The sequence below is a fragment of the Streptomyces sp. NBC_00727 genome (genome assembly GCF_045161745.1).
In the GTDB taxonomy this organism is placed as follows: Bacteria; Actinomycetota; Actinomycetes; order Streptomycetales; family Streptomycetaceae; genus Streptomyces.
In genome coordinates this window covers 1,663,403-1,720,748 of record NZ_CP108981.1, presented here as the reverse complement: position 1 = coordinate 1,720,748, position 57,346 = coordinate 1,663,403, and the positions used below count along the sequence as shown (strand labels likewise).

The window sequence follows — 57,346 nt, the reverse complement described above, 5'->3', positions numbered from 1 at the left end:
ATCGCCCCGGTCGGCCTGGTCGCCGACCCGTACCTCGGCCCGCTGCTCACCCCGGAGCGCGGCGCCGAACTCCTCGCCACTCCCCGCTCCGGCGAGCGCGGCCCCGCCCCCGCCCCCGTGCCGGACCTCGACCCGCCCGGCCTCCTCTGGCTCACCGAACCCGACACCTACCAGCCGTCCTTCTCCGGCTACCGCTGCGTCTGGGTGGAGGACGTGTCCCCGGACCGCCTGCCCGCACTCATCGGCGCGGAGGGCGCCACTCTCGGCGCCCCCATGAACGTCCGCATGACCGCGTACCACCGACGCGACCGACAGGGTCTCGACGACGCCGAGCCGTGGGAAAGCCGGGCCACGGTCAGCGTCGGCCGCACCGCCGGGGCCTGGGCCTTCGCCTTCGACGGCGAGTCCCACCTGCCGGGCGACCGCCTCGCTCCGCCCTCCGTGGCCGCCTCCGCCACCGGCCGGGCGGTCGTGGTCTGGAACGAGCCCCGGCGCGAGGACCCCGATCCCGCCCACTCCGCCTTCCACCTCTCCGTCGCCGAACAGGGTCGCGAGCTCTACGCGTTCACGGTCCGGGGCGCAGAAATCCAGCGCTTCGGAGCGATACCCGAGGCCCTGGACCCCGACCGGCTCATCCGCCCCGAGGACACCCCCCTCGCCAACGAACGCCGCCTCCTGACCGCCCTCCACACCGAACTGAACCTCTCCCTGCCCCGCTTCGCCCTCTCCCGCGGCGCCCTCCACAGCTTCCCCACCCGCTCCTGGACCCGCGCCCCGCGCCCGGGGGAGAGCTACGCGTACCTGAGCATCCGCCGGCACCGCCCCTGAGCCACCGGACCCGCACGGAAACGGGCCGGGCCCGCCCTCCGTGAGGAGGAGCGGGCCCGGCCCGGCGTGTGCGCGACCCGCGATTTACAGGTCGAAATAAAGCTCGAACTCGTGCGGGTGCGGGCGCAGCTGGATCGGGGCGATCTCGTGCGTGCGCTTGTAGTCGATCCACGTCTCGATCAGGTCGGACGTGAAGACGCCGCCGGCCTGGAGGTACTCGTTGTCGGCCTCAAGGGCGTCCAGGACGGCCGGGAGGGACGTCGGGACCTGCTGGACGTTGGCGTGCTCCTCGGGAGCCAGCTCGTACAGGTCCTTGTCGATCGGCTCGGCGGGCTCGATCTTGTTCTTGATGCCGTCCAGGCCGGCCATCAGGAGGGCCGAGAACGCCAGGTACGGGTTGGACGACGGGTCCGGGGCGCGGAACTCGACGCGCTTGGCCTTCGGGTTGGAGCCCGTGATCGGGATGCGCATCGCGGCAGAGCGGTTGCGCTGCGAGTACACCATGTTGACCGGCGCCTCGAAGCCCGGCACCAGGCGGTGGTAGGAGTTCACCGTCGGGTTGGTGAAGGCCAGCAGCGACGGGGCGTGCTTCAGGATGCCGCCGATGTAGTAGCGCGCCATGTCCGACAGGCCCGCGTAGCCCTGCTCGTCGTAGAACAGCGGGTCGCCGCCGGCCCACAGGGACTGGTGGACGTGCATGCCCGAGCCGTTGTCGCCGAAGATCGGCTTCGGCATGAAGGTCGCGGTCTTGCCGTTGCGCCAGGCGACGTTCTTCACGATGTACTTGAAGAGCATCAGGTCGTCGGCCGCGGCGAGCAGCGTGTTGAACTTGTAGTTGATCTCGGCCTGGCCGCCGGTGCCGACCTCGTGGTGCTGGCGCTCGATCTCCAGGCCGCTCTTCTGGAGCTCCAGGGACATCTCGGCGCGCAGGTCCGCGTGGTGGTCGACCGGGGAGACCGGGAAGTAGCCGCCCTTGTAGCGGACCTTGTAGCCGCGGTTGTTCTCGACCGCACCGGTGTTCCAGGCGGCGGCCTCGGAGTCGATGTGGTAGAAGCTCTCGTTCGCCGACGTCTGGAAGCGGACGTTGTCGAAGACGTAGAACTCGGCCTCGGGACCGAAGTAGGCGGTGTCGGCGATGCCGGTGGAGGCGAGGTACGCCTCGGCCTTCTTGGCCACGTTCCGCGGGTCACGGCTGTACTGCTCGCCCGTGATCGGGTCGTGGATGAAGAAGTTGATGTTGACGGTCTTGTCGCGGCGGAAGGGGTCGACACGGGCGGTCGACAGGTCCGCGCGCAGCGCCATGTCGGACTCGTGGATGGCCTGGAAGCCGCGGATCGACGAGCCGTCGAAGGCAAGCTCGTCCGCCGGGTTGAAGGTCGCCGCCGGCACGGTGACGTGCTGCATCACACCGGGCAGGTCACAGAACCGGACATCGATGAACTTGACGTCGTTGTCGGCGATGAACTTCTTCGCGTCGTCGGCGTTCTGGAACATCCAACTCCTCCTACTCCCGGCCCGGGAGGGACGGGGTTGCAGCTCGTTGTGTGACCAGTGCGGTGGCACACGCTGGACCCGACCATAGGCAGACCGGATTTCTCAAGCATGACCCATTTGTTTCGCCGAAGTTAACCGGCGCGGGTGCGACAGGCGGTCGTACGGGCCCCGGAACGGCTTCGTACCGGGATCCGGCGGGTTTCCGGGGCGTCTCAACCAGATGTCCGAGGAGTGGGACGACACCCACCGGGGAAGGCGCACGGCCCGGCGCAGTACCGTGGTCGGGTGGACAACAGGCAAGCAATCGGATCGTGGCTCTCCGGGCCGCGCGCGGCCGCCGAGGAGATGGGCGCCGACTTCGGCTACCGGGGCAAGCGGCTCGGCCTCCCCGAGCAGGGTCCGGGCGCCATCGCCCCGCTCGGCCGGCGCTTCGGGGCCCTCTTCATCGACTGGGCCCTGTGCATGCTGATCGCATACGGGCTGTTCGCTCGCGGTGACCAGCAGGCGTCCGGCAACTGGGCGCTCGGCATCTTCCTCGTGATGAGCGTCCTCACCGTCGGCACCATCGGCTGCACCCCCGGCAAGCGCCTCATGGGCATCCGCGTCGTCGCCGAGGACGGCGGCCGCCTCGGCCTCGTACGCGTCCTCATCCGCAGCGTGCTCCTCTGCCTGGCCATCCCCGCCCTGGTCTGGGACCGCGACGGCCGCGGCCTCCACGACCGCCTGGCCCGCGCGGTCCAGATCCGTATCTGAGACGCAAGAAGGGCGGGCTGTGAACCTCGTGGTTCACAGCCCGCCCTCTTCGTTCTCCGGACGCGTCCGGTCAGCGCATCTTGCCGCCGCGTGGCATGCGCATGCCCTTCGGCATGGGCCCCTTCGGCAAGGGCATGTTGCTCATCAGGTCCCCCATCGCGCGGAGGCGGTCGTTGGCGGCCGTCACCTGGGGGCCGGTCAGGACGCGGGGGAGCTTCAGCATCTTGGTGCGGACCTTCTTCAGGGGCACCTGGCCCTCGCCGTTGCCGACGATGATGTCGTGGACGGGGACGTCCACCACGATGCGGGCCATCTTCTTCTTCTCGGACGCGAGCAGGCTCTTCACCCGGTTCGGGTTGCCCTCGGCGACCAGCACGATGCCCGCCTTGCCGACGGCGCGGTGCACGACGTCCTGGCTGCGGTTCATCGCGACCGCCGGGGTCGTCGTCCAGCCGCGGCCCACACGGTCCAGCACGGCCGCCGCGGCGCCCGGCTGGCCCTCCATCTGCCCGAAGGCGGCGCGCTCGGCGCGGCGTCCGAAGACGATCGCCATCGCGAGGAGGGCGAGCACGAAGCCCAGGATGCCCAGGTAGATCGGGTGATCGATCAGGAAACCGATCGCGAGGATGACACCGAAGGTGACGATTCCCACACCCGCGACCACAAGACCGATCTTGGAGTCGGTCCGCTTGGTCATCTTGTAGGTCAGAGCGATCTGCTTGAGCCGCCCCGCGTTCTCGGCGCTGTCCGCGCCTTCAGTGGTGTTTGCCTTCCTCGCCATGCAATGAAGTTTACGTGGCCCGGGAACGGCGGGCAGCCACGGCCTCCCGTTCCGGCACGTAGCCGGACTCGACCCGGTCCTCGGCCCGGCGGCGGTCCTCCAGGACGGCCGTCCAGGCGTTGCGCCGGGCGGTGCGCTGGCCGCCGCCGAGCAGCAGCGACTCGACGGCGCGGAGGGCAACGGTGACGGTCGGGATGACGGTGGCGCGTACCGGCGCGGCCTGCATCGTGGAAGTCCCCTCGGAAACGATGTGCGTGTGCTGCGCGGACTGGAGACGGGGCGCAGGGGAGGCGGCGGTCTGAGTCACCGCGTCACCGCACTGCGCGTTCATCCAGGGTCACTGTTCGGTGTTACCAGCGCATGACCGGTCGGTCAAACACCAATGAAACCTTGATACGGGCGCCGCGCACGCCGACGCGGTCCGTCCGCGCCCCCGGGCCTCTCGGACCTGCGGGGAGCGGCCGGACCGCGTCGGTGCGGGCGTCGCGCGGCGGTGGCCGCCTGTGTGCGGTTTCACACGGGCGGCCACCGGCCGGAATGCTGCGGAGTGCTTACGCGGAGGGCGCCGGAACCTGCGCCTCGCGCCGGTCCATCGCCTGCTGGAACAGCCGGCCCGCGCGGTACGAGGAGCGGACGAGCGGTCCGGACATGACGCCCGAGTACCCGATCGCGTCGGCCTCGTCCTTCAGCTCGACGAACTCGTGGGGCTTCACCCAGCGCTCGACGGGGTGGTGGCGCACCGACGGCCGCAGGTACTGCGTGATCGTGATGAGCTCGCAGCCCGCGTCGTACAGGTCCTGGAGCGCCTCGCTGACCTCTTCGCGGGTCTCGCCCATGCCGAGGATCAGGTTCGACTTGGTCACCAGGCCGGCCTCGCGGGCGCGGGTGATGACCTCCAGGGACCGCTCGTAGCGGAAGCCCGGGCGGATGCGCTTGAAGATGCGCGGCACCGTCTCCACGTTGTGCGCGAGCACCTCGGGGCGCGAGGAGAAGACCTCGGCGAGCTGCTCGGGCTCGGCGTTGAAGTCGGGGATCAGCAGCTCGACCTTGGTGCGGCCGGCCTCCCGGTCCGCGGTGAGCGCGTGGATCTGGCGCACGGTCTCCGCGTACAGCCAGGCGCCGCCGTCCTCCAGGTCGTCGCGGGCGACGCCGGTGATGGTGGCGTAGTTCAGGTCCATCGTGACGACGGACTCGCCGACGCGGCGGGGCTCGTCCCGGTCCAGCGCCTGCGGCTTGCCCGTGTCGATCTGGCAGAAGTCACAGCGCCGGGTGCACTGGTCGCCGCCGATGAGGAACGTGGCCTCGCGGTCCTCCCAGCACTCGAAGATGTTGGGGCAGCCGGCCTCCTGGCACACCGTGTGCAGACCCTCGCTCTTGACGAGTTTCTGCAGCTGGTTGTACTCGGGGCCCATCTTCGCCCGGGTCTTGATCCACTCGGGCTTGCGCTCGATGGGGGTCTGGCTGTTCCGGACCTCAAGGCGCAGCATCTTGCGCCCGTCAGGTGCGACAGACACTCCGGCACTCCCCTTTGCTTTCACTGCATTGGATTCTTCGGCGAACACCAGGGTACGCCCGTAGTTCATTCGGTTGTACGTCTGCCCAACCTGGGGCAGGCGGGGCCTATTCCCGGAAGCGTGTCCCGTGGGTCACGCCGTGGCCATGGCGTCGCCGGTGCGTTCGATCGTACGGGGGGCGAGCTCGGCGTTCTCCAGGATGTCCCGGAGGTGCTTCTCGACGACGGGCAGGACCTCGTCGATCGTGATGTCGCGGCCCAGTTCGTAGCTGAGCGAGGTGACGCCGGCGTCCCGGATGCCGCAGGGCACGATGCGGTCGAACCAGGTGTTGTCGGGGTTCACGTTGAACGAGAAGCCGTGCATGGTGACGCCCTTGGCGACGCGGATGCCGATCGCGGCGAGCTTGCGGTCCTCGCGGCGCTGTCCGGCGTTGGACGGGGCGTACTCCGGGCCGTTGAGCCGGGGGTCGAACTCGTCGTCCGCCAGGCGCGGGTCGAAGTCGAGCGTGAGGCCGCCGAGGGCGGGGCGCTGCTCGACGGGGTCGCCGAGGACCCAGACGCCGCTGCGGCCCTCGACGCGGCTGGTCTCGACGCCGAACTCGGCGGCGGTGCGGATGAGGGCCTCTTCGAGGCGGCGCACGTGGGCGACGACGTCCACGGGGCGGGGGAGCTTCTGGATCGGGTAGCCGACGAGCTGGCCGGGGCCGTGCCAGGTGATCTTGCCGCCGCGGTCCACGTCGATGACGGGGGTGCCGTCGAGGGGGCGCTCGTTGTCGGCCGTGCGCCTGCCCGCCGTGTAGACGGGCGGGTGTTCCAGGAGCAGGCAGGTGTCCGGGACGGCGTCCTCGAACCGTGCCGCGTGCACCTCGCGCTGCTTCTGCCACGCCTCCTGGTAGTCGACGGCGTTCTCGCCGAATCCCATACGGACGAACCGGAGCTCAGTCACGGCAGCAGCCTCTCTCCTCGCGGTGCCGGGGTCCGGGGGGTTGCCCCGGTACCGCGTCACCCTGCACGAATCGCGCCCCAGTCACTGTACGACCGCCATGTGCGCGAGGGCCCGGCAGGTCTTCCCGTCAGCGCCGCCCACAATCCTCACACGATCGGATGAATGTGGAGCGAATGGTGCGGCGGCCGCCCGGCCGACGGCTAAATTCGCGCCGTTCGTCAGTGGAGGCCCCTGGGCCGTGTCCGGCGGATCAGGGCCGGGCAGGGCGCGGCGTCTGGTGCGGTGCATCGCAAGGCGCCGGAGCGCCCTGATAGCGGAGCTATTCGGGCGTTTCGGCAACGTGGCGAGGTGCCGTGCCAGACGTCGCGGCCCCGGCCAAGATCCGCCGGACACGGCCTAGGGCTGCCCGCCCCGCCCCCGAAGGCAGGAGACTCTACAGCTGATGTCGGAACGACCTCCGCAGCGCACGCCCAACCGCCGGCTCGCCGCGCTCATCACCGAGGCCGGTTTCTCCAACGCCGGCCTCGCCCGCCGGGTGGACCAGCTCGGCCTCGAACACGGCCTCGATCTGCGGTACGACAAGACATCCGTGACCCGCTGGCTCCGCGGCCAGCAGCCCCGGGGAACCACCCCCGCGCTGATCGCCGAGGTCTTCACCCGGCGCCTCGGCCGCCGGCTCTCCGCGCAGGACCTGGGGCTGGACGCCTGCGCCCCGGTCTACGCGGGCCTGGAGTTCGCCGCCACCCCGGCCGAAGCCGTCGACATCGTCAGCGGGCTGTGGCGCAAGGACTCCGGCAGCCAGACCGAGCTGCGGAAGATCGCGTTCACCCCGGCCGGGCTCGTCGTCCCCAGCCGGGACTGGCTGATCGGCCGGGCGGACGAGTGGGTCGGCCGGCCCGCACCCGGCGCGCCCGTCAGAGCCGGTGCGGCGAGGCCCGCGGCCGGTGTGCAGGTCCCCGTCGCCCCCACGGTGTACGCGGCGCACGGCGCCGTCCCCGTGCTCCCGGAGCAGGCCGCGCGGCTGGGTGTGCGGGGGCCCGTGCCGTCGCGGCCCGGCGGGGCGCCCGCACCGCCAGGCACACAGGCCGCCGGTGTGCCCCGGCAGCGGCAGACCGAGCGGAGCTCGGGGCTCCGGGTCGGCGAGGGGGACGTCGCCGCGCTGCGTTCGGTCGCCGAGCTCTTCCGCACCCTCGACCACGCCTACGGCGGCGGCCACGCCCGGCAGGCCCTCGTGCGGTACCTGGAGCACGAGACGGAGCCGATGCTGCGGGGCACGTACGGCGAGGCGACCGGGCGGCGGCTGTTCGCGGCCGCCGCCGACCTGACCCGGCTGGCCGGCTGGACCTCGTACGACATCGCGGCGCACGGGCTCGCGCAGCGCTACTTCGTGCAGGCGCTGCGGCTCTCGCAGGCGGCCGGGGACCGGGCCTACGGCAGCTATGTGCTGATCACCATGAGCCGCCAGGCGGTCTATCTCGCGCACGGCCGGGAAGCGGTGCAGCTGGCCCGGGTGGCGCAGCAGGGCATCGGTTCGGCCGCGCCGCACACCGTCATGGCCCTGCTGCACGCGGTGGAGGCGCGCGGGCACGCGGTGCTCGGGGACGCCAAGGCGTGCACGGCCTCCCTCGCACGGGCGGAACGCGCACTGGAGACCGCCCGGCCCGGCGACGAGGTGCCGCACTGGGCGCGCCACTTCGACGAGGCGCAGCTCGCCGACGAGTTCGGGCACTGCCACCGCGACCTCCAGCAGTACCGCCCCGCCGCCCAGTACGCGGAGCGCGCGCTCCAGCTGCGCGCCCCCGCGTACGCCCGGAGCAGGCTGTTCTGCCGGGTGGTGCTGGCGTCCGCCCGGCTCGGGCTCGGGGAGCTGGACCAGGCGTGCCGGCTGGGCGCGGAGGCGGCGCAGCAGGCGGCCGAGATGCGTTCGGCGCGGGCCACGGAGTACGTGCGGGACTTCGAGCGCCGGCTGGAGCCCTTCCGGGACGCCGCCGCCGTCCGGGGCTACCGCGAGCGGGTGGCGGCGCTGGGCTGAGGCGGCCGGGCCGTCAGGCCGCCTCGGGGAGCGCCGGCGCGTCCCCGGCGGCCGGGCGTACGCCGAGGTCGTCGATGATCGACGCGGCGGCGCGGTGGCCCGAGGCCAGGGCGCCCTGGACGGTGCCGGTGTCGCGGTGGTCGCCGCACACGTAGAGGCCCGCGAGGAGCCGGACGGGGCGGTTCGGGTCGTGCGGGGCGGGCATCGCGGGCACGGCTTCCGGGTCGTGGTGGGCGGCCAGCAGCTCCCAGTCGTCGGTGGGCACGCCGTAGAGCGTGGCCAGGTGGGCGCGGACCGTGCGGTCCAGGTCGTCGGGCGGGGTGCCGAGCACCGTGGAGCTGATCAGGGTCCGGCCGTGCGGGGCGCGGGCCGGGTCGACGGCGCTCATGACGGCGGTGTGGGCGACGGGGCCCGAGCGGTCGGCGTCCAGGACCAGCGAGGCGCCGGTCGGCGGGGGAGCGGGGGCGGTGTGGTGGAGCACCGTCACGGGGTGGAAGGCCGGCAGGCGCAGGCCCGGCAGCAGCTCGGCGGCGGCGCTCGCCCCGGTGGCCACCAGCAGGGAGCGGCAGCCCAGCTCGCCGTGTTCCTTGGTGCGTACGGAGGTGATGTCGGCCGAGGTGACGTGCACTCCGGTGCGTACGGTGCCGGGCGGCAGGGAAGCGGCGAGGAGCGCCGGCAGCGTACCCGCCCCGCCCTCCGGTACACACAGCCGTCCGCTCGCGTACGTCCGCAGGGCGAGGTCGGCGCACCGGCTGGAGGTGGTGAGGTCCGGGTCGCTGAGCAGTGCGGTGAGCAGGGGGCGTACGAAGCCGTTGAGCGTACGGGGGGACAGCCGGCCGGAGAGGGCGTCGAGCGCGGCGCGTTCGGGCCGGGCGAGGACCCGGGCTGTGGGGGTGGCGGCGAGCCGGGCCAGGGCCACGCCGAGCCGGGCGTGGTCGATCGCGCCGCCCATGGCCCCGGTGAGGGCGCCCGTACGTGGCGGCCGGGGGGCGCTCGCGAGGGCGCGCGCTGCCTTGAGCGCGCCCCGTGCGCTGCGTGCGCCCGGTACGCGGCGGGTCTCGCCGGTGCGGTGGCGGCGGCCCTCGCTGTGGACGAGGACCCCGGGATCGAACGTGCGCAGGACGAGCCCGTCGAGCCCCGGTGTGGTGCGGAGCTCCGGGCAGGCGGTGTTGAGCAGCGGGCCGATGCGGTCGAGGCGGAACCCGTCCACCTCGTCGGTCGTCATCCGGCCGCCGACGCCGGGGCCGGCCTCCAGGACGCTGACACTGACTCCCGCGCTGGTCAGTTGACGGGCCGCTGACAGGCCGGCGATTCCGGCCCCGATGATGACGACGTCCGCGTGGTGTGCCGTGCTGAGCACGTGCCCTCCCCGATTCGGCGCAAAGTGGTGGGGGGCTCTTGCCCTCAACCGCCCACCGGAATGCGTGCGTTCGTCAGGAGGCTAGGAGAGTGGCCCGATACCGCGCAGTCGCGCGCGTACCGGTGCACCGATGCACGGGGTCGCACACCCGTCCGAACGATCAGTCCAGGGCCGACCGGATCGCGGCGTCGGCGCCGGGGAAGGCGAACGTGAAGCCGGAGTCCAGCAGCCGGGCGGGCAGCACCCGCTGACTGCCCAGCACGTCCCCGGCGAACTCGCCCAGCGCGATCCGCAGCGCCGGGGCGGGCACCGGGAGGAGCGTCGGCCGCCGCAGCACGCGCCCCATCGCGGCGGTCACCTCGGCGTTGGTGGCGGGAGCGGGACCGGTCAGGTTCACCGGCCCGGACAGCTCCGGGGTGTCCAGGATGTGCCGCATCGCCGCGATGTGGTCGTGCAGAGCGATGAAGCTCCAGTACTGCCGCCCGTCGCCCAGCCGGCCGCCGAGCCCTGCCCGGAACAGCGGGAAGAGCCGGCCCCAGGCCCCGCCCTCCCGGGCGACCACCAGGCCGGTGCGGGCGTGCACCGTGCGCACCCCCGCCTCCTCGGCCGCCGCGGTGGCCTCCTCCCACTCCACGCACACCGACGGCAGGAACCCGTCGCCGGGCGGCGCGTCCTCGTCGACCGCGCGGTCGCCGGTGTCCCCGTAGAAGCCGATCGCGGACCCGGACAGCAGCACGGCGGGCGGGGTGTCGAGCGAGGCGACGGCGTCCGCGATGGCGGCGGTGCCCAGCACCCGGCTGTCCCGGATCTCCTTCTTGTACGCGTCGCTCCAGCGGTGGTCGCCGACCCCGGCCCCGGCGAGGTGGACGACCGCGTCGCAGCCGACCAGGCCGGCCACGTCCACGTACTCGCGTTTCGGGTCCCACTCCACCTCGTCGCCGGCGCGCGCGGGGTGGCGCACGAGGCGGAGCACCTCGTGTCCGTCGGCGCGCAGCGAGCGCACGAGCGCCGCTCCGATGAGTCCGGTCGATCCGGTGACGGCGATGCGGGAGTGCGGCATGGCGTCCATCCTGCCCCACCCGGGCCGCCGTACACGGCCGTGGCACAGTGGCGGCCATGACCGAATCCGCCGTGCCCGCCGTCCCCGTCGTCCGCCGCGCCGTGCCCGGCGACGGCCCCGCCCTCGGCGAGCTGGACCGTGCCACCTGGTCGACGCTGCACGCGGTGCAGCCGCGCCCGCAGCCGCCGTACGAGCCGTTCTTCGACGACCGGCACCTGCCCCGGGACATCCTGGTGGCGGAGACGCCGGACGAGTCGGGGGAGCGGGTGCCGGCCGGCTACATACGCGTGGTGCCGCCGACCCCGCTGGCCTGCAACGCGCACGTCCGGCAGATACAGGGCCTCGCCGTGGCGCACTGGGCGCGCGGCCGGGGCGTCGGGCGCGCCCTGATCAGGGCGGCCTGCGCCGCGGCGCGCGACGAGGGCGCGAGCCGGATCACGCTGCGGGTCCTCGGCCACAACGCACCCGCCCGCGCGCTGTACGAGGCGGAGGGCTTCACCGTCGAGGGCGTGCTGCCGGGCGAGTTCTTCCTGAACGGGCGGTACGTGGACGACGTGATGATGGGCCGCCCGCTCACCCCGTGACGGGCGTGCTCAGCCGCCGAACCGCTCCCACAGCGCGGGCAGCCGGGCCGCCAGGGCCGCGTCGTCGTCCGGGTCCAGCGGCGCGCCCTCCGGCTCGTCGGCCTGCGGCGGCAGCCCGAGGTCGGGCGCGACGACCCCGGTGAGCTGTTCGTACGCCTCGTCGGCCGCGTACCCCAGCTCCTCGCCGTCGCCGTCCAGCTCCTCGTCGAAGGAGTCGAGCAGCCCGGCCAGGGCGTCCGGGTCGTGCACGGCGCCCTCGAAGATCTCCCGGCCCCGGCCGATCAGCCAGCAGCGGAAGTAGTCGAAGGCGTCGTCGCCCGCGCCGCCGAGCAGGATGGCCGCCGCGCCCCACAGGTCCCAGCGGTAGGCGCGGTTGAAGCGGGCCTCGAAGTGCCGGGCGAAGTCCAGCACGGATTCGGGGTCGAGCAGCACCAGCTTGTCGATGAGCAGGTCGGCGTGGTCCTCGGGGTCGCCGTCGGCGGCCTCGCGCGTGCTGTCGATCAGCTCCCAGAACTCGGTCTCGTCCATCACGGGTCCAGCATCTGCCCTCGGGGCGGCCCGCGCACGCCCAGACATCGATCCGAACCCGTCAGGGCGTGCCCCCGTAGAGGGCGTGCAGGCGGGCCGCGGCCGCCGCGAACCTCTCCCGCAGAGCGGGCGGTTCCAGGACCTCCAACTCCGGTCCGAGGCCCAGCAGCTGGCCGTACGCGACGTCCGGGGACTCGACCGCCAGGGTGACGGTGACCCGGCCGTCCCCGTCGGGCTCCCCGGCCGCGTCCAGCGCCTCCCGGGCGGCGGCCCGGTCCACGACGTGCGGCAGCCGCCGCACGGCCGCCTCCGAGAGCCGCAGCGTCACCTCCGTACGCAGCAGGGAGCGGGCGAACGCGGCCGAGCGCTCTTCCCAGAAGGCGGGCAGGTCGGAAACCCTCGTCCCGGACGAAAGGGGTGTCCGAGACGGTCACGGCGGTGAACCGGTCGATGCGGTAGACGCGGACGTCGTCGCCCGCGCGGGCGCACAGGTACCAGACGCCCGCCTTCAGGACGAGTCCGTACGGGGCCAGCTCCCGCTCCGCGTCGGTGTCCCGGCCTGCCCGCCGGTACCGGGCGAGGAGCAGCCGGTCGCGCCACACCGCGTCGGCCACGGCGGGCAGCAGCTCGGGGGTGGCCGGCTCCTGGTACCAGCCGGGCGCGTCCAGGTGGAAGCGCCGGCCGGCCCCCCGCCGGGGCGTCCCGCAGCGCGGGGGTCAGGGCCGCCGACACCTTGAGCCGGGCGGCGGAGGCGGCGTCCGCGAGCCCCATCTCGCGCAGGGCGGAGGGCAGCCCGGACAGGAAGAGCGCCTCGGCCCAGTGCCCCTCCCGGCAAGCTTTGCCCCGTCGCGCCGCCCAGCACGCACGCTCGCCGCGTTGGCCGAATGCCCTGGTAGCTCCGCTACCAGGGCATTCGGCCGCCTTGCGATCGCACGCACTGGACGACGCTCCTTACGGGGCAAACATTGCCGGTCGCGGCACTCGTCGCGGGCGAGACCGGTCAGCCCGGTGCGGTACCCGCCGACGAGCCGGTAGCCGCCGGTCCGGCCCCGTTCCGCGTACACCGGGACACCGGCCTCGGAGAGGGCCTGCGCGTCCCGGGTGACGGTCCGCTCGGACACCGCCAGCTCCCGGGACAGCTCGGCGGCGGTCATGCCGGGGCGGGCCTGCAGGAGCAGCACCATACGGATCAGCCGGGCAGCACGCATGCGGCCATTGTGGCTGGACTGTGGCGCGGCAAAATCAAGCCCGTCCGGCGATTGAGGACAAAGCCTCACACCGGACGGGCCTGATCACGCTCAGAGACCGTACCGGTCCCGCGCCTCCTTGACGGCGGTCGCCGGCACCTCGCCGCGCCGGGCCAGCTGGGCCAGGGTCGCGACCACGACGGACTGGGCGTCGACGCCGAAGTGGCGGCGGGCCGCGTCACGGGTGTCCGAGAGACCGAAGCCGTCCGTGCCGAGCGAGGACCAGTCCTGCTCGACCCACTGGCTGATCTGGTCCGGGACCCCGCGCATCCAGTCGCTGACCGCGACGACCGGACCCGGAGCGCCCTCCAGCGCCTGCGTCACGTACGGCACCCGCTGCTCACCGTGAAGCAGCGCCTCGTCGCACTCCAGCGCCTCGCGGCGCAGCTCGCCCCAGGAGGTCGCGGACCAGACGTCGGCCGTGACACCCCAGTCGGCGGCAAGGAGCTCCTGGGCCTCCAGGGCCCAGTGGATCGCCGTACCGGAGGCCAGCAGCTGGGCGCGGGGGGCGTCCGCCGCGGCGGGCGTGCCCTCCTTGAAGCGGTACAGGCCCTTGATGATGCCCTCCTCGACGCCTTCCGGCATCGCGGGCTGCTGCTTCGGCTCGTTGTAGACCGTCAGGTAGTAGAAGACGTTCTCGGCCTCGGGGCCGTACATCCGCCGCAGACCGTCCTTGACGATCACCGCGATCTCGTACGCGAACGCCGGGTCGTAGTTGAGCGACGCCGGGTTCGTGGCGGCGATCAGGTGCGAGTGGCCGTCCGCGTGCTGGAGGCCCTCACCCGTCAGGGTCGTACGGCCGGCGGTGGCGCCGACGATGAAGCCCTTGCCGAGCTGGTCGGCGAGCTGCCAGAACTGGTCGCCGGTCCGCTGCCAGCCGAACATCGAGTAGAAGATGTAGAACGGGATCATCGTCTCGCCGTGCGTCGCGTACGACGTCGAGGCGGCGATGAAGTCGGCCATGGCCCCGGCCTCGGTGATCCCCTCGTTGAGGATCTGGCCGTCCTTGGCCTCCTTGTAGTACATCAGCTGGTCGCGGTCGACCGGCTCGTACGTCTGGCCCAGCGGCGAGTAGATACCGGCCGACGGGAACAGCGACTCCATACCGAAGGTGCGGGCCTCGTCCGGGACGATCGGCACCCAGCGCTTGCCGGTCTGCTTGTCCCGCATCAGGTCCTTGACCAGGCGGACGAAGGCCATGGTGGTGGCCATCTCCTGCTTGCCGGAGCCCTTCTTGAGCGCGGCGAACGCGCGCTCCTCGGGCTGCGGCAGCGCCACCGCGTGCACCCGGCGCGCCGGGGCGGGACCGCCGAGGGCGGCGCGGCGCTCCTGGAGGTAGCGGACCTCCGGGGAGTCGGCGCCCGGGTGGCCGTAGGGCACCAGGCCGTCGGCGAAGGCGCTGTCCGGGATCGGGAGGCCGAGCAGCTCGCGCATGCTCTTGAACTCGTCGATCGACAGCTTCTTCATCTGGTGGTTGGCGTTCTTGGACTCGAAGCCCTTGCCGAGCGTGTAGCCCTTCACCGTCTGGGCGAGGATCACGGTCGGCGCGCCCTTGTGCTCGACGGCCGCGCGGTACGCCGCGTACACCTTGCGGGCCTCGTGGCCGCCGCGGGAGGTGTAGAAACACTCGGCGATCTTCGCGTCGGTGAGCAGTTTCGCCAGCTCGGCGAGGGCGGGCTCGGCGCCGAAGAAATGCTCGCGGATGTACGCGACGTCGCGGGTGGCGTACGTCTGGAACTGCGCGTCCGGGACCTCGCGCAGCCGGCGTACCAGCGCGCCCGTGGTGTCGAGCTGGAACAGCTCGTCCCAGGCGTTGCCCCAGAGCGTCTTGATGACGTTCCAGCCGGCACCCCGGAAGGCGCCCTCCAGCTCCTGCACGACGCGGAAGTTGGCGCGGACCGGACCGTCGAGGCGCTGCAGGTTGCAGTTGATGACGAAGGTCAGGTTGTCGAGCTGCTCGCGGGACGCCAGCGCGAGGGCGGCGGTCGACTCGGGCTCGTCCATCTCGCCGTCGCCCAGGAAGGCCCAGACGTGGGAGTTCGACGTGTCCTTGATGTTGCGGTTGGCGAGGTAGCGGTTGAAGCGCGCCTGGTAGATCGCCGAGAGCGGGCCGAGGCCCATGGAGACCGTGGGGAACTCCCACAGCCAGGGCAGCCGCCGCGGGTGCGGGTAGGAGGGCAGACCGTCGCCGCCCGCCTCCTGGCGGAAGTTGTCGAGCTGCTGCTCGCTGAGCCGGCCGTCGAGGAAGGCGCGGGCGTAGATGCCGGGGGAGGCGTGGCCCTGCACGTACAGCTGGTCGCCGGAGCCGTCCCCCTCCTTGCCGCGGAAGAAGTGGTTGAAGCCGGTCTCGTACAGCCAGGCCGCCGAGGCGAACGTGGCGATGTGGCCGCCGACGCCGAAGCGCGCGCCACGGGTGACCATCGCGGCCGCGTTCCAGCGGTTCCACGCGGTGATCTTCGACTCCATCTCCAGGTCACCGGCGAAGTCGGGCTCCGCGGCGGTCGGGATGGAGTTGACGTAGTCGGTCTCCAGCAGCTTGGGCAGCGCGAGACCGGCGCCCTCGGCATGCTGGAGCGAGCGCCGCATGAGGTACGCGGCACGGTGCGGGCCCGCGGCCTTGGTGACGGCATCCAGGGAGGCCGCCCATTCAGCGGTCTCCTCCGGGTCGCGGTCCGGGAGCTGGTCGAGCTCGCTCGGAAGCTTTCCTACGGGGTCGGTCATGATCGCCGCCTTCCGGTGAGGAGGGGGGTGGAGAAGTCCCTGACTGGCAGGACAGGGCGATGGGGCCGGTGGGCCCGCGAGTGAACTGTAAGTCGCCGATCGATGATCGATCAAAGGATGAAAGGCAAAACTTCTCGATATGAAGAAAGTGGCATGCGGTGCCATGAAACGGGGCACCGAGTGACGGGACTTACCCGTCAAAACGGGCGCCCACCTGCACGGAAGAGCGGCGGGGGTGACACTTGGGCAGCGCCTCAGGCGCGCGGCGCGCACCCCAGGACGTGGGCCTTGACCAGCGTCCCGAGGTCCGGGTCCTTGCGCAGGAACGCCTCGATGAGGGCCTCGTGCTCCTCCGCGTACGACTTCTGCACCGTCCCCAGCCACCGGATCGACAGCGCCGTGAACACCTCGATGCCGAGCCCCTCCCAGGTGTGCAGCAGCACCGCGTTGCCCGCCGCCCGCACCAGCTCCCGGTGGAAACCGACCGTGTGCCGGACCTGCGCCTCGCCGTCCGCCAGCCGGTCCGCCTCGTACAGCGCCGCCACGTGCGGCGCCAGCAGCGAGCAGTCCTCGCCGAGCCCGGGGGCCGCCAGCTCGGCCGCGATCTGCTCCAGGCCCGCCCGTACGGGGTAGCTCTCCTCCAGGTCCGCGGCGGTGAGGTTGCGGACCCGGACGCCCTTGTTGGGCGCCGACTCGATCAGCCGCAGCGTCTCCAGCTCCCGCAGCGCCTCGCGCACGGGCGTCTGGCTGACCTCCAGCTCGGTGGCGATGCGCCGCTCCACGATCCGCTCGCCCGGCTTCCAGCGCCCGCTGACGATCCCCTCCACGATGTGCTCGCGGATCTGTTCGCGCAGCGAGTGGACGACGGGCGGGGTCATGACGGGCTCCTTCGGACAGACCGGTACGCCTGCACCGGGCACGGTGGCCGGGGCGACCGGTGGTGTCTAGACAATACGGCGGCGCCCCCGCCCGGAAGGGTTCCGGACGGGGGCGCCGATCGTGAGGCTGGTTACAGGCCGAGCCGTTTACAGGCCGAGCTCGACCTCGAACTCGCCGGCCTCCAGGATCGCCTTGACCGCGGTCAGGTAGCGGGCGGCGTCCGCGCCGTCCACCAGACGGTGGTCGTAGGAGAGCGACAGGTACGTCATGTCGCGGACACCGATCACGGTGCCCTCCTCGGTCTCGATGACCGCGGGACGCTTCACGGTGGCGCCGATGCCCAGGATGGCTGCCTGGTTCGGCGGCACGATGACGGTGTCGAACAGCGCACCGCGCGAGCCGGTGTTGCTGATGGTGAAGGTGGCGCCGGACATGTCGTCCGGGGTCAGGCCGCCACCGCGGGCCTTGCCGGCCAGCTCGGCGGTCTTCTTCGAGATACCGGCGATGTTGAGGTCGCCCGCGCCCTTGATGACCGGGGTCATCAGGCCCTTCTCGGCGTCCACGGCGATGCCGATGTTCTCCGAGTCGAAGTACGTGATGGTGCCTTCGTCCTCGTTGATCCGGGCGTTGACGACCGGGTGGGCCTTCAGCGCCTGGGCGGCGGCCTTGACGTAGAACGGCATCGGGGAGAGCTTGACGCCCTCACGGGCCGCGAAGCCGTCCTTCGCCTTGGCACGCAGCTTCATCAGCTTGGTGACGTCGACCTCGACGACCGAGGTCAGCTGGGCCTGCGAGTGCAGCGCCTTCATCATGTTGTCGCCGATGACCTTGCGCATGCGGGTCATCTTGACCGTCTGACCGCGCAGCGGGGACGCCTCCAGCTTCGGCGCCTTGGCGGCGGCCGGAGCGGCGGCGGCGGGTGCCGGGGCAGCGGCGGCGGCCTTGGCGGCCTCCGCTGCGGCGACGACGTCCTGCTTGCGGATACGGCCACCGACGCCGGTGCCCTTGACCGAGCCCAGGTCGACGCCGTTCTCGGCGGCGAGCTTGCGGACCAGCGGCGTGACGTACGCGCCGTCGTCACCGGAGGTCGCGGCCGGCGCGGCGGCCGGAGCCTGCGCCGGGGCGGGCGCCGGGGCTGCGGGTGCCGGAGCCGGGGCGGGGGCCGCCGGAGCCGGAGCGGCCTGCGCGGGGGCCGGCTGAGCCGGTGCCGGGGCGGGCGCGGCGGGGGCCGGAGCCGGTTCCGGCGCGGGGGCCGGAGCGGCCGGTGCCGGGGCGGGCTGAGCCGGTGCCTCGGCCGGGGCGGCGCCGGGCGCACCGATGACGGCGAGCTTGGCGCCGACCTCGGCGGTCTCGTCCTCGCCGACCACGATCTCCAGCAGCACACCGGCGACCGGGGCGGGGATCTCGGTGTCGACCTTGTCCGTGGAGACCTCGAGCAGCGGCTCGTCCTCCGCGACCTCCTCGCCGACCTCCTTCAGCCAGCGGGTGACGGTGCCCTCGGTGACGCTCTCGCCGAGCGCCGGCAGGGTGACGTCGGTGCCGGAGGCCGAGGAGGCACCGGTGGCGGCCTCGGCGCTCGGCGCCTCGGCCGGGGCCTCGGTTTCGGTCGACGGGGCGGTCGGGGCCTCGGCGGCGGCCGGGGCGGGGGTCGCGGCCGGCTCGGCGGCCGGAGCGGCCTCGGCGGCCGGGGCGCCCGAGCCGTCGTCGATGACAGCCAGCTCGGCGCCGACCTCGACGGTCTCGTCCTCGGCGACCTTGATGGACGACAGGATGCCGGAGGCGGGGGCCGGGATCTCGGTGTCGACCTTGTCGGTCGAGACCTCGAGCAGCGGCTCGTCGGCCTCGACGCGCTCGCCCTCGGCCTTCAGCCAGCGGGTGACAGTGCCCTCGGTGACGCTCTCGCCGAGCGCCGGAAGGGTTACGGAAACCGACATGGTTTCAGTTGCTCCTAACGAAAATGCGGAAGTGGTCGGTCGTCGCGCCCGGTCGACTGATCAGTCGTGGGAGTGAAGCGGCTTGCCGGCGAGGGCCAGGTGGGCCTCGCCCATCGCCTCGTTCTGCGTCGGGTGGGCGTGGATGAGCTGGGCGACCTCGGCCGGCAGCGCTTCCCAGTTGTAGATCAGCTGGGCTTCGCCGACCTGCTCGCCCATACGGTCACCGACCATGTGGACACCGACCACGGCACCGTCCTTGACCTGGACGAGCTTGATCTCGCCCGCGGTCTTGAGGATCTTGCTCTTGCCGTTGCCCGCGAGGTTGTACTTCAGCGCGACGACCTTGTCCGCGCCGTAGAGCTCCTTGGCCTTGGCCTCGGTGATGCCGACGGAGGCGACCTCGGGGTGGCAGTACGTCACCTTCGGGACACCGTCGTAGTCGATCGGGACGGTCTTCATGCCGGCCAGCCGCTCCGCCACGAGGATGCCCTCGGCGAAGCCGACGTGCGCCAGCTGGAGGGTCGGGACCAGGTCGCCCACGGCCGAGATCGTCTCGACGTTCGTGCGCATGTACTCGTCGACGAGGACGTAGCCGCGGTCCATCGCGACACCCGCCTCCTCGTAACCGAGGCCCTGCGAGACCGGGCCGCGGCCGATCGCGACGAGGAGCAGCTCCGCCTCGAAGGTCTTGCCGTCGGCGAGGGTCACCCGGACGCCGTCCTGGGTGTACTCGACACCCTGGAAGAACGTACCGAGGTTGAACTTGATGCCGCGCTTGCGGAACGCGCGCTCAAGAAGCTTCGAGCTGTTCTCGTCCTCGACCGGGACCAGGTGCTTCAGGCCCTCGACGATGGTGACGTCGGTGCCGAAGGACTTCCACGCCGAGGCGAACTCGACGCCGATGACGCCGCCGCCCAGCACGATCGCGGACTTCGGTACGCGGTCCAGCTTCAGCGCGTGGTCCGAGGAGATGACGCGGTTGCCGTCGATCTCCAGGCCCGGCAGCGACTTCGGCACGGAGCCGGTCGCCAGGAGCACGTGGCGGCCCTGGATGCGCTGGCCGTTCACATCCACCGAGGTGGGGGAGGAGAGCCGGCCCTCGCCCTCGATGTAGTGCACCTTGCGGGAGGCGATGAGACCCTGCAGACCCTTGTACAGGCCGGAGATCACGTCGTCCTTGTACTTGTGGACGGCCGCCATGTCGATGCCCTCGAAGGTGGCCTTGACACCGAACTGCTCGGATTCGCGCGCCTGGTCCGCGATCTCACCGGCGTGCAGCAGGGCCTTCGTGGGGATACAGCCGTTGTGCAGGCAGGTGCCGCCGACCTTGCCCTTCTCGATCAGGGCGACGTCCAGGCCCAGCTGCGCTCCGCGCAGGGCCGCGGCGTACCCGCCGCTGCCACCGCCGAGGATCACTAGGTCGAAAACGGTGCTGGCGTCGTTCGCCACGTCACGTCCTCCATGCATGTGCGCCGTACGCCGGGCCCCGTCCTCGGGGTGCTACCGGCCGGTCGGCTGGTGTGCGGCCGCTTTGTCTTCGGCCCTGTGGTGGGGGCCCTGTCCTGCCGAGAACCCATCTTCGCACTTGTTGACGGTGGGCGGGACGCGGGGCCCGTGTCCGGGACGGATGATCGACCGTCCCGGTGGATTACCGCTGCGTAGGGAACAGGGGATTTCGTCGAGAGCGAAACCGCCCCGGTCCCCGCGCCGTGGGGGGGGGAACACATACGGCCCCGGACGTATGCCCGGGGCCGTATCGCAGCCGCTGCCTCAGCCGAGGTCGCCGGCGGCGGTGCGCTCCGCCAGCTTCACCAGCGTGCGGACCGCGGAACCGGTGCCGCCCTTCGGCGTGTAGCCGTACGGCGCGCCCTCGTGGAAGGCCGGGCCCGCGATGTCCAGGTGGGCCCAGGCGATGCCCTCGCCCACGAACTCCTGCAGGAACAGACCGGCCACCAGGCCGCCGCCCATCCGCTCGCCCATGTTGGCGATGTCGGCGGTCGGGGAGTCCATGCCCTTGCGCAGGTCGGCCGGGAGCGGCATCGGCCAGGACGCCTCACCGACCTCCTCCGCGATCTCGTGGATCGAGGTACGGAAGGCGTCGTCGTTGGACATGATGCCGAAGGTGCGGTTGCCCAGGGCCAGCACCATCGCGCCGGTCAGGGTCGCCACGTCGACGATCGCGTCCGGGTTCTCCTCCGAGGCGCGGGTCAGCGCGTCGGCCATCACGAGCCGGCCCTCGGCGTCGGTGTTGAGGACCTCGACGGTCTTGCCGCTGTACATGCGCAGGACGTCACCGGGGCGGGTGGCGCTGCCCGACGGCATGTTCTCGGCGAGCGCCAGCCAGGCGGTGACGTTGACGCGCAGGCCCAGTCGGGCGGCCGAGACGACGGTCGCGAACACGGCGGCCGCGCCGGCCATGTCGCACTTCATCGTCTCGTTGTGACCGGCCGGCTTCAGCGAGATGCCGCCCGAGTCGTAGGTGATGCCCTTGCCCACGAGGGCCAGGGTCTTCTCCGCCTTCGGGTGCGTGTAGGCGAGCTTCACCAGGCGCGGGCCGCGCTCCGCGCCCTGGCCGACGCCCAGGATGCCGCCGAAGCCGCCCTTGACGAGCGCCTTCTCGTCGAGCACCTGCACCTTGATGCCGTGCTCCTTGCCGGCGGCGGTGGCCACGGCGGCGAAGGACTCGGGGTACAGGTCGTTCGGCGGGGTGTTGACCAGGTCGCGGGCGCGGTTGATCTCCTCGGCGAGGGCGATCGCGCGCTCGGCGGCGGCCTTGAACGCCTTGTCGCGCGGCTTGGCGCCGAGCACGGCGACCTCGGCCAGCGCCTGCTTGGCACCGGCGGGCTTCGCGTCCTTGGGGGCCAGCTTGTTCTCGCCGGCCTGGTAGGCGGTGAAGGCGTACGCGCCGAGCAGGGCGCCCTCCGCGATGGCCTCGGCGTCCTCGACGGAGCCGATGGGCAGCGCGAAGCCGGCCTTCTTGGCGCCGGCCAGCGAGCGGGCGGCCGCACCGGCGGCCCGGCGCAGTGCCTCCGCGTCGTACGCGCCGTCCTTCTCGGGGGCCTTGCCGAGGCCGGCCGCGATGACGACCGGGGCCTTCAGGCCCTCGGGGGCGGGGACCTTCGTCAGCTCGCCCTCGGCACCCGAGGCGCCCAGGGTCGCCAGGACGGCGGCGAGCTTCCCGCCGAACGCCTTGTCCACGGCCTCGGCGCCCGGTGCGAGGACGAGGTCCCCGGACTTGGATCCAGCGCCCTTGGCGACGCCCACGACGATGGCGTCGGCGCGCAGCGTCGCCGCACCGGCAGTGCTGAGAGTGAGAGCAGTCACGGTGGTGAAATCTCGCTTCCGTTGAGTTCTTTTCCGGTCGAGTGGGTGGGCCGACCGTGCCCGGCGCATCGTAGACGCGGCCGCAATGTGCCGGGAATGAGCCTACGCGCGCCTTTGCTGCCCGCTCACGGCGGCGGGCCGTATCCGTCGTACGGTGGTGCTCCCGGGAAGATCGTCCCGGCGGACATGGGAGAACGATGCGCGACCGCACGGCCGCACGGATGGGCGGGGCGCGCGGCGCTCTCGCCGTCACCGCACTGGCGCTGATCACGATGCTGGCGGGCTGCTCCCCGGAGGAGGGGAAGGCTCCTTCGGGGAAGGAAGCCGCCTCCGCGAGGCCCTCGCCGGCGCGCTGGCAGCCGGAGCCGGGCACGGACTGGCAGTGGCAGCTGTCGGGGAAGCTCGACACGTCGGTGGACGCCCCGGTGTACGACATCGACGGCTTCGACCGTACGGCGGCCCAGGTCGCCGCGCTCCACCGCGAGGGACGCAAGGTCATCTGCTACCTGTCCACCGGCGCCTGGGAGGACTTCCGTCCGGACGCGGCCCGTTTCCCCGCCGCCGTCCTCGGGAAGGGCAACGGCTGGAAGGGCGAGCGCTGGCTCGACATCCGGCGCACCGACGTCCTGGAGCCGCTGATGGAGACCCGGATCGCGATGTGCGCGAAGAAGGGTTTCGACGCGGTCGAGCCGGACAACATGGACGGCTACCGCAACAAGAGCGGCTTCCCGCTGACCGCCGCCGACCAGCTGCGCTACAACCGCCTGATCGCCCGCGTCGTCCACCGCCACGGCATGGCCGTCGGCCTCAAGAACGACCTGCCGCAGATCCCGGAGCTGGTCGGCGACTTCGACTTCGCGGTCAACGAGCAGTGCGCCCAGTACGAGGAGTGCGAGGAGCTGACCCCGTTCGTGAAGGCGGGCAAGGCTGTCTTCCACGCGGAGTACGAGCTGCCGGCGGCGAAGTTCTGCGCACAGTCCCGGAAGCTGCGGCTCAGCTCGCTGCGCAAGGAGTACGAACTGGACGCGTGGCGCGAGACGTGCGCCAAGGGCTGACCGGCCGGCCGCCTCAGCCCAGCGCCAGGCACACCAGCGTCGCCGTCGCGGCCGTCTCCGCCAGCGCCCCGAACACGTCCCCGGTCACCCCGCCGAACCGCCGCACGCAGTGCCGCAGCAGCAGCTCGGCCGCCACCAGTGCCGCCACGGCCGCCAGGCCGTGGCGCAGCGCCCCGTACCCGCCGGACAACGCCCCCGCGCCCGCGCAGGCGGCCACCACCGCGAGCCCGGCCGTCAGGGCGCCGGCCACCGGGACCGTGCCGGCGACGGCCGCGCCCAGGCCCTCCGGCCGGGCCGCCGGGACGCCGTGCCGGGAGGCCAGGGTCAGCGCGAGCCGGGCGACGACGGCGGAGGCGACGGCCGCCACCGCGCCGTGCGCCCAGCCCCGCGCGTACAGCTGCTGGAGGACCGCCACCTGGGCCAGCAGGACGAGGAGCAGGGTGATCACGCCGAAGGGGCCGATGTCCGACTGCTTCATGATGCGCAGCGCGTCGTCGGCCGGCTTGCCGCTGCCCAGGCCGTCGGCGGTGTCCGCGAGACCGTCCAGGTGAAGCCCCCGGGTGAGGGCGGCGGGCACCGCGGCGGAGGCGACGGCGGCGAGCAGCGGACCAGCCCCGCCCCAGAGCAGCAGGCTCCCCAGGGCGGCGGCGAGCACGCCGACGACGAGCCCGGCCACCGGTGCGCACAGCATCCCGGCGCGGGCGGCCCCCCGGTCCCAGCGGGTGACGCGGACGGGGAGCACGGTCAGGGTGCCGAAGGCGAAACGCAGGCCGTGGCTGTTCAGGGAGGTCACGGCGCGCAGGCTAATCGGTGGCGACGGCCGCTAGATTGTCCGAATGCCGCATAACGGGGCACAGGCGGACGAGTGGGAGTGCGTGGCATGGGTCACTGGTTCGATCAGAACTTCGTCGAGCCGGGCAAGCTGCCCCTGCTCCTGGCCCTGACCGCCTTCGTGCTGACCTTCGCGATCACCCGGGTCATCACCCGGATGATCCGGGCGGGGAAGGGGCCGTTCCGCAACATCACGCCGGGCGGCGTCCACATCCACCACGTGGTGCCCGGCGTGGTGCTGAGCGTCGTCGGCGGCTTCGGCGCGGTGGCCAGCGGGCGGCACGGCGTCACGGCGTCGGTCTGCGCGGTCGTCTTCGGCATGGGCGCGGGCCTGGTGCTGGACGAGTTCGCCCTGATCCTGCACCTGGACGACGTGTACTGGACCGAGGAGGGGCGCCGGAGCGTGGAGGTCGTCGTGCTCACGGCGGCCCTGGTGCTGCTGGTGCTCGGCGGGTTCTCCCCGCTGGGCGTGAACGACCTGAGCGACGATCAGCAGCAGGGCCGGCTCGGGGCCGTGCTCACCGTCGTCCTCAACTTCTGCTTCGTGCTGATCACCCTGTTCAAGGGCAAGGCGCGGATGGCGGTGGTCGGCACACTGGTCCCGTTCGTGGCGCTGGTCGGGGCGGTACGGCTGGCCCGGCCGACCTCGCTGTGGGCCAAGCGGTTCTACCGCAACCGGCACCGGGCCCGCTCCCGGTCGGTGCTGCGGGCCTACCACCACGACGTCCGCTGGGTCGGCCCGCGCCGGAAGTTCCAGGACCTGATCGGCGGGGCACCGGACCGGGTCCCGCTCCCGCCCACCAAGCCCTGACGGCCGCGCCGCCGCCCGCCAGGTGGTGCCGGCGTCAGTCCGTCGCGTCGTCCTTCTCGTCGTCCGCGCTGCCCTCTTCCGCCTCGGGCTCGCGCTCGGGCAGCTCCGCCACGAGCGCGGCGGCGGCCTGGACGAAGGGAAGGGCGAGCAGCGCCCCGCACCCCTCGCCGACGACGACGCCGTGGTCGAGCACGGGGTTGAGAGCCATCCGGTCGAGCGCCTTGGCCTGCGCCGGCTCACCGCTCAGCTGGCCCGCCAGCCACCAGTCCGGCGCCCGGAACGCGGCCCGCTGGCCGACCAGCGCCGCCGCCGCGCCCACCACACCGTCCAGGACCACGGGCAGCCGGCGCACCGAGCACTGCAGCAGGAAGCCGGTCATCGCCGCCAGGTCCGCGCCGCCCACCGCCGCCAGCAGCTCCAGCTGGTCGCCCAGCACCGGCCGGGCCCGGCGCAGCGCGTCGCGCACCGCCGCGCACTTGCGCATCCAGGCCAGGTCGTCGATCCCCGCACCGCCGCGCCCGGTCACCACCGAGGCGTCCGTGCCGCAGAGCGCCGCGATCAGCGTGGCCGCCGCCGTCGTACCGCCCACGCTCAGGTCGCCGAGCACCACCAGGTCGGTGCCCGAGTCGGCCTCCTCGTCGGCCACCGCGATCCCGAGCCGCACCGCGGCCTCGGCCTCCTCGGCCGTCAGCGCGTCCTCGATGTCGATCCGCCCGCTGCCGCGCCGCACCCGGGTCCGTACGACGGCCTCCGGCAGCAGCTCCGGGTCGCAGTCCAGTCCGGCGTCGACGATCCGCACCGGCACGGAGAACCTGCGGGCCAGGACCGCCAGCGGCGTCGCCCCCTCCAGCGTGGCCCGCACCAGCTCGTGCGCGGTGCCGGCCGCGCGGCCGGACACGTCGAGCCCGGCCACCCCGTGGTCACCCGCGAACAGCACCACGCGCGGCTGCTCGATCGTCCGCACCGGCGACGCCTGCTGCGCGGTCGACAGCCACTCGCCCAGCTCGTCCAGGCGCCCGAGAGCACCCGGGGGCACGCGCAACCGCTCCCGGCGTTCCTCGGCGTCGCGCCGGACACCCCCGTCGGGGCGTTCGATCAGGTCGGAGAAGTCGTCCAGATTCACGGGGGTCTGCCTCGCGGGTCGATACGTGGAGTGGCCGGAGAGCCCGCCGGCGGGCTCACTGCGGAACAGTACCCGCCGCGTTTTCGCGCACCGTCCGGAGCCGTGGCGCACCCCTCAGCCCCGCAACGGCAGCACCTGCCCCGCCACCACCAGCAGCACCTGCTCGCACTGCTCCGCCACCGCCGCGTTCAGCCGGCCCAGCTCGTCGCGGAAGCGGCGGCCGGCCGCGGTCGCCGGCACCACCCCGGAGCCGGTCTCGTTGGTCACCAGGACCACCGTGCGCCGCGTCCCGCGCACCGCCGCGACCAGCTCCGCGGTCCTCGCGCGCAGCGCCCGCTCGCCGCCGGCCGCCCACGCCGCGTCGTCCCAGGCGTCCACCCGGTCCATCAGATCCGTCAGCCACAGGGACAGGCAGTCGATGAGCAGCGGCGGCCCGTCCGACGACAGCAGCTCCGCCAGCTCGCACGTCTCCTCGGTGCGCCAGGCGGCCGGCCGGCGCTCCCGGTGCAGCCCGACCCGGGCCGCCCACTCCGCGTCCCCGTCCCGGGCGCCGCCGGTCGCCACGTACACGACCTCCGGATACGTCTCCAGCCGGCGTTCCGCCTCGACGGACTTGCCCGAGCGCGCGCCGCCCGTGACCAGGGTGCGCCGGGGGGCCTCCGCCGGGGTGCGGAAGCCGCCGACCGCCAGCGTCGTGCCGTCCGGCACGGCCCGCGCCCCGGCGGCGGCCAGCCGGCGGTCGAGGTCGGGGCCGGGCGGCGCGTCGTGGTCCAGGTGGACCGCGATCAGCTCGGTGGCGGGCCCGATCGCCTCGACGGCCCGCAGCCGCGCCACCGCGTCGGGCCGCCCGACGACGTCCCCGGCGACCAGGTCGTAGGGCTGCGCCACCGGGTCCGTCAGCCCGGCCGGCGCGCCGCCCGGCGGCAGGTAGAGCAGCCGGGCGCCCTCCGGCGAGGTCACCTCGTACCCCGTACCGGGCGCGTCCATCGGCACGGCCCGCACCCGGTGCCCGCTGATCAGCGTCAGCACCCGCCCGTCCGGCACCCGGCCCGCCGCGGGCAGCCCGGCGGGCAGCTCGACGGCGGGCCCGTCGTGCGGGTGGGTCAGCAGCACCTGGCGTACGCCGGTGAGCGAGCGGCCCGCGCGGGCGGCGGCGAACACCGCCCCGGGCGTCAGGTCCAGCAGCAGCGCGTCGTCGATCAGGAGGGCGGTCGCGGCCCGGCTGCCGGCGCCGCGGGCGAGGGCGCACGCGGCGCAGGGGCAGTCGGGCCGCGGCAGCCCGTCGGGGGCTCCGGTGCCGAGCAGAGTCAGTTCCACGCCCCGATCCTCCCGCGTCGCCGCGCGCGGTGCGCGACGTGGGCTCTCGAAGATCCGCCCCACAGGCTCTAGGCTGCCGACGGGAACGACTTACCGGGAGGCGCACATGGCGTGGACGTGGCGGTTCGAGAAGTCCGACGGTACGGAGACGGAGCCGGCGCTCCAGCCGGAGGAGTTCACGACCCAGGGCGACGCGGAGTCCTGGATCGGTGAGTACTGGAAGGAACTCCTGGACGGTGGGGCGGACCAGGTCACGCTCTTCGACGACGGCGCGAAGATCTACGGCCCGATGAGCCTTCAGGCGGACGCGGCGGGCTGACGGCGTACGGCTGCCGCCGGGCGGGCCCTCACGGACCCACCCGGCGGCAGCCGTCCTCGTACGCTCAGATCTCGGTGCGTTCAGATCTCGCCGAGGGTGACCTCGGCCGTCTTCTCCGAGGATCCGCGCGTGTACGTCACCTTGACCTTCTGGCCCGGCTTCCGGCCGGCCAGGGCCTCGGAGAGCGAGGTGATCGTGGTGACCTTCGCGCCGCCGACCTTCGTGATGATGTCGCCGGCCCGCAGCCCCGCCCCGTCGGCAGCGCCGCCCTTCTGCACGCTGACGATCGCGACGCCCGCCGGCCGGTAGTCGTCGTTGACGACCGTGCGGCCGGTGATGTCGAGCGCCGCCCGGCCCGAGTCGGTCACCTTTCCGTTCTTGATGATCTGGTCCGCGACCGTCCGCACCATCGAGGCCGGGATGGCGAAGCCGATCCCGGGGGCCGCGCTGTCACCCATCTGGGGATCGGACGCGGCGAGCGTCGGGATGCCGATGACCTGGCTGTCCAGGTTCACCAGGGCGCCGCCGCTGTTGCCCGGGTTGATCGCCGCCGAGGTCTGCACCATGTTCGCGATGGTCGCGCCCGTGCCGCCGGCCGCGCGGCTCTCGCTCACGGTCCGGCCGAGCGCCGAGACGATGCCCTGCGTGACGCTGCTGGACAGGCCCAGCGGCGAGCCCATCGCGAGGACGATCTGCCCCACGGCGACCTTCTCGGAGTCGCCGAACTTCGCGGGCCGCAGCCCGTCGGGCACGTCGTCGAGCTTGATGACGGCCAGGTCCTGCTCGGGGTAGGCCGCGACCAGCGATGCCTTCAGCACCTTCTCGCCGGTGGCCACCGTGACCTTGAAGGACTTCTCGTCGCCGACGACGTGGGCGTTGGTGACGATGTGGCCCTTGGCGTCGTAGACGACACCGGAGCCCAGGCTCTCGGAGGCGTCGATCTGCACGACCGACGGCAGCACGTTGTTGATGGCGGACTGGTAATCGCTCTCCAGATCACCGGTGGCCTTCGCGGCCGGACCGGGCTGCGCCGAGCCGGACGCCGTCGCGTCCGGCCCCGCGGCGGGGGCGTTCGAACCGGAGCAACCGCTCACCAGCGCGACCGCGCAGACCCCCGCGGACAGGGGCAGCAGCAGCCGGCGCGCACGGCGACGGGAGTGAATGGCATCCATGTCCGGATTATTGCTTTTGCCCCGAAGGGTGGCCCGTTGAGCGCATCCAGAGGAGAAAACCCGCACATGACAGAGCCGGGCAGCTGAAAATCAAGCCCGCCCGGCGATTGAGGGCAATCCTTCAGCCCGTCCGGCGTCTGAGGACGAAGCGCTCGCCCGGACGCCCCGGGCCGAACGCCACCCCGGACTCACCCCCGTACGCCACACAGATGCAGCAGCGCCGCGACACCGCGATACGGGTCCGTCCGACCCGCCCGGTCCTCCGCCGCGAGCACCCGCTCCAGCTCCGCGGCCGACGGCAGCTCCACGTCGTTGCTCACGTTGTCCGTGAAGATCCGCACCCCGTACCAGGCGTGCAGCGGTGCCGCGATCGAGGCGAGCGTCGCCGTCAGCGCGTCGAGCCGGTCCGCGCGCACGGACAGGCCCAGCCGGTTGGCGTACCGGTCCGTGTCGAAGGCCGCCAGGGCCCCCGCGAAGTCCCCGGCCATCCCGGGCCGCATCGCCAGCGCGTCCGCGTTCCGTACGAGCAGCGACAGCAGCCCGCCCGGCGCCAGCATCCTGGCCAGGCCCGCCACCATGGCGTCCGGCTCCTGGACGTACATCAGCACGCCGTGGCAGAGCACCACGTCGAAGCTGCCGGGCAGGAAGTGGACCCCGGTGTCCTGGCCGTTGCCCTCGATGAGCCGGACCCGCTCCCGGATACCGGCCGGCTCGCTGCCCAGCGCCTCACGGGCGATGCGCAGCATCTCCGCGTCGGACTCCAGGCCCGTCACGCTGTGCCCGGCCCGGGCCAGGCGCAGCGCCTGGGTGCCCTGGCCCATGCCGACGTCCAGGATGCGCAGCCGCTGCCCGACCGGGAAGCGCGCCGCTATCTGCTCGTCCAGCTGCCGGGCGACCAGCTCCTGGCGCACGGTGTTGCGCAGACCCGAGAGCCCCTTGGTCCAGGCCGTCGAGGCTCCGGCGAAACCGGAGACCGCACCGGCCGGCCGGCCGACGAAAATACCGTCGACCGGGCCGGAAGACTCCGTACTCAGGGCCGCTCTCCGCGCTTGACCTGCGGCTTCGGCAGGCGAAGCCGGCGCATCTGAAGCGTACGCATCAGGCCGTAGGCGACCGCGCCGCGCTTCGGGGTGTCCGGGAACCGCGTGTTCAGCTGCTTGCGCAGGCGGAACGCGAGCCCGACCGAGTCGAGCACGATCAGCACGATCACGATCAGCCACAGCAGCAGCGAGATGTTCTGGATGCCCTGCACCTGGATCACGCTGAGGATCAGGATGACCACGGCGAGCGGCAGGAAGTACTCCGCGATGCAGAAGCGCGAGTCCACGAAGTCGCGGACGAAGCGGCGCACCGGCCCCTTGTCGCGCGCCGGCAGATAACGCTCGTCGCCACTGGCGAGCGCCTCCCGCTGCTTGGCCATGTCCACGCGCCGCGCTTCGCGCTGGCGCTTCATGGCCTCCTTGCGGTCGAGCGGCGCACCACTGGAGGCACGACGGCGCTGCGTCTGGGCCTCGCTGCGCTTGGGGGTGGGGCGACCCTTGGGGGCCTGCGGGTCGCGGGGCGTCTTGGAGAGGTCCGCCGTCACCTTGTCGGTGGGGGCCTTCTCTTCCTTGGAACGGCTACGGAACACAAGGCCCAAGGGTACGGGGTCGATCGCCGATCCCCGCAGGCCGGCCGGGAACGATCCGGCAACGGCCCGCGTCCTTGCCGGTGTACGAGCGGACGATACGGGCATCACCTACTCCCTGGGCCGGACCGGGCCGGGCACACAGTCGTCCTTGGGGAGGAGCCCATCCACGCTCGAACAGTGCGGTAATAGAGGCAGGGCCCGTACTGTGGGTTCTGTTGGAGTGCTGGAGCCCAGTTGAGTCAGAAGGGGGCGCGCGAAGCCCATGAGCGGTGTCATGAAGCGTATGGGGATGATCTTCCGCGCGAAGGCAAACAAGGCCCTTGACCGGGCCGAGGATCCGCGCGAGACCCTCGATTACTCGTACCAGAAGCAGCTGGAGCTGCTTCAGAAGGTACGCCGCGGTGTCGCCGATGTGGCGACCTCGCGCAAACGGCTGGAGCTGCAGCTGAACCAGCTGCAGGGCCAGTCCTCGAAGCTGGAGGACCAGGGCCGCAAGGCGCTCGCGCTCGGCCGCGAGGACCTGGCGCGCGAGGCGCTGTCGCGCCGCGCCGCCCTCCAGCAGCAGGTCACCGACCTGGAGACGCAGCACACCACGCTGCAGGGCGAGGAGGAGAAGCTCACCCTCGCGGCCCAGCGGCTGCAGGCCAAGGTGGACGCCTTCCGTACGAAGAAGGAGACCATCAAGGCCACCTACACGGCGGCCCAGGCGCAGACCCGGATCGGGGAGGCGTTCTCCGGCATCTCCGAGGAGATGGGCGACGTCGGCCTGGCGATCCAGCGGGCCGAGGACAAGACGCAGCAGCTCCAGGCCCGCGCGGGCGCGATCGACGAGCTGCTCGCCTCCGGCGCCCTCGACGACCCGACCGGCACGGCGAAGGACGACATCGCCGCCGAGCTGGACCGGATCTCCGGTGGTTCGGACGTGGAGCTGGAGCTCCAGCGCATGAAGGCCGAACTGGCCGGCGGGTCCTCCTCGCAGCAGGCGATCGAGGGCGGCCGGCAGGACGCCCAGCCGCAGAGCGACCAGTCGCACAAATTCGACAAGAACTGAGGCGGCGTCATGATCGTACGGATCATGGGGGAGGGCCAGGCACTCCTGGCCGACAGTCATCTCGTCGAGCTCGACAAGCTCGATGACGCCCTGCTGGCCGAGATGGAGAGCGGTGACGGACCGGGCTTCCGCACCACGCTCCACGCACTCCTGGCCCGCGTGCGCGAACTCGGCACGCCCCTGCCGGACGACTCCCTGGAACCGTCCGAACTGATCCTGCCGTCACCGGACGCCACCCTCGAAGAGGTACGCGCCATGCTCAGCGACGACGGTCTGATCCCCGGCTGACGCCGACCGCTCTCCAGCACCCGCACCCTGTGCCCCGCGCCCGCCGGACGCGGGGCACAGGTGCCTCCCGGCCCGCCGCTCCCGGCCGGACCGCCCCGCGAGCGGCACGCCGTAACGTAGCCGGACGTGACCACCCTCGGAACCGGGGTCCTGCGCATCCGCCACTGGCTGCGCGGCCATCCCCTCGCGCTGGACGGCGCGCTCGCCCTGGCCGTGCTCGTGGCCATGATCTTCGCGTCGTTCGTCGACCCGGGCGGGCACGACGGCCCGACCTTCGGCACCCGTACCCCCGCCGCGAGCAGCCTGCTGCTGATGCTGCTGAGCGCGCTGGTCCTGATCCGGCGGCGCCGCGAACCCATGGCGGTGCTCGCCGCCACCGGGGCGCTGACCGTCGTCGAGCTGGTCACCGCCGACCCGCCGGCCCCCGTCGTGATGAGCGCCGTCATCGCGCTGTACACCGTCGCCGCCCGTACCGACCGGCCCACCACCTGGCGGGTCGGGCTGCTCACGATGGCCGCGCTCACCGCCGCGGCCATGCTCTTCGGCTCGCCGCCCTGGTACAGCCAGGAGAACCTGGGCATCTTCGCCTGGACGGGGATGGCCGGCGCCGCGGGTGACGCGGTCCGCTCCCGGCGCGCGTTCGTCGACGCCATCAGGGAGCGCGCGGAACGCGCCGAACGGACCCGCGAGGAAGAGGCCCGCCGCCGGGTCGCCGAGGAACGGCTGCGCATCGCCCGCGACCTGCACGACGTCGTCGCCCACCACATCGCCCTGGTCAACGTGCAGGCCGGGGTCGCCGCCCACGTCATGGACAAGCGCCCCGACCAGGCCAAACAGGCCCTCGCCCACGTCCGCGAGGCGAGCCGCTCCGCCCTCAACGAGCTACGGGCCACCGTCGGCCTGCTCCGCCAGTCCGGCGACCCGGAGGCCCCCACCGAACCGGCCCCCGGCCTCGCGGTCCTCGGCCAGCTCGTGGAGAGCGTGCGCCAGGCGGGGCTGCCCGTCGAGGTGGCCTGCGCGGCCGAGGGCGAGCCGCCACTGCCCTCGGCCGTCGACCTGGCCGCGTACCGGGTGATCCAGGAGGCCCTGACCAACGTCCGCAAGCACGCCGGCCCGGGCGCCAAGGCCGAGGTCAGCGTCGTGCGGGTCGGAGCCACGGCCGAGGTGATGATCCTGGACAACGGCCGCGGGAACGGTGCCGGGACCGGGCCGGCCGCTCCCGGCGGCGGCCACGGCCTGCTCGGGATGCGCGAACGCGTCACCGCGCTCGGCGGCACCCTCACCGCCGGTCCCCGCTACGGGGGCGGGTTCCGCGTCCATGCGATCCTGCCCGTCGAGGCCCGCGCGCAGGAGCCCGGTCGGCCGGGCGCGGCGGGCCGGACGGGGGAGAACGCATGACACCGGCCATCAAGGTCCTGCTCGTCGACGACCAGGCGCTGCTGCGCAGCGCGTTCCGGGTGCTGGTCGACTCGGAGCCCGACATGCGGGTGGTGGGCGAGGCGGCGGACGGGGCGCAGGCCGTCGAGGCGGTCCGCGCCGAGCGGCCCGACGTGGTGCTGATGGACATCCGGATGCCCGGCACCGACGGACTCACCGCCACCCGCATGATCAGCGCCGACCCGGATCTCGCGGACGTCCGCGTGGTCATGCTCACCACCTTCGAGGTGGACGAGTACGTGGTCCAGTCGCTGCGCGCCGGGGCCTCGGGCTTCCTCGGCAAGGGCGCCGAACCGGACGAACTCCTCAACGCGATCCGGATCGCCGCGGGGGGCGAGGCGCTGCTCTCGCCGGCCGCCACCAAGGGCCTGATCGCCACGTTCCTCGCGCAGGGCGGGAGCGGGGCCGGCGACGGGCCGGGCGCGGCCGCGTACAACGAGCGGCTGGCGGCCCTCACCACCAGGGAGCGCGAGGTGCTGGTCCTGGTCGCGGGCGGGCTGTCCAACGACGAGATCGCGGAGCGCCTGGCCGTCAGCCCACTCACCGTCAAGACCCATGTGAACAGGGCGATGGCCAAGCTGGGCGCCCGGGACCGCGCACAACTCGTGGTAATAGCGTACGAATCGGGCCTGGTGCGCCCGAGGGTGGAGTGAGGGTGCAGCCGGGGCGTACTCCAGCTGCGGTATGCGGAGCGTGAGAAAGAGACCCTGGGGCCGAGGACTTTCGTCCCGGGGATCGGCGATCGTATAGGTGGGCCGGGTCTGTCCCCGAGTCACCCGCCCACCTGCCGAGTAAGCCACAGAAGAGAGACCCACCCATGTCCTGGCTGTCCAGATTCAGCCTCGCGCAAAGGGCCCTGATCGGGCTGATCTCGATCGTCGCGCTCGTTTTCGGAGCGATCGCGATCCCGCAGCTCAAGCAGCAGCTGCTGCCCACCATCGAACTCCCGATGGTGTCGGTGCTCGCGCCCTACCAGGGTGCGTCCCCCGATGTGGTCGAGAAGCAGGTCGTCGAACCGCTCGAGGATTCCATCAAGGCCGTCGACGGCGTCACCGGCGTCACCTCGACCGCCAGCGAGGGCAACGCCGTCATCATGGCGTCCTTCGACTTCGGTGACGAGGGCACCAAGCAGCTCGTCGCCGACATCCAGCAGGCCGTGAACCGGGCCCGCGTCCAGCTGCCCGAGGACGTCGACCCGCAGGTCATCGCCGGCTCGACGGACGACATCCCGACCGTCGTCCTCGCCGTCACCTCGGACAAGGACCAGCAGGCGCTCGCCGACCAGCTGGACCGCACCGTCGTCCCCGCCCTGGAGGACATCGACGGCGTCGGCCAGGTCTCCGTCGACGGCGTCCGGGACCTCCAGGTCTCCGTCACCCCCGACGACAAGAAGCTCGCCGCCGCCGGACTGGACGCCACGGCGCTCTCCCAGGCACTCCAGTCGGGCGGCGCGACCGTCCCCGCCGGTGCCTTCTCGGAGTCCGGCAAGAGCCGCACCATCCAGGTCGGCGGAGCCTTCACCTCGCTGAAGCAGATCGAGGACCTGCGGGTCACCGGCCAGAACCCGGCCGGCGGCAAGCCCGGCAAGCCGGTCCGGCTCGGTGACATCGCCACCGTGAAGCAGGAGGCCGCCACCGCGGACTCCATCACCCGCACCAACGGCCGGCCGAGCCTCGCCGTCATGGCGACGATGGACAAGGACGGCAGCGCCGTCGCCATCTCGGACGCCGTCGAGGACAAGCTCCCCGACCTGCGCAAGGACCTCGGCTCCGGCGCCGAGCTGACCGTCGTCTCCGACCAGGGCCCGGCCGTCTCCAAGGCGATCTCCGGCCTGACGACCGAGGGCGCGCTCGGCCTGCTCTTCGCGGTCATCGTGATCCTGGTCTTCCTGGCCTCGCTGCGCTCGACCCTGGTCACCGCGGTCTCCATCCCGCTCTCCGTCGTCCTCGCGCTGATCGTGCTCTGGACCCGCGACCTGTCGCTCAACATGCTGACCCTGGGCGCGCTCACCATCGCGATCGGCCGGGTCGTCGACGACTCGATCGTCGTCCTGGAGAACATCAAGCGGCACCTCGGATACGGCGAGGAGCGCCAGTCGGCGATCATCACCGCGGTCAGGGAGGTGGCCGGCGCGGTCACCTCGTCGACCCTCACCACCGTCGCCGTCTTCCTGCCGATCGGCCTCGTCGGCGGCATGGTCGGCGAGCTGTTCGGCTCCTTCTCGCTGACCGTCACCGCGGCCCTGCTGGCCTCGCTGCTGGTCTCGCTGACCGTCGTCCCCGTCCTGTCGTACTGGTTCCTGCGCGCCCCGAAGGGCACCGCCGAGGACCCGGACAAGGCACGGCGCGAGGCCGAGGAGAAGGAGGCCCGCAGCCGGCTCCAGCGGATCTACGTCCCGGTGCTGCGCTTCGCCACCCGGCGCCGCATCACCAGTGTCGTCATCGCCGTCGCCGTCCTGTTCGGCACCTTCGGCATGGCACCGCTGCTGAAGACCAACTTCTTCGACCAGGGCGAGCAGGAAGTCCTGTCCATCAAGCAGAAGCTCGACCCGGGCACCAGCCTGGCGGCCTCCGACGAGGCGGCCAGGAAGGTCGAGAAGCTCCTCGCCGACGAGGAGGGCGTCAAGGACTACCAGGTCACCGTCGGCTCGTCCGGCTTCATGGCCGCCTTCGGCGGCGGCACGGGCTCCAACCAGGCGTCCTACCAGGTCACCCTGAAGGACTCCGCCGAGTTCGAGGCCACGCAGGACCGCATCGAGAAGGGCCTCGCCGAGCTCGACGGCATCGGTGACACCACCATCAGCGCGGGCGACGGCTTCGGCAGCCAGGACCTGAGCGTCGTGGTGAAGTCGGCCGACGCGGACACCCTGAAGAAGGCGTCCGAGCAGGTCCGCGCCGAGGTCGCCAAGCTCAAGGACGTCACCGACGTCCAGAGCGACCTGGCGCAGAGCGTCCCGCGGATCTCGGTCAAGGCCAACGAGAAGGCCGCCGACGCCGGTTACAACCAGGCCACGCTCGGCGCGGCCGTCGCCGGAGCGGTGCGAGGCACCCCGTCCGGCAAGGCGATCATGGACGACGCCGAGCGCGACGTCGTCGTGAAGTCGGCCCACCCCGCCACCACCATGCAGGAGCTGAAGGACCTTCCGCTCGGCAAGGTCAAGCTCGGCACCATCGCCGACGTGAAGCTGGTCCCCGGACCGGTCTCGATGACCCGGATCGACGGCCAGCGCGCCGCGACCATCACCGCCCGGCCCACCGGTGACAACACCGGCGCGGTCAGCACCACGCTCCAGACGAAGATCAAGGCCCTGGACCTGCCGGAGGGCGCCACCGCCACCATCGGTGGTGTCTCCTCGGACCAGGACGACGCCTTCAAGAACCTGGGCCTGGCCATGCTGGCGGCCATCGCGATCGTCTTCATGCTGCTGGTCGCCACCTTCCGGTCGCTGATCCAGCCGCTGATCCTGCTGGTCTCCATCCCGTTCGCCGCCACCGGCGCGATCGGCCTGCTCGTCGTCACCGGCACCCCGATGGGCGTCCCGGCGATGATCGGCATGCTGATGCTGATCGGCATCGTCGTGACCAACGCGATCGTGCTGATCGACCTCATCAACCAGTACCGGGCCCAGGGCCTCGGCATCGTCGAAGCGGTCGTCGAGGGCGGACGCCACCGTCTGCGCCCGATTCTCATGACGGCCCTGGCGACGATCTTCGCCCTCCTCCCGATGGCGCTCGGCGTCACCGGCGAGGGCGGCTTCATCTCGCAGCCGCTGGCCGTCGTCGTCATCGGCGGTCTGATCACCTCGACGCTGCTGACGCTGCTCCTGGTGCCGACGCTGTACGCGATGGTGGAGCTCCGCAAGGAACGCCGCCGCAGGAAGAAGGACGCGAAGCGCGCCGCGAAGGCCGGCGCCCCGGCCCCGGCCGAGTCGCAGGACTCCTCCTCCGACGAACCGGAACCGGCGAAGGCCTGATCCGGTCCGACCGGCATGACAGGGGGCCTGCCCCGCACAAGCGTGCGAGGCAGGCCCCTTCGCATACGACGGGGACTGTCAGGCGGCTTCGCTGAGCGCCTTGACCATGCGGAGCCACAGTTCCCCGTGCGGGTGGGCGTGCCGGACGCTGAGGGCGGCGATCTCCCGCAGCAGCCGCAGCCGGACCTCCTCGGAGGCACGGGGGATCAGCACGGTCAGCTCCTCCGGTTCGATGCCCTCGACGGCCCCCGAGAGGACCATGCTCACCTGCGCGTGGGCGAACGAGGACAGCCGGTCCTCGAAGACCTGCCCCTCGATGGAGGCCGCGTGCATGAGGGAGTTGCCGTCCCCGGCCTCCAACGCCCTTTCCACGTACGCCTGGAGGGCGTCGCGGTCCTCCACCAGCCGGTAGGCGGCGTCCATCCCCTCCGCACGGGAGACATCGAGGAGGGCGACGTGCGAGAGCGGGGTGTCCTGGGACGGCCGGACCCGGAGGAGGCGCGGGTGGTCCCGAAGGTAGGCCCGCGACTCGGTCCAGGAATCGCAGGCCACCCAGGCGGCCAGCTGCTCCGAGAGGATCAGCGGATCGTAGGCGGCGGTCACGCCGTGGTCGAGCACGAGCTCGCGGAGCGCCGCGTGCCGTTGCGCGGTAGCCCGGTCCAGGAGCGCCAGCTCGTCGAGAGCCGTCGCCGCCTCCCGGCTGCCGAGCGCATCGGCGTGCCGGGACCAGAGGTCGCGTGACGCGGGCCAGTCCGGCGCGAACATCCAGGTGCCGACGAGCTCCAGCGTCTCGGCCGACAGGGAGAGCCAGGCGGGTGCGGGGCCCCGGGTCTCCGCCTCCCACGCGGCGCGCACTTCCTGCGGGTCGCCGTGAGCGCGCAGCGCCCGCCGTGCCCGTACGGTCACCAGGTCCGGGCCCTCGTCCGGCTCGGTGCCGGCGTCCCGCCCGAGGAACGACACGAGTTCGCGTACGCCCTCCGAGGGGCCGGGAGCGGGGCACTCCAGCAGCAACAGACTCCGCTCGACGGCGAGGCGCCGGGCGGTCGCGGGGTGGGCCTCGGCGGACTCGGCCGCGCACTCCTCGTACGCCTCGACCGCCGAGGCGTGGTCTCCGGTACGGGCGAGCGCGCGGGCCAGGCTCCCGAGCGCCTTCACCAGGTCGTCCGTGAAGGCGCGCGGGTTCTCCGCGGCCAGGGCGCGGTAGGCGGTGACCGCTTCCCGCGCCGTGGTCACGGCTCCTTCGGGGTCCTCGTTCATCCCCCGCAGCTTGCCGAGGTTCCGCAGGGCGAGCGCCAGGTCGGGGCGGTGGACGCCGCTGTGCTCGTCCACGAGCCGGCGCCACAGGACGACACCTTCGTCGGCCGCCGCCAGAGCTTCCTTCCGGCTGCCGGTGCCGGCGAGGTTCTGGGCGAGGGCGCCGAGCGCCCTCGCGAGCGGGGAGCGCAGGACGGGTGCGCCGGAGACGGGTTCACGCAGGAGCGCGACGGCCTCCGCCGCGGCCGGCAGCCCTTCCTCCGGTTCCCCGGCCACATGCAGATGGGCGGCGAGGCCGGCGAGCGCGATGGCCAGCTCCGGCCGGAAGACGGCGGGCTGCCGCACGGCGAGTTCCCGGCGGATGGCGACCGCCTCCCGGCCCGCCTCGAGCGCCCCGGAGAGATCACCCAGGGCCGCGCGAGCGTTGCCGGTGTTGTTGAGGGCCACCGCGTACTCCGGCAGGAACGCCTCCGGGTCCTCACCGGCGAGGCGCCCGTAGAGCGCGGCCGCCTCCTCGGCATGCGCCAGGGCCTCTGCCGGCTCACCGTCGGCGGCCAGGTGCATCGCGAGGTTGTTGAGCATCCCGGCCAGCCCGGGGAGGGAGGCCGCCGGCCGGTGCTTGACCAGGTCGCGCTGGAGCTGAAGCGCCTGGCGCGCGAGCAGCACCGCCGACGTGCGGTCCCCGGCGGCGGCGGTCTTGTTGGCCAGCGAGGTCACGGACTGGGCGAGATCCGGCTGGAAGACCTCCATGTGCTCCTGGGCGAGTCCGGCGAACACACGCGCGGCCTCCCGGGCGGGGGCGAGCGCGCCCTCGTGGTCCCCGGCGGCGGAGAGCCGGTCCGCCAGATCGTGGAGTGCCGTGGCCAGGTCCTGCCGGTGCGAGGCGGCCGGGTCGCGCGCGGCGAGCTCCCGGCAGATCTCCACGGCCTCCCGCGCGGGCGCCACGGCTCCCGCGAGATCACTCCGCGCCGTTCCCACGGGCTCGCGCTCCCCGCCGTCGACCGTACCCACCTCATACGCCATCCGGCGCCCCGCCTTTCCGTAACTCACGCCGCCGAAGAAAACAGCAGCGTAGGCACGGATGGGGCGCCCCGGGGCCGGTCCGGACAAACGTGGCTCTTTCCGGTACTCGGGTGGTAAGGAAACGGCCTGTCCCGCACCCGCGTGTGGGACAGGCCGTTCCGCTGAGCTACTTCAGCGACGAGACGAACTCGCCCCAGGCGGCGGCGTGGCTGAGGTTCACCGGCGTCCGGCTGGCGGAGTCGTTGCAGGACGCCTTGCGGGTCGCGGAGAGCCGGGGATACCGGCTGGCTCCCGCCCTCACGCCTGCGGAGGCCGAGGAAACCAGGGCGTGCGCGGCGGGCCCGGGAGCCGGCATCGGCGGGGCTTGAACCGCCGTCGGCAGAGGCTGCCCGTTCCGAGGCCGCCGCGCCGGTGTCCCGGGCGCGGCGGCCGTCCGGACGGGGGCGGCCGCTACGGCAGCGCCAGCATCCGCTCCAGCGCCAGCTTCGCGTACTTCTCCGTCTCGGGGTCGACCTCGATCCGGTTGACGAGCTTGCCCTCGGCCAGGGACTCCAGGGTCCACACCAGGTGCGGCAGGTCGATGCGGTTCATCGTGGAGCAGAAGCAGACCGTCTTGTCGAGGAAGACGATCTCCTTGCCCTCGGGGGCGAAACGGTTCGCCAGGCGGCGTACGAGGTTCAGCTCGGTGCCGATCGCCCACTTCGAGCCGGCCGGGGCCGCCTCCAGGGCCTTGATGATGTACTCCGTCGAGCCGACGTAGTCCGCGGCGGCCACGACCTCGTGCTTGCACTCGGGGTGGACCAGCACGTTGACGCCGGGGATGCGCTCGCGCACGTCGTTGACGGACTCCACCGAGAAGCGGCCGTGGACCGAGCAGTGCCCGCGCCACAGGATCATCTTCGCGTTGCGCAGCTCCTCGGCGGTCAGGCCGCCGTTCGGCTTGTGCGGGTTGTAGAGGACGCAGTCCTCCAGCGACATGCCCATGTCCCGGACGGCGGTGTTGCGGCCCAGGTGCTGGTCGGGCAGGAAGAGGACCTTGTCGCCCTGCTCGAAGGCCCACTCCAGGGCCCGCTTCGCGTTGGACGAGGTGCAGATCGTGCCGCCGTGCCGGCCGGTGAAGGCCTTGATGTCGGCGGAGGAGTTCATGTACGAGACGGGCACGACCTGGTCGGCGACACCCGCCTCGGTCAGCACGTCCCAGCACTCGGCGACCTGCTCCGCGGTGGCCATGTCGGCCATCGAGCAGCCCGCCGCCAGGTCCGGCAGCACGACCTTCTGGTCGTCGGTGGTCAGGATGTCCGCCGACTCGGCCATGAAGTGCACACCGCAGAAGACGATGTACTCCGCCTCCGGGCGGGCCGCGGCGTCCCGGGCGAGCTTGAAGGAGTCGCCGGTCACATCCGCGAACTGGATGACCTCGTCGCGCTGGTAGTGGTGCCCCAGGACGAAGACCTTCTCGCCCAGCTTCTCCTTGGCCGCACGGGCGCGTGCCACCAGGTCCGGGTCGGACGGGGAGGGCAGGTCGCCGGGGCACTCGACGCCGCGCTCGCTCCTGGGATCGGCGTCGCGGCCCAGCAGGAGCAGGGCGAGCGGCGTCGGCTGGACATCGAGATCCTGGACGGGGTGGGCCGTGGTCACGTCACGCACCCTTTCTTCTGCGGACTTCTCTGCGGAGAAAGCCTTTTCGTCTAATTGACGCTATCTATCATAGCCGCTTCACGTCACTTTGACGATGCCGAAAGCGTCAATGTGACGCATCCGCTCGCAGGACGGGTGTGCGAGCATGAAGAGAACAGGCAAGCGCTCGGCCCGGAATGAATCCGTGGTCCCGACGGTTGCAACGTCGGCAAGCAGTCTCCGTACAACCCGGGAGAGAAGCAGATGTCCGTATCGGACGAGACCACCACCGTGAGCGACGGCATCCTCCTGTCCGACGCCGCCGCAGCCAAGGTCAAGGGCCTGCTGGAGCAGGAGGGCCGTGACGACCTGGCGCTTCGCGTCGCCGTCCAGCCCGGCGGCTGCTCGGGCCTGCGTTACCAGCTCTTCTTCGACGAGCGTTCACTCGACGGCGACGTCGTCAAGGACTTCGACGGCGTCAAGGTCGTCACCGACCGCATGAGCGCCCCGTACCTGGGCGGCGCCTCGGTCGACTTCGTCGACACCATCGAGAAGCAGGGCTTCACCATCGACAACCCGAACGCCACGGGTTCCTGCGCCTGCGGCGACTCGTTCAGCTGAGCCGCCCCACAGCGTCACGGCGGCGGCCCCGGGATTCTCTCCCGGGGCCGTCGCCGTTTTCCGTGTGCGTGTACGAGGAGGGCTCAGCCGCGCGGCACCAGGGAGCCGGAGGCCGCGTCGACCACCTCGCGCCCGTCCAGCGGCCGCTCCAGCGTGACCGTACGGGTCAGCTCCTTCGCGACCATCACGCAGACCTTGCCCGCGTCCTTCTTCTCGGACACGGTCACCCGTACCGTCTGGCCGTCCTCACGCGCGCTCACCGAGTACGTACTGCACGCGCCGCCCCAGAACGTCACCGACAGGGCCCGCCCGCTCGCGCTGTACGACTGGACCGCGCGGGCCTTCGTCGTACCGTCGCCGTCCGGGGACGTGCCCGGCGACGGCTCCCGCGTCAGGTACTCCGGGTCCACGGCCACCTGCGTGACCGTGTCACCCACACCACCGGCCGGCTGCACCGAGAAGATCCAGGACGGTACGAGCAGCTGCCTGCCGCCCGCGGTGTGCACCGCCAGACCGAAGACCGCCTTCTTCACCGTCACCGTCGTCGCCGGCCGCGCCGAGCCACTGCCGGAACCGCAGTCGGCCCCGGACGGCTTCGTGCCGTTCTCCAGCGGGGCCGGCGATGCGCAGTCGCCGGTCTTCCCGCCCGCCGGGGGCTGCGCCGCGTTGAGCCGCTTCAGCGCATCGGCAGCGCCGATCACCGGATAGGCGTCGCCCTTCTCCAGCCCCTTCAGCATTCCGGCGCCGCCGGTCACCTGCCCGTCCGGGCCCACCTGGATGCCGGTCGCCCAGCCGTACGTGGGCAGCCCGTCCACCACCGGATCGGCGTTCACCACCCGGACCGAGCCCATGAGCTGCCGGGCGTCGAGCGCCGCGTCGTCCTGGCCCGCCGCCTTGAGCACCGGCGCGGCGGCGGCCTTCGCGGCCTTCTCGTCCACGGGCTGACCGGAGCCGCCCGGGGCCGACGAGCAGACGGCCCCCCTCTTGCAGTTGTCCGTGCCACCGGTGCCGTACCGGGTGAAGGTCCAGCTGCCGGGCGCCTGCTTGTTCACGCGCAGCACCGGGCCCGAGCCGTCCCCGTCGGAGCCCACCTTCCAGGAGGTGGCCTCGGACCGCGGGGTGCCCGTCAGCCCCAGCGCCTTCGCCAGCCGGGTCACCTCGGCGGCCGTGACGGACCCCTCGGCGCGCTGGACGGCGGCCTTGGCCGGGCCGCCCGGGAGCTTGCCGGAGGCGCGGTAGACCAGCCGGCCGCCGTGCGGATCGGGCTCGCCGGGCGCGATGCCCTCGCGTGAGGGGGCGGTCGGCGTTCCGGCGCCGTCCAGCGCGAGGGGTGGCGGAGTGCGGTCACCGTCGGCCGCCGCGCTCCGCGTATCGCCGCCGTCCGCCGCGGTCGCCGCCCAGTACGCTCCGCCGCCACCGGCCAGCAGTACGGCCGCCGCCACCGAGGCCGCGACCAGCGGGGAACGCCGCCGGGTGGTCGTCACGTCGTTGTCGGGTCGCTCGGTGCTCACCGGATCGCTCCTCGCCTGCATCGCCGTCGTACGCCTGGCCGGCACACGGCCCGCCGCATCGGGCGGACAGGGCTGTGACGGAGCAGCGGGGCGCCTGGTTCCCCCGAGGCGTCTCAGTCCCCGTACTCCGGCATGGAGTCGATCAGCCGTGCGGACGCGGGCGGCACGGTGACGCCGTTGATCCGGGCGGGCGTGACGCGGGTGGGGGTGACCCTCGCGGGTACCACCCAGTGCGGAGCCATCCGTGCGCAGTCTCCGCGCAGCTCGGCCAGGCCGGTCTCGGACTCGCGCGGGGCGATGTGGTTCGACATAACGGCACCGTAGGCACCACAGAGCTCGGGAAGAAAGCCCTACTATCGGGTAGTTTTTCCGCTTCGGAGCGTGCGGGAGCGGGTAGCGTGAACTGTCACGTCACCCCCGGGATGCGGACATCCGTTCCCCTCGACCTCCGCAGGAGACGTCTCCCCGTGCGTATCGCAGTCACCGGCTCCATCGCCACCGACCACCTCATGACCTTCCCCGGCCGCTTCGCCGACCAGCTGGTCGCCGACCAGCTGCACACGGTCTCGCTCTCCTTCCTGGTCGACAACCTGGACGTACGCAGGGGAGGGGTCGCCGCCAACATCTGCTTCGGCATGGGCCTGCTCGGCACCCGGCCGATCCTGGTCGGGGCGGCCGGCTCCGACTTCGACGAGTACCGCGCCTGGCTCGACCGGCACGGCGTCGACACCAGCGGGGTGCGGATCTCCGAGGTCCTGCACACCGCCCGCTTCGTCTGCACGACGGACTCCGACCACAACCAGATCGGCTCCTTCTACACCGGTGCCATGAGCGAGGCCCGGCTCATCGAGCTCAAGGCCGTCGCCGACCGGGTGGGCGGCCTCGACCTGGTCTCCATCGGCGCCGACGACCCGGAGGGCATGCTCCGCCACACCGAGGAGTGCCGTACGCGCGGCATTCCGTTCGCCGCGGACTTCTCGCAGCAGATCGCCCGCATGGACGGCGACGAGATCCGCATCCTCCTCGACGGCGCCACGTACCTCTTCTCCAACGAGTACGAGAAGGGGCTCATCGAGTCGAAGACCGGCTGGACCGACGAGGAGATCCTCGGCAAGGTCGGCCACCGGGTCACCACGCTCGGCGCCCAGGGCGTGCGCATCGAGCGGGCCGGCGAGGAGCCGATCGAGGTCGGCTGCCCCGAGGAGAACGTCAAGGCCGACCCGACCGGCGTCGGCGACGCCTTCCGGGCCGGTTTCCTCTCCGGTCTCGCCTGGGGCGTCGGCCTGGAGCGCGCCGCCCAGGTCGGCTGCATGCTCGCCACGCTCGTCATCGAGACCGTGGGCACCCAGGAGTACACCCTGCACCGCACCCACTTCATGGACCGCTTCACCAAGGCCTACGGCCACGAGGCCGCCGCCGAGGTCCACGCGCACCTCGCCTGACGCGCCCGGTCAGGAGAGCCGGCGGACCACATAGGCCGCGCCCCGGTTCGCCGGCTCCTCGCCCACGTACTCCTGCTCCCGCATCGCGCACCAGGCCGGAATGTCGAGCCGGGCCGCCTCGTCGTCGGAGAGCACGGTCACCGTCCCGCCCACGGGCACCCCTCCGATCACCTTTGCGAGTTCGATCACGGGTACGGGGCACCGCTTGCCCAGCGCGTCGACCACCAGGGACCCGTCCGAGGCGGGGGAGTGGTCCGGGGCCGTCGGCGCGTCCAGCTGCTCGCGTACGCCCGCGACCAGGCCAGGCAGCACGTCCAGGAAGCGGTCGACCTCCTCGTCCGTGGTGCCCCGCGGCAGCGAGACGCGGACGTTGCCCTCCGAGAGCACCCCCATCGCTTTGAGCACATGGCTCGGCGTCAGCGTGCTGCTCGTGCAGGACGAACCGGACGACACGGAGAAACCGGCCCGGTCCAGCTCCTGGAGCAGAGTCTCCCCGTCGACATAGAGACAGGAGAAGGTCACCAGATGCGGCAGCCGCCGCACCGGGTCGCCGACCACCTCCACATCGGGCACCAGTGCGGGCACCCGGGCCCGGATCCGGTCCACCAGCGCGCGCAGCCGCACCGCCTCGGCGTCCGCCTCCGCCCGCACCGCACGCAGGGACGCCGCCGCCGCGACGATCGCCGGCAGGTTCTCGAACCCCGGCGCCCGCCCCGACTCCCGTTCGTCGGACGGGCCTTGGGGTGCGAACCGGACACCCTTGCGCACCGCGAGCAGCCCGACCCCGGCCGGCCCGCCCCACTTGTGCGCGCTGCCCGCGAGCAGCGACCACCCCTCCGGCACCGGGCCCCAGGCGAGCGACTGGGCCGCGTCCACCAGGAGGGGCACCCCCGCCGCCCGGCAGGATCCGGCCACCTCGGCCACCGGCTGCTCGGTGCCGACCTCGTGGCTGGCGGACTGGAGGCAGGCCAGCGCGGTGTCCTCGCGCAGCGACTCCCCGAACGTCTGTGCGTCCACCGCGCCGGTCCGCTCCACCGGCACCCGGGTGACCGTCCCGCCCCTGTCCTCGTGGTCCGCCGCCGCGTGCAGCACCGACGAGTGTTCGACCGCCGACACCGCCATATGGCGGCCGACACGCCGACGCCCCGCGAGCGCGCCGGAAATTCCGGAGTGCACCGCCCGGGTGCCCGACGGGGTGAAGGAGAGCTCGTCGGGGCGGCACCCGACGGCCTCGGCGGCGGCCTCCCGCGCCGCGTCCAGCAGCAGCCGGGCGCGCCGCCCCTCGCGGTACAGCCGGGCCGGATCGGCCCAGCCCTCATCCAGTGCGGCAAGCAGCGCCTGGCGGGCGACGGGATGCAGGGGGGCGGCGGACGCCGCATCGAAGTAAGGCACCCGGTCACGCTAGCCCGGCAGGTGCCGCCGGCCCGGGCCGGCCGGGTCGTGGGAGGGGAGAGGGGGCGTCAGATGGCGGTCGGAGGCGCGAATTCCACCCCTTCGGGGAGTCGGGCGGCGCGTTGGGCACCCTCCCCGCGCGACCCCAAATAGCGTCCAGTAGGGTTTGGTCCGCATAAACATCCAAACCCCTGCCCGCACAGGGCCGGCGACCGACCAGCGAGACGGCCGCGCCGACCGTGCGGGCGAGACTCTCGGGAAGGCGCTACGTGAGTCCCAACGGCTCCGACCGCTCGTCGCGGCGCCCGATGCGGCGGAAGCTGCCGCAGGTGCTGACTGCGGGCCTGATCCTGGCGACCGCCACCGGTTGCACGTACAAGGACTTCCCCCGCCTTGGTATGCCTACGCCGGTAACGGAAGAGGCCCCACGGATCCTTTCCCTCTGGCAGGGCTCGTGGGCGGCAGCGCTCGCCACGGGCGTGCTGGTCTGGGGCCTGATCCTGTGGAGCGTCGTCTTCCACCGGCGCAGCCGCACCAAGGTGGAGGTACCTCCGCAGACCCGGTACAACATGCCCATCGAGGCGCTGTACACCGTGGTCCCCCTGATCATCGTCTCGGTGTTGTTCTACTTCACCGCACGGGACGAGACGAAGCTCCTCACGCTCTCCGAGAAGCCGGCCCACACCATCAACGTGGTCGGTTACCAGTGGAGCTGGGCCTTCAACTACATCGAGAACGTGGACGGCTCCGCCACCACGGGCAACGAGGTCCCCAAGGAGCTCGACGCCATCCCGAACCGGTTCCGTGACGCCTTCCCCAAGGGTGCCGACGGCGTCTACGACGCCGGCATCCCGGGAGACCGGAACCCGCAGACGGGCAACCCCGGCCCGACCCTGTGGCTGCCCAAGGGTGAGAAGGTCCGCTTCATCCTGACTTCGCGTGACGTCATCCACTCCTTCTGGGTGGTGCCGTTCCTCATGAAGCAGGACGTCATTCCGGGCCACACCAACGCCTTCGAGGTGACTCCCAACCAGGAGGGCACCTTCCTGGGCAAGTGCGCCGAGCTCTGCGGCGTCGACCACTCCCGGATGCTCTTCAACGTCAAGGTCGTCTCCCCGGAGCGCTACCAGGCGCACCTCAAGGAGCTGGCGAAGAAGGGCCAGAAGGGCTACGTGCCGGCCGGCATCGAGCAGACTGACCCGGCCAGGAATGCGGAGACGAACAAACTGTGAGCATCCTCAACGAACCTCAGGGTGCCGCGGCAGCAGACGACTCGTACGAGGACGAGCTGCCGGTCCGGCGCAAGCAGCCGGGAAACGTCGTCATCAAGTGGCTGACCACCACTGACCACAAGACGATCGGCACGATGTACCTGGTCACATCGTTCGCCTTCTTCTGCATCGGCGGTCTGATGGCGCTCTTCATGCGCGCCGAGCTGGCCCGACCGGGCACGCAGATCATGTCGAACGAGCAGTTCAACCAGGCGTTCACGATGCACGGCACGATCATGCTGCTGATGTTCGCGACGCCGCTGTTCGCCGGGTTCGCGAACTGGATCATGCCGCTGCAGATCGGCGCGCCCGACGTGGCGTTCCCGCGGCTGAACATGTTCGCGTACTGGCTGTACCTCTTCGGCTCGATCATCGCGGTGGCCGGCTTCCTCACCCCGCAGGGTGCCGCCGACTTCGGGTGGTTCGCCTATTCCCCGCTCTCGGACGCCGTCCGGTCGCCGGGTGTCGGCGCCGACATGTGGATCATGGGTCTGGCCTTCTCCGGCTTCGGCACGATCCTCGGTTCGGTCAACTTCATCACCACGATCATCTGCATGCGCGCCCCCGGCATGACGATGTTCCGCATGCCGATCTTCGTCTGGAACGTCCTGCTGACCGGTGTGCTGGTCCTGCTGGCCTTCCCGGTCCTGGCGGCCGCGCTGTTCGCCCTGGAGGCGGACCGCAAGTTCGGTGCCCATGTGTTCGACGCGGCCAACGGCGGCGCGTTGCTCTGGCAACACCTCTTCTGGTTCTTCGGGCATCCAGAGGTGTACATCATCGCCTTGCCGTTCTTCGGGATCATTTCCGAAGTGATCCCGGTATTCAGCCGCAAGCCGATGTTCGGTTACATCGGCCTGGTCGCCGCGACGATTTCCATCGCCGGCCTCTCGGTGACCGTGTGGGCCCACCACATGTACGTCACCGGCGGTGTGCTCCTGCCGTTCTTCTCGTTCATGACGTTCCTCATCGCGGTGCCCACCGGGGTGAAGTTCTTCAACTGGATCGGCACGATGTGGAAGGGCTCGTTGTCCTTCGAGACACCGATGCTCTGGGCGATCGGCTTCCTGATCACCTTCACCTTCGGTGGTCTGACCGGCGTCATCCTGGCCTCGCCGCCGATGGACTTCCACGTCTCCGACTCGTACTTCGTGGTCGCGCACTTCCACTACGTCGTCTTCGGCACCGTGGTGTTCGCGATGTTCTCCGGATTCCACTTCTGGTGGCCGAAGTTCACCGGGAAGATGCTGGACGAGCGGCTCGGCAAGATCACCTTCTGGACGCTGTTCGTGGGCTTCCACGGCACGTTCCTGGTGCAGCACTGGCTGGGCGCCGAGGGCATGCCGCGGCGTTACGCGGACTACCTCGCCGCCGACGGCTTCACCGCGCTGAACACGATCTCGACGATCTCCTCGTTCCTGCTCGGCCTGTCGATCCTGCCGTTCTTCTACAACGTCTGGAAGACCGCCAAGTACGGCAAGAAGATCGAGGTCGACGACCCGTGGGGCTACGGCCGTTCGCTGGAGTGGGCGACCTCCTGCCCGCCGCCGCGGCACAACTTCCTCACACTGCCCCGTATCCGCTCCGAATCCCCGGCGTTCGACCTCCACCACCCGGAGATCACGGCGCTGGAGCAGCTGGACCACGTCTCCGAGGGTGACAAGGCCCTCGCCGGCGGCAAGGAGGCGGGCAAGTGAAGATCCAGGGCAAGATGTTCCTCGGTCTGGCGCTGTTCATCCTCGTCATCGCCATCACGTACGGCGTGTGGTCGAGGGAGCCCGTCGGCACCACCGCGCTGGTCCTGGCCTTCGGCCTGAGCCTGATGATCGGCTTCTACCTGGCCTTCACGGCCCGGCGGGTCGACGCGCTGGCGCAGGACAACAAGGAAGCCGACGTGGCGGACGAGGCCGGCGAGGTGGGGTTCTTCTCCCCGCACAGCTGGCAGCCGCTCTCGCTGGCGATCGGCGGTGCCTTCGGCTTCATGGGCGTCGTCTTCGGCTGGTGGCTGCTGTTCTTCTCGGCGCCGCTCCTCCTGATCGGTCTGTTCGGCTGGGTCTTCGAGTACTACCGGGGTGAGAACCGCACCCAGTGAGACCGGTCCGCCGGTAGCACACCGCTCCACCTGACGGGGGGCCGACACTTCCATCGCGAAGTGGAGGCCCCCCGTTTGCAGTCGTCCGACGCGCTGAAACGGACGAATGTTCTTAGCGTGAATCCATGAACCACACGCTGCGCATCCGTCCCGTAGTGAGCTGCACTCTGCTGGCCGCGACCCTGGTCGCCGGGGCGGCAGCCTGCGGGGATTCCGATGGTCACCCCCTCTCGGCACAGCCGTTCGACGCTGCCGACGAGATCTCCTTCAACACGCCCGACGGCGGCAAGAAGGTCGACCCCGACAAACCCCTGGAGATCCGGGTCGACGCCGACGACGGCCGGATCACCGACGTATCGGCCGTGGACGCCGCAGGACGCCATCTGGCGGGCGAACTCGACGCCGACGGCCACCGCTGGCACTCCACCGCCCCGCTGGCCGCAGGGACCCGTTACAGCGTCAAGGTCCGCATGGAGGACGGCGACGGGGCCCCCGGCAGCCGCACGATGTCCTTCGACACCGCCAGGGCCACCAAGTTCCTCAAGGTCATCTTCGGCCCCCGGGCGGGCACCTACGGCGTCGGCCAGCCCCTCACGGCCACCCTCAGCGCCCCCGTCACCGACAACGCCTCACGCGCCAACGTCGAGCGCGGCCTGCGGGTCCGCTCCACGCCCGCGGTCACCGGCTCCTGGTACTGGGTCGACGACAAGACGCTGCACTACCGGCCCAAGGAGTACTGGCCGGCCAGGGCCAGCATCGAGGTCAGCAGCAACCTGACCGGCATCAAGGTGACCAACTCGCTCTACGGTGCGGCCGTCAAGCCCCTGAAGATCACCACCGGCGACCGCATCGAGGCCGTCACCGACGCCGCCGAGCACTCCATGACGGTGCTGCGCAACGGCGATGTGATCAAGACCATTCCGGTGACCACCGGCAAGCCCGGCTTCGACACGCGCAACGGCGTCAAGGTCGTGCTCGGGAAGGAGCAGTACGTACGTATGCGCGGGGAATCCATCGGGATCGCCGCCGGGTCCTCGGACTCCTACGACCTCGACGTCTACTGGGCCACCCGGGTGACATGGAGCGGCGAATACGTGCACGCCGCGCCCTGGTCCACCGGGTCGCAGGGGTACGCCAACGTCAGCCACGGGTGCACCGGCATGAGCACCAGCGAGGCCGAGTGGTTCTTCAACACCGTGCGCGAGGGCGACATCGTCAGCGTCGTCGGCAGCGACGGCGAGACGATGACGCCCTTCGACAACGGCTACGGCGACTGGAACCTGTCCTGGGCCAAGTGGCAGAAGGGCAGCGCGCTGAACAACGACACCACCGCACCGCGCGTCGACACGGTCCGGGCGGCGCGGCTGCGCCCCCAGGTCTGACGGCCGGGGGTGCGCCGCCCCGCCACAACGTCACTCGAAAGGGGCTCAGGCGCCCACGGAGAGCCTCGTGCGCAGCAGGGCGGCCAGCGAGTCGGCGAACTCCACCGGCTCCACCGGCAGCGTCACCGCGGCGTCCGCGCGGCTCCAGGTGGCCAGCCAGGCGTCCTGCGGGCGCCCGATGAGGACCAGCACCGGCGGGCAGCGGAAGATCTCGTCCTTGATCTGCCGGCAGACGCCCATACCGCCCGCCGGGGCCGTCTCGCCGTCCAGCACGCAGACGTCGATCCCCCCGCGCTCCAGGGCCTCCAGGACGGCCGGCAGGGTGGCGCACTCCAGGAACTCCACCGGCGGCACGTCCGCCGCGGGCCTGCGCCCTGCTGCCAGCCTCACCTGCTCACGGGTGTGCGCGTTGTCGCTGTAGACCAGGACCGTGGCGGTCGGCTGCATGGTTCCTCCGTGACATCCGTGTCTTCGGGGCACTCGGGGCCCCCGGGGTACGAGAGCCGTCCGATGCGCGGATCGTACTCCGCCCGACAGCGTGTCAGCACCGGTTCGTACCGTGCGTCCATGGGCCGTTCGGGCAGGACACACCCCTCTGACACACCGAACGGCACCCCCCGGAGTGAGGGCGGGATAAGCGACCGACATAATGTCGGTCGTGGCGACAGCAACGACAGTAGAAACCGGGCACGCGCACCCGTCGGTCAATCGACCGAACCTCACCAGCGTCGGAACCATCATCTGGTTGAGTTCCGAGCTGATGTTCTTCGCGGCCCTCTTCGCGATGTACTTCACCCTGCGATCGGTGACCGGACCGGAACACTGGAAGGAAATGGCGTCCGCCCTGAACTTCCCGTTCTCGGCGACGAACACCACGATCCTGGTGCTCTCCTCACTCACCTGCCAGCTCGGCGTCTTCGCCGCGGAGCGGGGCGATGTGAAGAAGCTCCGTGCCTGGTTCGTGATCACTTTCGTGATGGGTTCGATCTTCATCGGAGGCCAGGTCTTCGAGTACACCGAGCTGGTGAAGAAGGACGGCCTCTCGCTGTCCTCCGACCCGTACGGCTCGGTGTTCTACCTGACCACCGGCTTCCACGGTCTGCATGTGACAGGCGGTCTCATCGCCTTCCTGCTCGTCCTGGGCAGGACATACGCGGCCAAGAGGTTCACCCATGAACAGGCGACCGCCGCCATCGTCGTGTCCTATTACTGGCACTTCGTCGATGTCGTGTGGATCGGCCTCTTCGCCACGATCTACATGATCAAGTAACCGGGCCCGAGCCCGAACCACATCCAGCATCGACGCAGAAGATCCTGACACCGGGGTAATCCGTGAAAAAGCTCTCCGCACGACGACGCCATCCGTTGGCGGCGGTCGTCGTACTACTCCTCGCGCTGGCGGCCACCGGGGGGCTGTACGCCGCGTTTGCGCCCGCGAGTAAGGCGCAGGCCGACGACACCGCCCAGTCCCTCGCCATCGACGAGGGCAAGAAGCTGTACTCCGTCGGTTGCGCCAGCTGCCACGGAACCGGCGGTCAGGGCACCACCGACGGGCCCCAGCTTGTCGGCGTGGGCTCCGCCGCCGTGGACTTCCAGGTCGGTACCGGCCGCATGCCCGCGCAGCAGCCGGGCGCCCAGGTACCGAAGAAGAAGGTCATCTACAGCCAGGCCGAGATCGACCAGCTCGCGGCCTACGTCGCGTCGCTCGGCGCCGGTCCGGTCGTCCCGACCAAGAGCCAGGTCAGCCCCGAGGGTGCGGACATCGCCAAGGGTGGCGACCTGTTCCGTACCAACTGCGCGCAGTGCCACAACTTCACCGGCAAGGGTGGCGCACTGACGAACGGCAAGTACGCGCCCGACCTCGACGGCGTGAGCCCGAAGCACCTCTACGAGGCCATGCTGACCGGCCCGCAGAGCATGCCGTCCTTCCCGGACTCGACGATGCCCGAGCAGCAGAAGCGGGACATCATCGCCTACGTCAAGACCGTGAACGGCTCCGAAGCCGAGTCCCCCGGCGGCCTCGCTCTCGGCGGCCTCGGTCCGGTCAGCGAGGGCCTGTTCGGCTGGATCTTCGGCCTGGGCGGTCTGATCGCAGTTGCCATTTGGGTCGCGGCCCACACCGCTAAGGCCAAGAAGTCATGAGTAGCCAAGAGATTCCAGAAGAGAACCTGCCCGCAGAGCAGGGCGCCGAGCACGACTCGGTGGACAAGGCGCACACCGATCCGTTCGCCGACCCGGGGCTGCCGGCCCACAGGCCGCGCATCCAGGACCTGGACGAGCGGGCCGCGAAGCGCTCCGAGCGCACCGTCGCGCTCATGTTCCTGTTGTCCATGCTGGCGACGGTGGGCTTCATCGCCTCCTACGTCATCTTCCCGGTCGACAAGATCGTCTTCATCTTCCCGTTCGGTCATGTGAGCGCGCTCAACTTCTCCCTGGGTCTGACCCTGGGGCTGGCGCTCTTCCTGATCGGCGCGGGCGCCGTCCACTGGGCGCGCACCCTGATGTCCGACGTCGAGGTCGCCGACGAGCGGCACCCGATCGAGGCGACGCCCGAGGTCAAGGCCAAGGTTCTGGCCGACTTCGCGGACGGCGCCCGGGAGTCCGCGCTCGGCCGTCGCAAGCTGATCCGCAACACCATGTTCGGCGCGCTGGCCCTGGTGCCGCTCTCCGGTGTGGTGCTGCTGCGCGACCTGGGTCCACTGCCGGAGAAGAAGCTCCGCAAGACCCTGTGGGCCAAGGGCAAGCAGCTCGTCAACATGAACACGATGGAGCCGCTGCGTCCCGAGGACGTCGTCGTCGGTTCGCTGACCTTCGCCATGCCCGAGGGCCTGGAGGAGCACGACGAGGACTTCCAGACCCAGATCGCCAAGGCCGCCCTGATGATCATCCGCATCGAGCCGGACGACATCAAGGACAAGCGCGAGCGCGAGTGGGCCCACGAGGGCATCGTGGCCTTCTCGAAGATCTGCACCCACGTGGGCTGCCCGATCAGCCTGTACGAGCAGCAGACGCACCACGTCCTCTGCCCGTGCCACCAGTCCACCTTCGACCTCTCCGACGGCGCCCGCGTCATCTTCGGTCCGGCCGGTCACGCCCTCCCGCAGCTGCGGATCGGCGTGAACAGCGAGGGCAACCTCGAGGCGCTCGGTGACTTCGAAGAGCCCGTCGGTCCTGCATTCTGGGAGCGCGGATGAGTACTGCGACCGATACGAAGCGCAAGGCGCCCGCCGGCGAGAAGGTGGCCGACTGGGCGGACGGCCGGCTGGGGATCTACTCCCTCGCCAAGTCGAACATGCGCAAGATCTTCCCGGACCACTGGTCCTTCATGCTCGGTGAGATCTGCCTCTACAGCTTCATCATCATCATCCTCACGGGTGTGTACCTGACGCTGTTCTTCCACCCGAGCATGAACGAGGTCGTCTACCACGGCCCGTACGAGCCCATGCAGGGCATCCGGATGTCCGAGGCGTACGCCTCGACGCTGGACATCAGCTTCGACGTCCGCGGTGGTCTGCTGGTCCGGCAGATCCACCACTGGGCCGCGGTCATCTTCCTGGCCGGCATGTTCGTGCACATGTTCCGGGTGTTCTTCACCGGTGCGTACCGCAAGCCGCGCGAGATCAACTGGCTGTTCGGCTTCCTGCTGTTCGTCCTCGGCATGTTCACCGGCTTCACCGGTTACTCGCTGCCGGACGACCTGCTGTCCGGTACGGGTGTCCGCTTCACCCAGGGCGCGATCCTGTCGATGCCCGTCGTCGGTACGTACATCTCGATGTTCCTCTTCGGCGGGGAGTTCCCCGGCGGCGACATCATCGCGAGGTTCTACTCGATCCACATCCTGCTGCTGCCGGGCATCATGCTCGGGCTCGTGGTCGGCCACCTCATCCTGGTCTTCTACCACAAGCACACGCAGTTCGCGGGTCCCGGCAAGACGAACAAGAACGTCGTCGGCATGCCGCTGATGCCGGTGTACATGGCGAAGGCCGGCGGGTTCTTCTTCCTGGTCTTCGGTTTCATCGCGATCATCGCGGCGATCGCCTCGATCAACCCGATCTGGGCGATCGGCCCGTACCGCCCCGACCAGGTGTCCACGGGCGCCCAGCCGGACTGGTACATGGGCTTCGCCGAGGGCTTCGTCCGTGTGATGCCGGGCTGGGAGATCAACCTGTGGGGCCACACGCTGGTCCTCGGTGTGCTCATCCCGCTGGTGCTGTTCGGTGTGATCCTCGGCCTCCTGGCGCTCTGGCCGTTCATCGAGTCCTGGATCACGGGTGACAAGCGTGAGCACCACATCCTGGACAAGCCGCGCAACGCGCCGACCCGGACGGCGCTCGGTGTCGCCTGGGTGACGATCTACTTCGTCATGCTGATCGGTGGCGGCAACGACATCTGGGCGACGCACTTCAGCCTCTCGCTCAACTCGATCAGCTGGTTCGTCCGCGTCGCCTTCTTCGTGGGCCCGGTCGTGGCGTTCGTCGTCACCCGCCGGATCTGCCTCGGCCTCCAGCGCCGCGACAAGGAGAAGGTGCTGCACGGCCGCGAGTCCGGGCTCATCAAGCGCCTGCCGCACGGTGAGTTCGTCGAGGTCCACGAGCCGCTCTCGCCGGAGATGCTGCACACGCTCACCGCGCACGAGCAGTACCAGCCGCTCGAGATCGGCCCGACGGTCGACGAGAACGGTGTGGAGCGCAAGGTCTCCAGGATCACCAAGGCCCGGGCGCGGCTCAGCAAGAGCCTGTACGGCGAGGACAGCCAGATCGCCAAGCCCACCGCCGAGGAGTACAAGGAGATCACCAGCGGCCACGGCCACCACTGATCACCCGTTCTGACCGCCACGGCGAGAGCCCCGTCCATTCGCTGGACGGGGCTCTTTGCCGTCCCCGGGGCTCGATAGGGTGGAGCCGATCCCTTATCGGCTGTGGACCCCAGGAGCGGACCATGAACGTTGTGACCCCGGACGGCGGCGACAGCGTGGCGGCCCGTACGTGGCCCAGCGTGCTGACCCCCCTGATGCGCGGCGAGGACCTGAGCGCCGACGCCACCGCCTGGGCCATGGACCGCATCATGAGCGGCGAGGCGACCGACGTGCAGATCGCCGGTTTCGCGGTCGCCCTGCGCGCCAAGGGCGAGACGGTCACCGAGGTCTCCGGCCTGGTCCGCGCGATGTACGAGCACGCGACGACCATCGAGGTGCCCGGCCGTACCGTCGACATCGTCGGCACCGGCGGCGACATGGCGAAGACCGTCAACATCTCGACCATGTCCGCGATCGTCGTCGCCGGCACCGGCGCCAAGGTCGTCAAGCACGGCAGCCGCGCCTCGTCGTCGGCCAGCGGCTCCTCCGACGTCCTCGGGAAGCTCGGCGTCAACCTGGAGCTCTCCCCGCAGCGCGTGGTCCAGGTCGCCGAGGAGGCGGGCATCACCTTCTGCTTCGCGGTGAAGTTCCACCCCGCCCTGCGCCACGCGGCCAAGGCGCGCGGCGAGCTGGGCGCGCCGACCACGTTCAACATCCTCGGCCCGCTCACCAACCCGGCCAAGGTGCGCTCCCAGGCGATCGGGGTGGCCGATCTGCGCATGGCCCCCATCGTCGCGGGCGTCCTCGCCGAGCGCGGCAACTCCGCCCTGGTCTTCCGCGGTGACGACGGCCTGGACGAGCTGACCACCACGGCGACCTCGCGGGTGTGGGTGGCCCGGGACGGCGTGGTCCGCGAGGAGTCCTTCGACCCGCGCGACGTCGGCATCGAGCTGGTCCCGGTGGAGGCGCTGCGCGGCGCCGACGCCTCGTACAACGCCGATGTGGCCCGCCGGCTGCTGGCCGGCGAGACCGGGCCGGTACGGGACGCGGTGCTGCTCAACTCGGCGGCCGCGCTGGTGGCGCTGGACCCGGGCGAGGGCCCGCTCACCGAGCAGATCCGCGCGGGCATGGCGAAGGCCGCCGAGTCCATCGACTCGGGGGCGGCCGGGCGCGCGCTGGAGAGATGGGTCGTCGCCAGCAACGCGTGAGCGCACGGATGTGAGGCGGGGCGCAGTCCAGATCATGGACTGCGCCTTGCGCGTTTCCGTACGTATGGCAGGATGCTGGGCAGGTCATGAGTGACAGCGACTACGGCCCCGGCCCGCTGTCCGGCAACCCTCCGTCCGTGGCGGGGTGCCCCGGGTGAAGACCAGGCCGCAGGCAGCGAGGTCTGCGGCAAGCGCGGACCCCTCGACGTCGCGTGACGTCCACCCGTGGGGTCCTTGGTCCTCAGGGAGCCTCTTGTGAGCAAGCGAATGCGTTAGGGCCCACGGCCCTCCTCCGCACCCCCTCTTCTCTTCACTCCGTGCTGCCGCATCTGTGCCGGCGCGCGGAATTCGCCTGCCTCTTACGGGAGTTCGCCATGTCTGTCTTCACCGCTGCCGCCGACCAGTCGCTTTGTGCCCCGCTGCCGGTTCTGGGCGAGGATGTCCTCGTCCCGCTGGTCACCGGCGGGGAGGTCGGCTACGCGGCGCTGGACTACGCGGCGAGCTCCCCGGCGCTGAAGCGGGTGTGGGACGACGTGGCCGCGTACGCCCCGTACTACGGCAGCGTGCACCGCGGGGCCGGGTACCTCTCGCAGCTGTCCACGGACCTCTTCGAGTCCAGCCGCGCCACGGTGGCGGAGTTCCTGGGGTGCCGCGCCGAAGACCAGGTGGTCTTCACCCGGTCCACCACCGACTCGCTGAACCTGCTGGCCGCCGCGCTGCCCGCCGACTGCCAGGTCTTCGTCTTCGAGA

The 57,346-nt window shown here is 71.5% G+C and carries 50 protein-coding genes, 2 pseudogenes and 1 riboswitch (2 of these 53 cut by a window edge); of the genes and pseudogenes, 25 read left to right on the top strand and 27 right to left on the bottom strand.

The window, feature by feature from the left end:
* Positions 1-828 carry the end of an SMI1/KNR4 family protein gene (locus OG242_RS07630; RefSeq protein WP_405897414.1) on the top strand. The gene continues 1,065 nt to the left of window position 1, outside the view, so the window shows 828 of its 1,893 coding nt (coding positions 1,066-1,893); its start codon lies off the left edge, out of view; its stop codon occupies positions 826-828.
* A gap of 84 nt (positions 829-912) precedes the next feature.
* Here the strand turns inward: OG242_RS07630 and glnA are convergent, their stop codons facing one another.
* Complete coding sequence (gene glnA, locus OG242_RS07625; protein ID WP_405897413.1) at positions 913-2,322, bottom strand: type I glutamate--ammonia ligase; 1,410 nt, start codon at positions 2,320-2,322, stop codon at positions 913-915.
* 285 nt (positions 2,323-2,607) lie between these two features.
* Between glnA and OG242_RS07620 the strand changes: the two genes are divergently transcribed.
* A complete protein-coding gene (locus OG242_RS07620; RefSeq protein WP_405897412.1) occupies positions 2,608-3,075 on the top strand; it encodes an RDD family protein in 468 nt (155 codons plus the stop codon).
* Positions 3,076-3,145: 70 nt separating this feature from the next.
* On the opposite strand, the gene OG242_RS07615 is transcribed toward OG242_RS07620, so the two are convergent.
* From OG242_RS07615 to lipB, 4 genes are all read right to left on the bottom strand, one after another.
* The gene (locus OG242_RS07615; RefSeq protein ID WP_405897411.1) at positions 3,146-3,856 is read right to left on the bottom strand and encodes a DUF4191 domain-containing protein; all 711 of its coding nucleotides are present in this window, start codon (positions 3,854-3,856) and stop codon (positions 3,146-3,148) included.
* A 10-nt stretch (positions 3,857-3,866) separates the two neighbouring features.
* Positions 3,867-4,082, bottom strand: coding sequence for a hypothetical protein (locus OG242_RS07610; protein ID WP_405901538.1), 216 nt, complete (start codon positions 4,080-4,082; stop codon positions 3,867-3,869).
* A gap of 325 nt (positions 4,083-4,407) precedes the next feature.
* On the bottom strand, positions 4,408-5,343 hold the full coding sequence (gene lipA / locus OG242_RS07605) for a lipoyl synthase (RefSeq protein ID WP_405901537.1): 936 nt from the start codon (positions 5,341-5,343) through the stop codon (positions 4,408-4,410).
* A gap of 159 nt (positions 5,344-5,502) precedes the next feature.
* Positions 5,503-6,315: a lipoyl(octanoyl) transferase LipB gene (gene lipB / locus OG242_RS07600; RefSeq protein ID WP_405897410.1), complete on the bottom strand. Its 813-nt coding sequence runs from the start codon at positions 6,313-6,315 to the stop codon at positions 5,503-5,505.
* 442 nt (positions 6,316-6,757) lie between these two features.
* Between lipB and OG242_RS07595 the strand changes: the two genes are divergently transcribed.
* Complete coding sequence (locus OG242_RS07595) at positions 6,758-8,347, top strand: regulator (protein ID WP_405897409.1); 1,590 nt, start codon at positions 6,758-6,760, stop codon at positions 8,345-8,347.
* A gap of 13 nt (positions 8,348-8,360) precedes the next feature.
* Here OG242_RS07595 and OG242_RS07590 read toward each other — a convergent pair whose 3' ends face one another.
* On the bottom strand, positions 8,361-9,707 hold the full coding sequence (locus OG242_RS07590) for an NAD(P)/FAD-dependent oxidoreductase (RefSeq protein WP_405897408.1): 1,347 nt from the start codon (positions 9,705-9,707) through the stop codon (positions 8,361-8,363).
* Positions 9,708-9,867: 160 nt separating this feature from the next.
* A complete protein-coding gene (locus OG242_RS07585) occupies positions 9,868-10,767 on the bottom strand; it encodes a TIGR01777 family oxidoreductase (protein ID WP_405897407.1) in 900 nt (299 codons plus the stop codon).
* Positions 10,768-10,823: 56 nt separating this feature from the next.
* Between OG242_RS07585 and OG242_RS07580 the strand changes: the two genes are divergently transcribed.
* On the top strand, positions 10,824-11,351 hold the full coding sequence (locus tag OG242_RS07580) for a GNAT family N-acetyltransferase (RefSeq protein WP_329024568.1): 528 nt from the start codon (positions 10,824-10,826) through the stop codon (positions 11,349-11,351).
* A 9-nt stretch (positions 11,352-11,360) separates the two neighbouring features.
* Here the strand turns inward: OG242_RS07580 and OG242_RS07575 are convergent, their stop codons facing one another.
* From OG242_RS07575 to OG242_RS07540, 8 genes and pseudogenes are all read right to left on the bottom strand, one after another.
* Positions 11,361-11,879 carry a DUF4240 domain-containing protein gene (locus tag OG242_RS07575; RefSeq protein WP_405901536.1) on the bottom strand — a complete coding sequence of 173 codons (519 nt, stop codon included), beginning with the start codon at positions 11,877-11,879 and terminating at the stop codon, positions 11,361-11,363.
* Between the two features lie 61 nt (positions 11,880-11,940).
* A pseudogene (locus tag OG242_RS07570) lies at positions 11,941-12,695 on the bottom strand (helix-turn-helix transcriptional regulator); the annotation flags it as partial.
* Positions 12,696-12,859: 164 nt separating this feature from the next.
* Positions 12,860-13,087: pseudogene (locus OG242_RS07565) on the bottom strand (helix-turn-helix transcriptional regulator); the annotation flags it as partial.
* A gap of 90 nt (positions 13,088-13,177) precedes the next feature.
* On the bottom strand, positions 13,178-15,847 hold the full coding sequence (aceE, locus tag OG242_RS07560; protein ID WP_405897406.1) for a pyruvate dehydrogenase (acetyl-transferring), homodimeric type: 2,670 nt from the start codon (positions 15,845-15,847) through the stop codon (positions 13,178-13,180).
* Between the two features lie 254 nt (positions 15,848-16,101).
* The gene (locus OG242_RS07555; protein WP_405897405.1) at positions 16,102-16,725 is read right to left on the bottom strand and encodes a GntR family transcriptional regulator; all 624 of its coding nucleotides are present in this window, start codon (positions 16,723-16,725) and stop codon (positions 16,102-16,104) included.
* A 147-nt stretch (positions 16,726-16,872) separates the two neighbouring features.
* Positions 16,873-18,660, bottom strand: a complete 1,788-nt coding sequence (gene sucB / locus OG242_RS07550; protein WP_405897404.1) for a 2-oxoglutarate dehydrogenase, E2 component, dihydrolipoamide succinyltransferase — start codon at positions 18,658-18,660, stop codon at positions 16,873-16,875.
* A gap of 60 nt (positions 18,661-18,720) precedes the next feature.
* Positions 18,721-20,109: a dihydrolipoyl dehydrogenase gene (gene lpdA / locus OG242_RS07545; protein WP_405897403.1), complete on the bottom strand. Its 1,389-nt coding sequence runs from the start codon at positions 20,107-20,109 to the stop codon at positions 18,721-18,723.
* A gap of 321 nt (positions 20,110-20,430) precedes the next feature.
* Positions 20,431-21,984, bottom strand: coding sequence for a leucyl aminopeptidase (locus OG242_RS07540; protein WP_405897402.1), 1,554 nt, complete (start codon positions 21,982-21,984; stop codon positions 20,431-20,433).
* 197 nt (positions 21,985-22,181) lie between these two features.
* On the opposite strand from OG242_RS07540, the gene OG242_RS07535 reads away from it, so the two are divergent.
* Positions 22,182-23,039 carry an endo alpha-1,4 polygalactosaminidase gene (locus tag OG242_RS07535; protein WP_405897401.1) on the top strand — a complete coding sequence of 286 codons (858 nt, stop codon included), beginning with the start codon at positions 22,182-22,184 and terminating at the stop codon, positions 23,037-23,039.
* A gap of 13 nt (positions 23,040-23,052) precedes the next feature.
* On the opposite strand, the gene OG242_RS07530 is transcribed toward OG242_RS07535, so the two are convergent.
* Positions 23,053-23,832 (bottom strand): adenosylcobinamide-GDP ribazoletransferase, encoded by a 780-nt coding sequence (locus OG242_RS07530; protein WP_405897400.1) that lies wholly within the window; start codon positions 23,830-23,832, stop codon positions 23,053-23,055.
* An 87-nt stretch (positions 23,833-23,919) separates the two neighbouring features.
* On the opposite strand from OG242_RS07530, the gene OG242_RS07525 reads away from it, so the two are divergent.
* Positions 23,920-24,681, top strand: coding sequence for a hypothetical protein (locus OG242_RS07525; protein ID WP_405897399.1), 762 nt, complete (start codon positions 23,920-23,922; stop codon positions 24,679-24,681).
* A gap of 34 nt (positions 24,682-24,715) precedes the next feature.
* Here the strand turns inward: OG242_RS07525 and OG242_RS07520 are convergent, their stop codons facing one another.
* On the bottom strand, positions 24,716-25,804 hold the full coding sequence (locus tag OG242_RS07520) for a nicotinate-nucleotide--dimethylbenzimidazole phosphoribosyltransferase (RefSeq protein ID WP_405897398.1): 1,089 nt from the start codon (positions 25,802-25,804) through the stop codon (positions 24,716-24,718).
* 114 nt (positions 25,805-25,918) lie between these two features.
* Positions 25,919-27,121, bottom strand: a complete 1,203-nt coding sequence (locus OG242_RS07515) for a bifunctional adenosylcobinamide kinase/adenosylcobinamide-phosphate guanylyltransferase (RefSeq protein WP_405897397.1) — start codon at positions 27,119-27,121, stop codon at positions 25,919-25,921.
* 106 nt (positions 27,122-27,227) lie between these two features.
* On the opposite strand from OG242_RS07515, the gene OG242_RS07510 reads away from it, so the two are divergent.
* Complete coding sequence (locus tag OG242_RS07510; protein ID WP_405758743.1) at positions 27,228-27,440, top strand: hypothetical protein; 213 nt, start codon at positions 27,228-27,230, stop codon at positions 27,438-27,440.
* 80 nt (positions 27,441-27,520) lie between these two features.
* Here the strand turns inward: OG242_RS07510 and OG242_RS07505 are convergent, their stop codons facing one another.
* The 3 genes from OG242_RS07505 to OG242_RS07495 form a co-directional block, all read right to left on the bottom strand.
* Entirely contained in the window at positions 27,521-28,612 is a 1,092-nt protein-coding gene (locus tag OG242_RS07505; RefSeq protein ID WP_405897396.1) for a S1C family serine protease, read from the bottom strand.
* Between the two features lie 188 nt (positions 28,613-28,800).
* A complete protein-coding gene (locus tag OG242_RS07500) occupies positions 28,801-29,523 on the bottom strand; it encodes a class I SAM-dependent methyltransferase (RefSeq protein ID WP_405897395.1) in 723 nt (240 codons plus the stop codon).
* 119 nt (positions 29,524-29,642) lie between these two features.
* Positions 29,643-30,242, bottom strand: a complete 600-nt coding sequence (locus OG242_RS07495) for a DUF3043 domain-containing protein (protein ID WP_361344865.1) — start codon at positions 30,240-30,242, stop codon at positions 29,643-29,645.
* Between the two features lie 274 nt (positions 30,243-30,516).
* Between OG242_RS07495 and OG242_RS07490 the strand changes: the two genes are divergently transcribed.
* The 5 genes from OG242_RS07490 (at position 30,517) to OG242_RS07470 (ending at position 36,991) form a co-directional block, all read left to right on the top strand.
* Positions 30,517-31,293, top strand: coding sequence for a PspA/IM30 family protein (locus tag OG242_RS07490; RefSeq protein WP_405897394.1), 777 nt, complete (start codon positions 30,517-30,519; stop codon positions 31,291-31,293).
* 9 nt (positions 31,294-31,302) lie between these two features.
* A complete protein-coding gene (locus OG242_RS07485; RefSeq protein ID WP_405897393.1) occupies positions 31,303-31,581 on the top strand; it encodes a hypothetical protein in 279 nt (92 codons plus the stop codon).
* Positions 31,582-31,707: 126 nt separating this feature from the next.
* Positions 31,708-32,979 (top strand): sensor histidine kinase, encoded by a 1,272-nt coding sequence (locus OG242_RS07480; RefSeq protein ID WP_405897392.1) that lies wholly within the window; start codon positions 31,708-31,710, stop codon positions 32,977-32,979.
* Complete coding sequence (locus OG242_RS07475) at positions 32,976-33,671, top strand: response regulator (RefSeq protein WP_405897391.1); 696 nt, start codon at positions 32,976-32,978, stop codon at positions 33,669-33,671. The genes OG242_RS07480 and OG242_RS07475 overlap by 4 nt, the downstream gene beginning before the upstream one ends.
* A gap of 164 nt (positions 33,672-33,835) precedes the next feature.
* Positions 33,836-36,991, top strand: coding sequence for an efflux RND transporter permease subunit (locus OG242_RS07470; protein WP_405897390.1), 3,156 nt, complete (start codon positions 33,836-33,838; stop codon positions 36,989-36,991).
* 78 nt (positions 36,992-37,069) lie between these two features.
* On the opposite strand, the gene OG242_RS07465 is transcribed toward OG242_RS07470, so the two are convergent.
* On the bottom strand, positions 37,070-39,268 hold the full coding sequence (locus tag OG242_RS07465) for a tetratricopeptide repeat protein (protein ID WP_405897389.1): 2,199 nt from the start codon (positions 39,266-39,268) through the stop codon (positions 37,070-37,072).
* A gap of 143 nt (positions 39,269-39,411) precedes the next feature.
* Here OG242_RS07465 and OG242_RS07460 point away from each other — a divergent pair, with 143 nt between their 5' ends.
* Positions 39,412-39,636, top strand: a complete 225-nt coding sequence (locus OG242_RS07460) for a hypothetical protein (RefSeq protein ID WP_405897388.1) — start codon at positions 39,412-39,414, stop codon at positions 39,634-39,636.
* A gap of 82 nt (positions 39,637-39,718) precedes the next feature.
* On the opposite strand, the gene nadA is transcribed toward OG242_RS07460, so the two are convergent.
* The gene (gene nadA / locus OG242_RS07455; protein ID WP_405897387.1) at positions 39,719-40,915 is read right to left on the bottom strand and encodes a quinolinate synthase NadA; all 1,197 of its coding nucleotides are present in this window, start codon (positions 40,913-40,915) and stop codon (positions 39,719-39,721) included.
* Between the two features lie 234 nt (positions 40,916-41,149).
* Here nadA and OG242_RS07450 point away from each other — a divergent pair, with 234 nt between their 5' ends.
* Positions 41,150-41,506 carry an iron-sulfur cluster assembly accessory protein gene (locus tag OG242_RS07450; RefSeq protein ID WP_030970782.1) on the top strand — a complete coding sequence of 119 codons (357 nt, stop codon included), beginning with the start codon at positions 41,150-41,152 and terminating at the stop codon, positions 41,504-41,506.
* 83 nt (positions 41,507-41,589) lie between these two features.
* Here the strand turns inward: OG242_RS07450 and OG242_RS07445 are convergent, their stop codons facing one another.
* Complete coding sequence (locus tag OG242_RS07445) at positions 41,590-43,017, bottom strand: hypothetical protein (RefSeq protein ID WP_405897386.1); 1,428 nt, start codon at positions 43,015-43,017, stop codon at positions 41,590-41,592.
* A gap of 113 nt (positions 43,018-43,130) precedes the next feature.
* Positions 43,131-43,328: a hypothetical protein gene (locus tag OG242_RS07440; protein WP_405897385.1), complete on the bottom strand. Its 198-nt coding sequence runs from the start codon at positions 43,326-43,328 to the stop codon at positions 43,131-43,133.
* Between the two features lie 156 nt (positions 43,329-43,484).
* On the opposite strand from OG242_RS07440, the gene OG242_RS07435 reads away from it, so the two are divergent.
* Positions 43,485-44,459 carry a carbohydrate kinase family protein gene (locus OG242_RS07435; RefSeq protein WP_405897384.1) on the top strand — a complete coding sequence of 325 codons (975 nt, stop codon included), beginning with the start codon at positions 43,485-43,487 and terminating at the stop codon, positions 44,457-44,459.
* 9 nt (positions 44,460-44,468) lie between these two features.
* On the opposite strand, the gene OG242_RS07430 is transcribed toward OG242_RS07435, so the two are convergent.
* Positions 44,469-45,851 (bottom strand): cysteine desulfurase/sulfurtransferase TusA family protein, encoded by a 1,383-nt coding sequence (locus tag OG242_RS07430; protein WP_405897383.1) that lies wholly within the window; start codon positions 45,849-45,851, stop codon positions 44,469-44,471.
* 269 nt (positions 45,852-46,120) lie between these two features.
* On the opposite strand from OG242_RS07430, the gene coxB reads away from it, so the two are divergent.
* The 4 genes from coxB (at position 46,121) to OG242_RS07410 (ending at position 50,593) form a co-directional block, all read left to right on the top strand.
* A complete protein-coding gene (coxB, locus tag OG242_RS07425; protein WP_405897382.1) occupies positions 46,121-47,083 on the top strand; it encodes a cytochrome c oxidase subunit II in 963 nt (320 codons plus the stop codon).
* Positions 47,080-48,816: a cytochrome c oxidase subunit I gene (ctaD, locus tag OG242_RS07420; RefSeq protein WP_018518618.1), complete on the top strand. Its 1,737-nt coding sequence runs from the start codon at positions 47,080-47,082 to the stop codon at positions 48,814-48,816. Before coxB ends, ctaD begins: the two co-directional genes overlap by 4 nt.
* Positions 48,813-49,211, top strand: coding sequence for a cytochrome c oxidase subunit 4 (locus tag OG242_RS07415; protein ID WP_405897381.1), 399 nt, complete (start codon positions 48,813-48,815; stop codon positions 49,209-49,211). Before ctaD ends, OG242_RS07415 begins: the two co-directional genes overlap by 4 nt.
* Before the next feature lie 125 nt (positions 49,212-49,336).
* Entirely contained in the window at positions 49,337-50,593 is a 1,257-nt protein-coding gene (locus OG242_RS07410) for an Ig-like domain-containing protein (RefSeq protein ID WP_405897380.1), read from the top strand.
* A 45-nt stretch (positions 50,594-50,638) separates the two neighbouring features.
* Here OG242_RS07410 and OG242_RS07405 read toward each other — a convergent pair whose 3' ends face one another.
* Complete coding sequence (locus OG242_RS07405; RefSeq protein ID WP_018518621.1) at positions 50,639-51,040, bottom strand: hypothetical protein; 402 nt, start codon at positions 51,038-51,040, stop codon at positions 50,639-50,641.
* Positions 51,041-51,242: 202 nt separating this feature from the next.
* Between OG242_RS07405 and OG242_RS07400 the strand changes: the two genes are divergently transcribed.
* The 6 genes from OG242_RS07400 to OG242_RS07375 all read left to right on the top strand — a co-directional run.
* Positions 51,243-51,863, top strand: coding sequence for a heme-copper oxidase subunit III (locus OG242_RS07400; protein ID WP_026171689.1), 621 nt, complete (start codon positions 51,243-51,245; stop codon positions 51,861-51,863).
* A 62-nt stretch (positions 51,864-51,925) separates the two neighbouring features.
* Positions 51,926-52,735 carry a c-type cytochrome gene (locus OG242_RS07395; protein ID WP_405897379.1) on the top strand — a complete coding sequence of 270 codons (810 nt, stop codon included), beginning with the start codon at positions 51,926-51,928 and terminating at the stop codon, positions 52,733-52,735.
* Complete coding sequence (locus OG242_RS07390) at positions 52,732-53,787, top strand: Rieske 2Fe-2S domain-containing protein (RefSeq protein ID WP_405897378.1); 1,056 nt, start codon at positions 52,732-52,734, stop codon at positions 53,785-53,787. Before OG242_RS07395 ends, OG242_RS07390 begins: the two co-directional genes overlap by 4 nt.
* On the top strand, positions 53,784-55,409 hold the full coding sequence (locus OG242_RS07385; RefSeq protein ID WP_405897377.1) for a cytochrome bc complex cytochrome b subunit: 1,626 nt from the start codon (positions 53,784-53,786) through the stop codon (positions 55,407-55,409). The genes OG242_RS07390 and OG242_RS07385 overlap by 4 nt, the downstream gene beginning before the upstream one ends.
* Before the next feature lie 122 nt (positions 55,410-55,531).
* A complete protein-coding gene (gene trpD, locus OG242_RS07380; RefSeq protein WP_405897376.1) occupies positions 55,532-56,596 on the top strand; it encodes an anthranilate phosphoribosyltransferase in 1,065 nt (354 codons plus the stop codon).
* 82 nt (positions 56,597-56,678) lie between these two features.
* Positions 56,679-56,796, top strand: a riboswitch (SAM riboswitch).
* A gap of 174 nt (positions 56,797-56,970) precedes the next feature.
* Positions 56,971-57,346: the beginning of an aminotransferase class V-fold PLP-dependent enzyme gene (locus OG242_RS07375; RefSeq protein WP_405897375.1), read on the top strand. The gene runs 1,037 nt beyond the window's last position; only the first 376 of its 1,413 coding nucleotides appear in the window; the start codon lies at positions 56,971-56,973; its stop codon lies beyond the right edge, outside the window.

Excerpts from the sequence above, each read along its gene's own strand:
- OG242_RS07400 (WP_026171689.1), top strand. The coding sequence starts at position 51,243 with ATGTCGGTCGTGGCGACAGCAACGACAGTAGAAACCGGGCACGCGCAC.
- OG242_RS07485 (WP_405897393.1), top strand. The coding sequence starts at position 31,303 with ATGATCGTACGGATCATGGGGGAGGGCCAGGCACTCCTGGCCGACAGT.
- OG242_RS07615 (WP_405897411.1), bottom strand. The coding sequence starts at position 3,856 with ATGGCGAGGAAGGCAAACACCACTGAAGGCGCGGACAGCGCCGAGAAC.
- OG242_RS07505 (WP_405897396.1), bottom strand. The coding sequence starts at position 28,612 with ATGGATGCCATTCACTCCCGTCGCCGTGCGCGCCGGCTGCTGCTGCCC.
- sucB (WP_405897404.1), bottom strand. The coding sequence starts at position 18,660 with ATGTCGGTTTCCGTAACCCTTCCGGCGCTCGGCGAGAGCGTCACCGAG.
- lipA (WP_405901537.1), bottom strand. The coding sequence starts at position 5,343 with ATGCTGCGCCTTGAGGTCCGGAACAGCCAGACCCCCATCGAGCGCAAG.
- OG242_RS07555 (WP_405897405.1), bottom strand. The coding sequence starts at position 16,725 with ATGACCCCGCCCGTCGTCCACTCGCTGCGCGAACAGATCCGCGAGCAC.
- OG242_RS07610 (WP_405901538.1), bottom strand. The coding sequence starts at position 4,082 with ATGCAGGCCGCGCCGGTACGCGCCACCGTCATCCCGACCGTCACCGTT.
- OG242_RS07470 (WP_405897390.1), top strand. The coding sequence starts at position 33,836 with ATGTCCTGGCTGTCCAGATTCAGCCTCGCGCAAAGGGCCCTGATCGGG.
- aceE (WP_405897406.1), bottom strand. The coding sequence starts at position 15,847 with ATGACCGACCCCGTAGGAAAGCTTCCGAGCGAGCTCGACCAGCTCCCG.
- OG242_RS07405 (WP_018518621.1), bottom strand. The coding sequence starts at position 51,040 with ATGCAGCCGACCGCCACGGTCCTGGTCTACAGCGACAACGCGCACACC.
- OG242_RS07410 (WP_405897380.1), top strand. The coding sequence starts at position 49,337 with ATGAACCACACGCTGCGCATCCGTCCCGTAGTGAGCTGCACTCTGCTG.
- OG242_RS07585 (WP_405897407.1), bottom strand. The coding sequence starts at position 10,767 with ATGCCGCACTCCCGCATCGCCGTCACCGGATCGACCGGACTCATCGGA.
- OG242_RS07385 (WP_405897377.1), top strand. The coding sequence starts at position 53,784 with ATGAGTACTGCGACCGATACGAAGCGCAAGGCGCCCGCCGGCGAGAAG.
- OG242_RS07575 (WP_405901536.1), bottom strand. The coding sequence starts at position 11,879 with ATGGACGAGACCGAGTTCTGGGAGCTGATCGACAGCACGCGCGAGGCC.
- OG242_RS07490 (WP_405897394.1), top strand. The coding sequence starts at position 30,517 with ATGAAGCGTATGGGGATGATCTTCCGCGCGAAGGCAAACAAGGCCCTT.
- OG242_RS07595 (WP_405897409.1), top strand. The coding sequence starts at position 6,758 with ATGTCGGAACGACCTCCGCAGCGCACGCCCAACCGCCGGCTCGCCGCG.
- OG242_RS07580 (WP_329024568.1), top strand. The coding sequence starts at position 10,824 with ATGACCGAATCCGCCGTGCCCGCCGTCCCCGTCGTCCGCCGCGCCGTG.
- OG242_RS07450 (WP_030970782.1), top strand. The coding sequence starts at position 41,150 with ATGTCCGTATCGGACGAGACCACCACCGTGAGCGACGGCATCCTCCTG.
- OG242_RS07465 (WP_405897389.1), bottom strand. The coding sequence starts at position 39,268 with ATGGCGTATGAGGTGGGTACGGTCGACGGCGGGGAGCGCGAGCCCGTG.
- OG242_RS07390 (WP_405897378.1), top strand. The coding sequence starts at position 52,732 with ATGAGTAGCCAAGAGATTCCAGAAGAGAACCTGCCCGCAGAGCAGGGC.
- OG242_RS07525 (WP_405897399.1), top strand. The coding sequence starts at position 23,920 with ATGGGTCACTGGTTCGATCAGAACTTCGTCGAGCCGGGCAAGCTGCCC.
- trpD (WP_405897376.1), top strand. The coding sequence starts at position 55,532 with ATGAACGTTGTGACCCCGGACGGCGGCGACAGCGTGGCGGCCCGTACG.
- OG242_RS07440 (WP_405897385.1), bottom strand. The coding sequence starts at position 43,328 with ATGTCGAACCACATCGCCCCGCGCGAGTCCGAGACCGGCCTGGCCGAG.
- glnA (WP_405897413.1), bottom strand. The coding sequence starts at position 2,322 with ATGTTCCAGAACGCCGACGACGCGAAGAAGTTCATCGCCGACAACGAC.
- OG242_RS07535 (WP_405897401.1), top strand. The coding sequence starts at position 22,182 with ATGCGCGACCGCACGGCCGCACGGATGGGCGGGGCGCGCGGCGCTCTC.
- OG242_RS07510 (WP_405758743.1), top strand. The coding sequence starts at position 27,228 with ATGGCGTGGACGTGGCGGTTCGAGAAGTCCGACGGTACGGAGACGGAG.
- OG242_RS07475 (WP_405897391.1), top strand. The coding sequence starts at position 32,976 with ATGACACCGGCCATCAAGGTCCTGCTCGTCGACGACCAGGCGCTGCTG.